This window comes from Acinetobacter sp. C13 (assembly GCF_016809775.1).
GTDB classification, from domain to species: Bacteria; Pseudomonadota; Gammaproteobacteria; order Pseudomonadales; family Moraxellaceae; genus Acinetobacter; species Acinetobacter pittii.
The window spans coordinates 692058-749728 of the sequence record NZ_JAFBJL010000002.1 but is presented as its reverse complement, the minus strand read 5'-3'; the positions used below and the strand labels follow the sequence as shown (position 1 = coordinate 749728).

The window sequence follows — 57671 nt, the reverse complement described above, 5'->3', positions numbered from 1 at the left end:
GCTTTAGACTATGGTTTTAATGTACTGAATTTAGATAAGATCGTTTCGTTTACCGCCACTATTAATACACCCTCTCAAGCTGTAATGGAGCGGTTAGGAATGCATAAAGTTAAATATTTCAATCATCCTAAAGTTCCCGTCGAACATGTCCTGCGAGAACATGTTCTCTATGAAACTTATAATTCTAAGCTTGAGTTATGATTGAGATTAATATTGATATAAGTAAAGTATTCTAATGAATTAACAGGATTACTAATCATCAAAATCATAGCCAACACAGGTAGAGCTTTCCCAATACTCATGGATTTTACTCGCGATATCTTCTTTCTCCATTGTGGTGAGTACATAAAAGAGCTTAGCCTCTTTATTTTTTCTTAGTATTAATAAGTTATAATAATCATACTCAGGTCCATTAAGACCTAATGTTGGCTGTGATTCACAGTGCTTTTCTGCTTTGTAGTGCCATTCAAGTTTATAAGTATCAAGGCCATCAGCAGCATTGATTACAATACCGTCATTGGCTCCGCCAATAAATCCAATTTTCATTGCTTTCTCTAAATTCTTATTAGGGTTAATTTTAAATATAACTTTAAACAAGTATCCTTCAATTTATAAAATGTATGTCAATACGTATCCTATGTAAGCAAAATTAACCATAAATATAGATGACTTTTAAGATTTCTTAATTGCAAAACTTTGGCTGCCTATTTTTACTTTAAACACAGAAAAAGTTTTCTATTAAAAAGCATTTATTATTGTTTTTTGTTTTTCAAAATTACACGCTATAATTTTCAAATCATTTATCCTCCCTACCCATCACATTAATCAAAAACACCTTTTGAAAGAATTAATGGGTGGAGTTTTAAATTAATTTTATATCTCGAAGTTTCTTTAATTAATGATTTTTAAAAGGATATATGGTAGATGTGTCTTAAAAATTTTGCTTTAAATGATTTTGGAGATATTTAGATATGTCTAAAATCATAATGTTTGACATGGATGGAACTTTATTAGATCTCGCTTTTGATGATTTCATCTGGAATGAATGTCTTCCTAAGCGACATGCAGAGATACATCAACTTCCACTCGACCAGAGCCAAAAAACACTATATCAGTTTTATCAATCACATAAGCATACACTTGTTTGGTATTCATCAGCTTTTTGGACCAAAACTGTAGGCGTTGATGTACTCAAATTACAGCAAGAGTTTCAGACAAAAATTCAAGTTCGCTCAGGTTGTATTGAGCTTCTGCAGGAACTGAAAGAACAAGGATATAGTTGTTGGTTAGTTACAAATGCTGACCGTGCAAGTTTACGATTAAAGCTCGATAATATTGCAATTGAACACTTCTTTAACGTAATCGTATCGAGTGAGCAAATTAGTTATGCAAAAGAAGATATTCATTTTTGGCAAGAGCTCCAAAAATTACATCCTTTCGACCCAGATGCAACCATTTTTATTGATGATACAGCTCCTGTACTAAAAACAGCTGAAAAATTTGGTATCAAACACTTGTTTACTATCTTGCAGCCCTCAAGTCTAAAGGATGTAAGAAAGCATGAAGATTTAGAATATAAAGCACTAGATCGACTTACAGAATTGCTGTCTATATTGAATCAAATTGATAGAAAGGATAATGATGTCAAAATCGCTTGAAAACGATGCTGTAGAGACCATGCGTATCGATAAATGGTTATGGGCTGCTCGTTTTTTTAAAACTCGTTCAATTGCTAAAGCAGCAATCGAAGGAGGTAAAGTACATCACAATAATGAGCGTGTAAAAGTTTCCAAAGAAATTCGTGTTGGAATGGAACTTATTATTCAACAAGGTTTTGATAAAAAAACCGTTGTCGTAAAAGCGCTTGCGAACACACGTGGTCCAGCACCAGTTGCCCAGCAACTTTATGAAGAAACAGAAGTAAGTATTGCTAGACGGGAGTTGATTGCATCCCAACGAAAATTGCATAATCTTGCTCGACCTGATCATAGACCGAGTAAAAAGGATCGTAGACAGATTAATCGGTTTAAACAGGATAATGATCAACACTGGTCGTATGGTGATGAATAAAAACGTCGAGTTGTGTCGCACACACACAGACAACACATAGAAGCTATAGAAAAAATCTGTCACTATTAGCCCTGTGAAACAAGTTGAGATTCAATGCATCCACTTGGGTTAAACGTGATGAACTTAGAGTATTGAGGTTTTTGAGATGGATGAGAATAAAAGCAAAGCATTACAAGCCGCGCTAAGTCAAATTGAGAAACAATTTGGCAAAAATACGGTGATGCGTCTCGGTGATAACACTGTTCAAGCAGTTGAAGCTGTATCTACAGGTTCTTTGACTTTAGATATTGCATTGGGGATTGGCGGTTTACCGAAAGGTCGTATCGTTGAGATTTATGGTCCAGAATCTTCTGGTAAAACCACAATGACTCTCCAAGCGATTGCACAATGTCAAAAAGCTGGTGGTACTTGTGCATTTATCGATGCAGAACATGCATTAGATCCACAATATGCACGTAAGCTAGGCGTGGACATTGATAATCTACTTGTATCGCAACCTGATAACGGTGAACAAGCACTCGAGATTGCAGACATGCTAGTTCGCTCTGGTGCAATTGATTTAATCGTTGTCGACTCAGTTGCTGCTCTTACTCCTAAAGCAGAAATTGAAGGCGAAATGGGTGACTCTCACATGGGCTTACAAGCTCGCCTAATGAGTCAGGCATTACGTAAAATTACGGGTAACGCTAAACGCTCGAACTGTATGGTTATTTTCATTAACCAAATCCGTATGAAAATTGGTGTAATGTTTGGTAGCCCTGAGACTACGACTGGTGGTAACGCATTGAAGTTCTATGCTTCTGTACGTTTAGATATCCGCCGTATTGGTCAGGTCAAAGAAGGTGATGAAATCATCGGCTCTGAAACTCGAGTTAAAGTTGTTAAAAACAAAATGGCTCCTCCTTTTAAAGAAGCTATTTTCCAAATCCTATACGGTAAAGGTACAAACCAGCTTGGCGAACTTGTAGATTTAGCTGTACAACAAGATATCGTGCAAAAAGCAGGCGCTTGGTATTCATATCAAGGCAATAAAATTGGCCAAGGTAAAAACAATGTTATCCGCCACTTTGAAGAAAATCCTCAAATGGCTGGAGAAATTGAAAAGATTATCCGTGAACAACTGCTAACTACGGGTACTAATGGTGCTGTACAAGTGGAAGATGAAGAAGAAGATCTTCTATTAGAGTCTTAATTACCGCTTATAAGTCTTAAAACGCCCTTCGGGGCGTTTTTTACAAGGAAATATTAAATATGTTCAAAAGAACAGAAGAACAGCCCCAACAACGCGCTTTGCTAACAGGGCAACGTTTGCGCTCATATGCTTTTGCATTATTGACTCGTCGAGATTATTCGAAAGCAGAACTTATCGAGAAATTGAATCGTTATGCACAAAACCCTGAAGAGGTTAAGCAACTTGTTGAAGAGTTATCTGAGCAAAATTATCAAAGTGACCAACGCGTTGCAGAACTAACGTTGGCTAGCCAAATTCGTAAAGGCAAAGGGCCAAAACGCATTAAACAAGCTTTAAAAACTAAACAAATCGAAAATGATTTAATTGCAGATGAAATTCATAATATTGATTGGGTGGAACAGGCTTATCAACTTAAAGTGAAAAAGTTTGGTGAAGAAGTAGAAAAAGATCCTAAACTTAAAGCAAAACAGATGAGGTTTTTACAATATAGAGGATTTGATTTAGATGTAATTATGAAGGCAATCCAACGGAGATCGGATTAGAAGATGGTGGCAACCCCACTAGCAAAACTTCGGCACATCATAGATCTGCTACCGTTGCTACCTTCCGGTCCTGGCGGGGTTCACAGAGTACAATTGCGAAGCCACCAGCGGGGCTACCATTGCAAAACAGAGTATAGAGATTTTTAAAAGAGTTGCAAGCCTTCTTCTCAATTTTAAGCAAGTTTATGTTTCAATTGATTAATTCATCGTCAAAAACATATAAATTCCTAGAATCTCTTATCTTATATTCTTTCTTGATACTTATTTTGAATAAAATATGCTTGAAGATTGTAAACTATTCTTGCATTTATATTGTTAGCTGTTTTAATTGCAATGATCAATTAAAACCTTAGATAGCTAATGTGAATAGTTTACATATTCCCTTCTCAAGTTAGCTTTTACATAAAATTATGGACCTATACTCATGCGATTGATGAAGCATTCTTTATTATTTATTGCCTTAATGAGCACTACTTCTCTCTATGCCAATATTCCAATTGAATCGCGCGGTTTAAGTCAAAGTGGTGGTAGTTCAACTAACACTTCATCGAATAACGCTTCAGTCCCAAGTAATTTAAATTGGGAATTGATGCAAAAAAACCAACAATTAGAAAATGATATACGTACCTTACGCGGTCAGTTAGAAGAACAATCGAATGATATTGAACAACTGAAAAAAGATTTATCTAATCGCTATACTGATTTAGACCAGCGTTTGGAATTACTAAATCAAAAAGTAGATCCAGAAAGTGCAGCACCAGACAATACAGCAAATAGTGATGCTACAGCTACCGGAAGCTCAGAAGCTCCTCCTACCGACAATAAAGCAGCTAGTACTACTACAACTGCTGCAAGTCAAGTTACTTCCCCCTCACAAACGCAAGTAACACAACCAGCTTCATCGCCTGCTACGCAAAATCAATCGAACCCTGTAGAGCTTGAAAAAGCAGCTTATACTGTCGCTTTAGATGCCTACAAACAAGGTGGAGCGAAAAAAGCGATTGCTCCAATGCAAAACTTTATCAAAAATCACCCTAATAGCGTTTATACAGGGAATGCCTATTTTTGGTTAGCCGAGTTTAATTTAGCAACTGATCCGGTAAATTATAATGAAGCTAAAAAGAACTATAATGTAGTCGCTACGCAATACCCAAATTCTAGTAAAGCTCCTCGCGCGCTTTATCAACTCTACAGTATTGCCAAAGATGTTGATAAAAACACTGTATCAGCAAACCAATATAAAGCTAAAATTTTAAGTCAGTATCCAAAATCTGAAGAAGCCAAATTTTTTAACAAATAAAAGTTTTTAAGAAAAAAAGACACCGCAGATTGCGGTGTCTTTTTTTGAATATCTCGGCTTAACGCACAATACCACGTTCTGATTGCTCAACAGAGTCAATTAATAATTGAGCTTCGGGAACATTCGGAAGAATATCATTTTTAATCTGCTCAACAGCTTGAACAGAAGTCAGGCCTGATTTAAAAATCAATTTATAAGCTTCTCTAAGGCCTTGAATTGTATCCTTAGACCAACCTTTTCGACGCATACCTTCTATATTAATACCAAACGCATGTGCTGGATTACCAGATGCCATAACATAAGCTGGCACATCTTTTAAAATTAAAGATGCTCCACCAACCATACTGTAAGAATCGATTTTACAGAATTGATGAATTCCCGAATTACCCCCAATAATGACATGATCACCAATATGGACGTGTCCAGCAACACCAACATTATTTGCGAAAATATTATGATCACCAACAATACAGTCATGTGCAATATGCGTATTAACCATCAATAAGTTATGACTACCTATTTTAGTTAAAGCATGATCTTGTACAGTTCCTCTATGTAAACTGCAATGCTCACGAATTAAATTATGATCTCCAATCTCCAACCAAGTTTCTTCACCTTGATATTTCAAGTCTTGGCAAACTTCACCAACACTTGCAAACTGGAAAATCTCATTATTTTGACCAATTTTGGTAAAACCACCAACTACAACATGTGAATGTAATTTAGTACCAGCACCAATTGTCACATTTGGACCAATAATACAATAAGGTCCTATTTGGACATCTGGGGCAATCACTGCAGATGGATCAATAATGGCCGTAGAATGAATTAAATCGTGATTGCTCATGCCTGCTCTGTTTTTTGGTGTGAAATCATAATTTCAGCGGTTGTTGCTACAATACCGTCAACGGTAGCTGTACAGTTATATTTGTAGATACCGCGTTTTTGCATTACTAATTCAGATTTTAATACAAGTTGGTCGCCAGCAACTACTTGTTTTTTAAATCTAACCTTTTCTGCACCAGCAAAGAGGAATAAAGAACCCGGTTTTGGGGTCTCATTGTTCATAATAAAACCTAGAACGCCCGAAACTTGAGCTAATGCTTCTACAATTAAGACACCCGGCATAATTGGATATTCTGGGAAATGTCCTTGGAGGAATTCTTCATTGATAGAAACATTTTTATAACCAACAATACTATTGTCAGTAACTTCAGTCACACGATCAACCAATAAGAATGGGTAACGATGCGGCAAATATTGACGAATCGTTTGAATCTGCATTGGTAATTCAGGGATGGCAAATTTAGGTGTAGTTGACTCGGTCATAATATTCTATTTACGCAAATTAAAAGTTGATTCAAGAGACTCTATTTGAGCTTGTATATGATCAAGTCGTTTAGTGATTTGGGTCAATGGCACATCTGCTAATTGTCGCAAGCGTACAATTGTCTTTTTCCAATGACTATTTTCAAATAATCCAATTCCTGAAGAATAGGTACCAGCTTCAGAAATATTTTTTGTGACCATTGACATTCCAGTTAAAGTCACATTATCAGTGATTGAAAGGTGACCAGACACACCGCAAGCTCCTGCAAGAATACAGTTTTTGCCAATTTTAGTGCTTCCAGCAATTCCACATTTAGCAGCAATAGCTGTATTGGAACCAATATGAACGTTATGTGCGATTTGCACAAGATTATCAATAATTACCCCATCTTCCAAAATCGTATTATCTAGTGCCCCTCGATCAATACTACAATTTGATCCAATACGGACATCATTACCAATAATAACTGAACCTAATTGTGCAATACGATGCCATTTACCTTGATATGGTGCAAAGCCAAAGCCTTCACTACCAATTACAGTACTTGCATGAACTCGAACACGATCAAGTAATTTAGAACCGCCAGTAATGGTGACATGAGAATCGATAAAACAATCCTTTCCAATTTCCACATTATCATCCAGACGAGTATGAGACTGAATAATCGTGTTCTCACCTACTACACAATTTTCACCAATTACAACGTAATGGCCAATATATGCTTTTTTAGAAATAATTGCGGAAGGATGAATTTGAGCAGTACTTTCAATACCTATTGATGTGATCTTTTTATCAAAAGCATGGGTAAGGATGGCAAAAGCCAAATATGGATTATCAACAATAATAAAATTTTGTTTATCAGTAAGCTGTTCTTTAATAGAGCTTGTAACAATGTACGCACCCGCACGGCTAGCCTTTGCTTGATCGATATACTTTTCGCCATTTACGAAAGTAATATGAGAAGGTTCAGCATTTTCTAAACTTGCCAGGTTTATGAATTGAAGACTACCCGCACCGACTAACTCACCATTCACTAGGTGAGCTAGTTCATCTAAACGATAATGTTGCACTTTCATTAATTTATTTCATTGAATTAACCTTTTGTATCATTTTATCAGTTAAATCATATTTAGCGTCATAGGCAACGGTCGAATTTTTATTCAAAATGAAGTCAAGATTATTTTCTTTTCGTAATTGTTCAGCTGCTTGCTTCACACGGCTCTCAAAAGTTGAGTTCATTCCTTGCAAACTAGTTTGAACTTTAGATTGCAAGCCTTGTTGAGTTGAATTAAATTCATTTAATTTTGACTGATATTGAGTTTGAAGCTTTTTAATCTCATCTTCTTTCATTTTTTGCCCTTGCGTTTGGGCTTGACGTTGAAGACCTTCTAACTCTTTACCCAACTGCTCAAGACGAGTTGTTGTTGGTTTAACAGATTGATTTAAACTTGCATTTTGTTGTTTTAAATAAGTACTACTTTCAACAACTTTAGCAAGATCAATAACACCATAACCAGCTGCATTAGTCATAGCAGAAACTGTAAGGCCTAATCCTAACATTAATATATTTAATTTTTTCATTTAAATTTGTGTCCTTATTGCATGTTTAGTCAAGTCGTACTTAGAAAGTACGACCGATTTCAAACTGGATCTCTTTAGTTTCATCACCAGGCTTATCATTTAGAGGGAATGCATAGCTAAGAGATAATGGTCCGATCATGGTGATCCATGTGAAGCCAACACCTACGCTATAACGCATATTACCTAAGTCAAAACCGTAGTTGTCTTCACAGTATTTTTTAGCATCTGCGATTTGCTGACCATTCATAATCATAGAATAAGAACCAACGTCACATTTAGTATCAAATACTTGACCACCTTCAGCAAATAACACTGGACGTACTTGGCGAGTCCAATCTCCTTTAAAAGGTAATGGTAAAGCTAATTCAGTACCAAATTGTACAAGAGCGTTACCACCTACTTCTTCTGGAGAACCGTCATTTTGCTTGGTTTCTTGTAAATTTACACTTGCATACTTAGGACCCAAGGTACTGTTATCATAACCGCGTACAGAACCATAACCACCTGCATAGAAGTTTTTATAGAATGGTAAATCATTACCATAACCAAGTTTACCGTAACCACGCAGCACGAAACCTGTGTCTTTAATTGGCCAGAATGCTTGGGCATCATAAGTTGCTTTTTGATAATCAACATCACTACCTGGCAAACCAATTTCCAGACCCACACGATGTGACATACCTGAAGTTGGGAAAATAGGACGGTTTAATGTATTGTATGACCAGCCTAAATTTAAATTGTATGTAAAGAACTCCCCCTCAAATGCATTATTATATGATTCTTTAGGGACGTTACATTCTCCAGTAGTAGTATTAACCTGTGATTTACCTTCATTGTCTGTTGGGCAATAAGTATCTTGGCTTGTCGCCTTACCACCATTTGCTAACAAATAATCACGTACATAAGTAGACACATAAGGGCCGGTCGTTACTTTAGTATTATCTATACCAACCGAAGCACTTAGGCTTTGGTTTTCATCAATTGGGTAACCAAAACTTAAACTACCACCAAAACTATCGGTAACATAGTTATTAACGTTATAGTCATCATTTAGCTTTGTTTTACGATAGTAAACGTTATAACCGCGGCTTACCCCATCAATCGTGAAGTAAGGGTCGGTAACACTTAAGTTATAGTAGTCTTGAGTTTCAGAACGAGATAAATCGATCGAAACACGATTACCCGTTCCCATAAAGTTAGTTTGACTCAAACCTGCTTGGAAGGTAATACCACCACTTTGCGAGTAACCTACCGCTAATGTCGTAGTTCCCGAATGCTGTTCTTCAACATTTACGTTTAAGTCCACCTGATCTGGTGAATTTGGAATACGAGCCGGTTTAATATCAACTGTTTTGAAGAATCCTGTACGCTCTAAACGAACCTTGGACAAATCAATTTTTTCATTACTCGCTAAAGCGCCTTCCATTTGACGCATTTCACGACGCAATACTTCATCGGCAGTTTTACTATTGCCTGTAAAGTTAATACGACGTACGGTTACTTGCTGACCTGGATTTACATAATAGTTTAGGTCAACCACCCCCGTTTCGTTATTAATTTGCGGAACAACATTTACATCTGCAAAGTAATAACCAGCGTTACCATATTTACGCAATAACAATTGCTTAACAGCATTTACCTTTTCTTGAGAATAGGTATCGCCATCTTTATAAATTTTCAAAGCTTGCAGTTCTTCAGGTTTATAAAGTGCATCACCTAAAAACTTGGTTTGACCAAATTTGAACTGGCTACCTTCCTCAACAGCAACTTCAATAAAGATATTCTTTTTATCTTCACTAATATTAAGCTGTGAGTTATTGATATGAAAATTGATATAACCTTTATTCAGATACATCGCACGCAAAGCTTCAAGGCTCGCTGCCATTTTCTCTCTAGCATAACGGTCATTACGAGTTACAACTGAAGCCCAACCACTTTCCTTAACTGCGAAAGCTTGTTTAATTTCACTGTCTTTAAAAACAGTATTACCAATAATATTGATATTAAAAACTTTAGCTGCCGTACCTTCATTAAAATTTAATTTAAGTTCAACACGGTTATTTGGACGAGCTATGGTATCAACAGTTACATCGGCATCGTAACGACCTTGCTGAGTATATTGCTGCTCTAATTCAGTTTCAATTGTTTGTAAAGCTGACTTCTTAAAAACTTCGCCTTCGGCAATGCCCATTTTTTTGAGGCCTTGCTCTAAAGCCTCTTTAGGAATAAGTTTGTTACCCTTAAATTCAAGTTTTGAAATAATTGGGCGCTCTACGACATTGAAAACTAAAGTATCGTTATCTCTTGATGCTTTAATATCGTCAAAAAGTCCAGTGGCATACAATGTTCGAATTGCTTCTGCGATCATCGGTTCATTAACGCGATCGCCACTGTTGATTGGCAACATGGTAGAAACATTTGCAGGAGTAAGACGGACCAAACCATCTATACGAATATCTCGAACAACGAAATCATCAGCTGCATATGCTTGTTGTACCGCTGCCATAGCGCTAACAAGTGCCAAAGGCATTAAAAAATGTGTGTGCCGCATGCCAGTTTTTCCAGTAAGTTATAAATCCATATACGTTTACAAACGCATAAAATCGTTAAATAAAGCTAAAAGCATCATACTACCGAGCAGTACCATACCAATTTTTAGACCAAACATTTGTATTTGTTCAGAAACAGGCTTCCCACGAATAGCTTCAATAATGTAATAAACGAGATGTCCACCATCAAGCATTGGAATTGGCAATAAATTTAAAATTCCAAGACTTACGCTCATTAAAGCCATAAATGAGATAAAAGTCTGCCATCCCATTTCTGCACTTTGTCCCGCTACTTTTGCGATTGTAATTGGTCCAGAAAGGTTCTCTAGACCAATTAAACCCTTAACCATTTTTACTATTGAACTCAATATCATGCTAGAGATTTGGCCAGTCTTATCTAGCGACATCTGGAAAGCTTGTAATGGAGTATATTGAATTGTTTGCTTATATTCGTCAGGAATTGTAATTTTTCCTGCATCACTTTTTACGCCTAAAACCCCACTCACTTGCCCCATATTGTCACGCTTTCCTTGAGGCATAACTTGCAAATGAACGAGCTGACCATTACGTAACACATCAATACCAAGTAATTTTTCTGGTGAATGTTGCACAACTTCCACAACATCAAACCAGTCTTTCATCACTTGACCATTAATTGAAACAATACGATCACCGACTTTCATTCCTTGACGAATTGCTGCCCCATCTGCAGTCAACTCAGTTACAACAGCGGGAATAACGGGACGATAAGGTAAAAAACCTAATACATCTAAAGCTGATTCATTTTGGTTTTTTAAAAAATCTTTAATTGGTAAAACAATATTTTTCTCAGTACCTGCACGATCTACATCGATATTCAAGCTACCAGTTTCACCTACACGATCAATCAAAGCAAAGTTAAGTTTTTCCCAAGTTTGCGTTTCCTTTCCGTCAACAGCAATAATCTTGTCACCTACTTGTAGTTGAGCTGTTGCAGCTGGCGAGTTGGGTATAACTTTACCCACTCTTGTATTTAGTTGTTCCTGTGCTGGTAAAAATAAAATCCAGAAAAGTAAAACAGCAAAAATCAAATTAATTAAAGGTCCAGCCGCAACAATTGCTATACGCTTCCATGGTTTTTGACGGTTAAATGCATAAGGTAAATCTTGCTCTGCAACATTACCTTCGCGCTCATCGAGCATTTTTACATAACCACCTAGAGGCAAAGCTGAAAGTTGGTACTTAATTCCAGATTTTTTTGATGTCCATTTAAGTAATGTCGGACCAAAACCGATGGAATAGACTAAAACTTTAACACCAAGTTTTCGTGCCACCCAATAATGACCGAACTCATGAATTGCAATTAATGGACCGAGCAAGAGAGCTGCTGCTGCAATCATAAATAATGCACTCATTTCAGCCTCCTATACTTGATATATACTGCTGTGCTACATGTCGTGCTACTTTATCTTTATTTAAAATAGACTCGATATTATCAGCAACTGAGTTTTCCAATTTTTGCAAAGTATGCTCTACCACTTGTGGGATATTTGTAAATCCAATCTGTTCCTTTAAAAATGCAGCAACAGCAACTTCATTTGCAGCATTTAAAATAGTAGGTGCCAGCCCTCCTGCACGCATTGCCTGACGGGCTAAATCAAGTGCTGGAAATTTCTGGATATCCGGTGCTTGAAAATTAAGCTGAGAATACTCAAATAAATCTAAAGCAGGAACACTAGTCTGTAAACGTTCTGGCCATGCTAATGCATGGGCAATCGGTGTACACATGTCTGGATTACCCATTTGCGCCAATGTTGAACCATCAACATATTGCACCATAGAATGAATAATACTTTGTGGATGAACAACAACTGTAACAAAATGTTCAGATATTGAAAACAAATGACATGCCTCGATCAACTCTAACCCTTTATTCATAAGAGTAGCTGAGTCAACTGAGATTTTCTGCCCCATAGACCAGTTGGGATGCTTACAAGCCTGTGCAGGAGTAACTTTTTCTAATTGTTCTAACGAATGGTTTAAAAATGGTCCACCTGAAGCGGTCAATAAGATTCTTGATACACCCTGTTGCGGTTGTCCATTTCTTTCAGCCTCTAAATAATTATGAGGTAATGATTGAAAAATAGCATTGTGTTCTGAATCTACCGGTAATAATAATGCCTGATGATCACGTGCTGCTTGCATCATGATTTCACCAGACATGACCAAAGCTTCTTTATTAGCAAGCAATACGCGTTTACCAGCTTTTACAGCCGCTAATGTTGGTAATAAACCAGCTGCTCCAACAATTGCAGCCATAACTACATCAACATCTGGATGAGATGCGATACTTACTAGCCCTTCCTGATCAGTCAAAATTTCAATATCTTGTAATTCATTCTTTACAAATAAAACTGCTAATTCGTCAACTTTTTGCTTTGGAACAACTACAACTTTTGGTTGAAATTGTTTACATATATTAACCAATTCAGAAATTCGACTATGAGCTGAAATTGCAAATACTGAATACTTATCAGGATGTTGATTTAAAATTTTTAAGGTACTTTGCCCAATGGAACCGGTTACACCCAATATGCAAACAGATTGTGTCATTTATAAATCTACACCAATAAGTTTTAATATATACATTCCCGTTGCAAAGATCGGGGCTGCAGCAAGTAAAGAATCAATACGATCTAAAACACCACCATGACCAGGTAGTACACGTCCAGAATCTTTAATACCAGCACGACGTTTAATCATTGACTCAAATAAATCACCTAAAACTGAACCGAATACTGTAATCAGTGACAAGATAAGAAACAGGATTTGCTGAATTAAAGTTAAATTTAGATACTGATATTGCACAACCAACATTACCAGTATGGTCGTGATAATACCACCATACAAGCCTTCTACTGATTTGTTCGGACTTACGGTTGGTGCTAGTTTTCTTTTACCAAATTTACGGCCAACAAAGTAAGCACCACTATCTGCACCCCACACGAGTAAGAACAGATACATTAACCACCATGGCGAACTTTGCCAGACAACAAAAATTGAAGTGACCGCAGCACAAACTAAAATAATACCAATTACATATAGAGTAGCGTTATACCACCCATCAAATTCAGGAAAAGATTTGACCCAATAAACGCTTACAAGCCAAGTCAAAATTGAAGCTGACCACAAAAGTAATGCAATATCATGGAAAAATAGAGCAACGCCCGAAACGAATGCAACAAGCAGACCGTAGCACCAAGCTTTTGGCTTTACAGCATTTACAGTTTCATGGGGCATTAATTTATACCATTCATACCCCGCAACCCCTGCTGCTACAATCATAAGAACCAACATTGGATAATGTGATTGCGTAGCAAACATACAGCCTAAAACAACTGCGACAAGTACCAATGCGGTAACAATCCGCTCTAACATTATAAGTTCTCTATTTTCTCTTGCTGAATTTGTTCAGATGTTTTGCCAAAACGACGTTCACGTCCCGAAAAAACATTCAATGCATGATCGAATTCTTGTACTGTAAATTCTGGCCATAAAGTATCAGTAAAATACAGTTCAGCATATGCTGCTTGCCATAACAAGAAATTAGATATGCGATAATCTCCACCTGTACGGATCAATAAGTCCACAGCAGGCAGATCGTTTAGACTGACATATTTTTCGAACAAATCAACATTTATTTGATCAGCACCAAATTCACCACGGGAAACCGCTTCAGCAACTTGTTTTGCTGCATTTGCAATATCCCACATCCCACCATAGCTCACAGCAATAGTTAAGGTCATAGTGTTATGGTGTGCTGTCTGTTGCTCTGCATCTTCCATTAAGGCAACTAGGTGTGACGGTAATCTGGAACGATCACCTATGAAACGCAAAGCAATATTAAATTTCTTCATGCGAGGTATTTGCTCATGAATAGTTTCTTCAAGAAGCTTCATAAGCAGATCGACTTCAAATTGTGGTCGATTCCAGTTTTCGCTTGAAAATGCAAAAACCGTTAAAGCACGAATACCTGTTTTTTTACAATGTTCAACGATAGGATCAAGAACATTTTTACCCTCTCGATGTCCATCACCTTTTTGCATTTGATTTTTTTTTGCAAAGCGGTTGTTGCCATCCATGATGATGGCAACATGCTTAGGAAGATGATACTCTTCTGAATCGGTCATAAAATTAGACCTTCATCAATTCTGCTTCTTTCGCTGCAAGACGCTTGTCTACTTCTGCAACATATTTGTCAGTGATTTTCTGGATATCGTCACCTGCACGGCGCTCATCATCTTCAGAGATTTCTTTCTCTTTTAATAATGCTTTGATATCACCTAATACATCACGACGAATATTACGAATTGCAACTTTTGCATTTTCAGCTTCGCTACGCGCAATTTTTTGCATATCACGACGTGTTTCTTCAGTTAATGCAGGTAAAGGTACACGAATTGCATCCGCAGTAATCGGGTTTAAACCAAGATCACTCTCACGAATTGCCTTATCAATAGCTGAAACCATTGTACGTTCAAATGGCTGAACAAGAAGTGTACGAGAATCTTCAACCCCAACGTTTGCCACTTGATTTAAAGGCACATCAGAACCGTAGTAAGGAACCATTACCCCATTTAAGATTGATGGGTGCGCACGGCCGGTACGAACTTTAGCAAACCCGAGTTCCAAAGACTCAAGAGTTTTCAACATACGCTGTTCGCTGTCTTTTTTCAGATCGTTAATCATATGATCTACCTTACTTATTTATTCAAGGATGTTTTAACAAATTTAATTTAGCGCTAGTATAAAGAGCTTTCGTCAACACGTACATTATTTAGTAACGCGTGTACCTTCTTTTTCGCCCATGACTACTGACAATAGCGCACCTGATTTATTCATATCAAAAACTTGTAATGGCACATTATGGTCACGACATAAACAAATAGCTGTCAAATCCATAACACCAAGTTTTTCATCTAATACCTGATCAAAGGTTAAATGATCATATTTAACAGCATCTTCGTATTTACTTGGATCTTTATTATATACGCCATCTACCTTGGTCGCTTTTAGAATTAAATTTGCTTCAATTTCAATTCCACGTAAGCAAGCTGCCGTATCAGTCGTAAAGAATGGATTTCCCGTACCAGCAACAAAAACACAAACTTCACCCTGACTCAAGTGACGGATAGCATCACGACTTGAATAAGACTCTACTACTGTACCAATTGGTAATGCAGACATAAGGCGAGTTCTGATATTACGGCGAACCAATGCATCACGCATAGCCAAGCCATTCATTACAGTTGCAAGCATACCCATTTGATCGCCTGTTACACGACCAACCAAGCCATCTTTTTGCAACTGACTACCACGATACAAGTTACCGCCACCAACAACGATACCCACTTGCACACCTAAGCCAACTAAGTGAGCAATTGAAAGGGACATTTGATCAAGAACTTGGGCATCAATACCCATGTCTTTGTTACCTGATAATGCTTCACCAGATAGTTTTAATAAAATGCGTGAATAACGGGGGCTAATTGTTTCCGCCATGAGTTTGCTCCAAAACCTCTTAAACTGAATGCTTTTTTGAATCGTTATCGATTAAACCGACTTAATTTTAATTAACTTTGCAAATAAGTCGTATTCATCCGCATCGGTGATTTCGACTTCCAACATATCGCCTGGTTGAATAGTGCTCTTATCGATATCTTCTACAAAGACATTACCGTCAATTTCCGGAGCATCAGCATAAGAACGTGCAACAGCAACAGGATATTCATCTTCCAAACTATCGACTAATACAGTCATCGTTTGACCAATACGTTTTTGCAACTTAGCAGCAGAAATTTGTTGCTGCACTTGCATAAAGCGCTCGTAACGCTCTTGCTTAATTTCTTCAGGCACATGATCGGGTAAATCATTTGCCGTAGCGCCTTCTACTGGTGAGTAGGTAAAGCAGCCAACACGATCAAGTTCAGCTTCAACCAACCAATCGAGCAATATTTGAAAATCTTCTTCAGTTTCGCCTGGGAAACCCACTACAAATGTAGAACGAATCACAAGATCCGGGCATTTTTCACGCCACAATTTAATTTTTTCGAGTGTATTTTCACTGTGAGCCGGACGCTTCATTAACTTAAGAATACGCGGGCTTGCATGTTGGAATGGAATATCAAGATATGGCAGAATTTTACCTTGTGCCATTAAGTCAATAACCGCATCAACATGTGGGTATGGATAAACATAATGTAAGCGCACCCAGATGCCAAGTTGACCTAGTGCTTCACACATATCAAAGAATTTTGTTTTAACAGGCTGGCCATTCCAGAAATCAAGTTTGTACTTGGTATCTACACCATATGCTGATGTATCTTGGGAAATAACCAAGATTTCTTTAACACCTGCTCTTTTAAGCGCAGCGGCTTCTTCCAGTACACTTCCAACTGGACGCGATACTAGATCGCCACGCATACTTGGGATAATACAGAAGGTACAACGGTGGTTACATCCTTCAGATATTTTTAAATAGGCATAATGTTTTGGTGTTAAACGAATTCCTTGTTCAGGAACCAAATCAACAAACGGGTTGTGTTTAGGTGGTGCTGGGACATATTCATGTACAGCTTCCATTACATCTTGATAAGCTGCTGCACCAGTAACCTTTAAAACGTTTGGATGCATTTGACGAATTTTATCTTCGTCTTTACCTAAGCATCCAGTAACGATTACTCGACCATTTTCACTCATGGCCTCGCCAATTGCATCTAGCGACTCTTGTACCGCAGATTCGATAAAACCACAGGTATTAACAACAACTAAATCAGCACCATCATAATCTGATGCAACTTGATAACCTTCAGTCTTTAACTGAGTTAAAATTCGTTCAGAATCTACCAATGCCTTAGGACAACCTAAAGAAACAAAACCGACTTTGGGGGTCTTCATGAATCTGCGCTCCACTTGAATGCGCGTATTGTATGTCTTTTCTTGTCTCAAGCATAGGTGGAAAGCCTACTCTTTGTGTAATGCACCAAAATACGACCAACATTTGCACCAAAACTCATCTTTGCACCAAGTTGGATCATGTTATTATCTATATTTAAGCCATCAGTTTTGATCAACCGATATAAAGACCGATTTCAGCGCGTTTTTAAATACTTTAAAACTTTAAAATAACCCATAAACAAAGTTGGCGTATATTTTGCATCGTTCATGTTCTATAACGGTGAAAATCCGATAACCAATGAAGATGCCATTGCGCTATTTTAAGACAGGAACGATTCGCTAATGGATCAACACAACCCTATCGACTATCGCCTATTGGTAGACAACTTAACTACTGCGATTTTATTGATCGATAGTAACTTGAATATTTTTTACTTAAATTCTGCCTGCGAAGCACTATTTGACATTAGTTTGCTTCGAGCTTCAGGACAGCCGGTTTTGAACTTACTTCATGCACCAGATGATAATTTTAATACACATGAGGCGTTATTAAACACTATTAAAACGGGTCAACCTTATACCCGTCGAGAAGCGGTTATTAATGTCAACTTTAAAGACCTTCATGTCGATTACACAGTTTCTCAATTAAATGCTGGTAAAAGTTATCACCCATTACTCTTAATTGAGCTCAACCCGATTGATCGTATGTTAAAGATTTCTAAAGAAGAAAATCTGGTACAACAACATCAGGTAGCCAGACAACTTGTACGTGGCGTTGCGCACGAAATTAAGAACCCACTGGCAGGTATTCGTGGTGCAACTCAATTACTCGCGCGCAGTTTGAATGATAAGAGTTATGCTGAATTTACAGATGTCATTATTAATGAAGTAGATCGTTTAACTAACTTGGCAGATACTATGTTGGGTTCTAGACAACTCCCAAGTTATGAAAACGTTAACGTACACGAGCCTTTGGAGCGAGTGCGTTCACTTATCGCCAACCAGACAAAGAAGAAAATCAAAATTATACGGGATTATGATCTGTCTTTACCCGATGTTAATGCCGATCGTGATCAGTTAATACAAGTCATGCTCAACATTAGTGTAAATGCAATTCAAGCCATAACAGAAAACAAAGCATTTTTTATAGATCACGAACCAGAGTTAATTCTACGTACACGTATACAACGTCTTGTCACGATTAATGGTGTACTAAATCGATCTACAGTGCGAGTCGATATAGAGGACAATGGACCAGGCATTCCTGAAAGTATTTTGGAGTCAGTATTCTATCCATTGGTTACTGGACGAGCAAAAGGTACTGGGCTTGGCCTGAGTATTGCACAGAATATTATGCATCAACATAACGGAATGATTGAATGCCAATCTGTTCCTGGAAAAACAATTTTTAGCTTATATTTACCTTGGGAGTCAGACCGTGTCGCGAAATAAAATATGGGTTATTGATGATGATCGCGCCATGCGATGGGTATTGGAAAAGACCTTTAAAGAGGAAGGTTTTGATGTTACCAATTTTGAAGAAGCTCAAACTGCGCTTGAACGTTTGCACCATGATGCTCCCGATGTCATCTTAACTGACATCCGCATGCCTGGAATTGATGGTTTAACTTTTTTATCTAAAGTCAAAAACACTCATCCAGATTTACCTGTCATTATTATGACAGCACATTCTGACTTAGAGTCAGCTGTATCAAGCTATCAAACAGGTGCATTTGAATATTTACCAAAGCCTTTTGATATTGATGAAGCTTTAGCTTTAGTCAATCGCGCAATCCTGCATATTAATAAACTACAACAGCAAGAAGCTACAAAAACAGCCTCACCTCTTCAATCAACAGAAATTATTGGTGAATCTCCAGCAATGCAGGAGGTTTTCCGTGCTATCGGCCGTTTATCGCAATCTCATATTACTGTTTTAATTAATGGTGAATCGGGTACAGGTAAAGAATTAGTTGCTCATGCTTTACACAAACATTCTCCACGCCGTGCTAAGCCTTTTATTGCCTTAAATATGGCGGCAATTCCAAAAGACTTGATTGAAACCGAGTTATTTGGTCATGAGAAAGGAGCATTTACAGGCGCGAATACTCAACATCAAGGCCGCTTTGAGCAGGCAAATGGCGGAACATTATTCCTTGATGAAATTGGTGATATGCCATTTGAAACTCAGACTCGATTGCTTCGCGTACTCGCTGACGGTGAATTCTATCGTGTAGGTGGACACATTCCAGTTAAAGTTGATGTTCGAATCGTGGCGGCAACACATCAAGATTTAGAAAAACTAGTAAATGAAGGTCGCTTCCGTGAAGACTTATATCACCGCTTAAATGTGATTCGTATTCACATTCCTAAGCTTGCCCACCGTAGTGAAGATATTCCAATGCTTGCGCAGCATTTCCTTGCGCGTGCAGGTAAAGAGCTTGGCGTAAGTCCAAAAATCTTACGCACTGAAACAACGGACTATATGCAACAGTTACCATGGCCGGGTAACGTACGACAACTTGAAAATACTTGCCGCTGGTTAACCGTAATGATTACTGGCCGCGAAGTTTATCCAGAAGATTTACCTTCTGAGCTCAAACAAGTTCCATTGCAAAAGAATAGTGATTCTGGACAACCCACACCTTCATTTGAGCGTATTTCTCTACACCATTGGGATGAACTACTAAATCAATGGGCTATTCAAAAGCTTAAAAATGGTGAAATGAAAATTTTGGATATTGCCACACCAATGTTTGAACGCACGTTGATTAACGCAGCCTTGCAACAAACACGTGGACGCAAACGTCATGCAGCAGAATTATTGGGTTGGGGTCGCAATACCTTAACACGCAAGTTAAAAGAACTTGGAATGGATTCTGCAGATGATGACGAAGAAGATGAGCACAAGGTTACTCAAACTGAAGCCTAGAAATCTCATTATTTAACTTGAGAGCGGTTAAGTCATTCTTAGCCGCTTTTTTCAATCAGATTTTTCATTAAAATATAATGTAAACATGAGGTTACATCATTAAAGTCTTCTACAACCAACACTAAGCTTATATTTTCTATTAGTTTATTTTTTGAATTAGCCACTTACTGTTCAGCATATGATCTAAAAAAATGGTTATGACCATCACTAAAGATAGTTTTGCTATACTAGATAAGCAAAGTCAGTTGTTGTTATTAAATTTTATGCATGATTCAGTCCTGGATTCACATCACCTTGCATGTGAGAAACCTCAAACACGCCGCGGTATTGAACGTCGTTTAGCTCTATTGTTAAGCGCGACCGAGCTGTTCCTAGAGAAAGGATATGATGCTGTATCTCTTGATGATATTGTTAATCATGCAGGTGGCTCCAAGGCTTCTATTTATAAATATTTTGGCAATAAAGAAGGACTTTTTACGGCTATATGTGATCATAAACGTGAAATGTTTTTTAAAGATATTTGCATTCCATTCCAACCAGAGAAAAGCACTTTAAGAGAATATCTGATTCAAACACTTAATCGTGTATATATTCATATTATTCAGCCCGAACATGTTGCATTTTTAAGACTTATTATTGAACAGACCGAATGTAACACTGTCCTCATACAATACTTATATGACAAATGGGTACATAATTTACAAAATACACTTACTCAAGCATTAGAGTTTGCGGATAAATCAGGCGAAATTACCTGTAATTCTCCGTATTATTCTTCACTCATGTATTTTGGGATTTTACGAGATATTGAATGGCGTATGATTATGGGTATGCCAGTTCTTCCAGATGAGAAAGAAGCTTTTGATTATATTGAATATTGTGTAGATATTTTCTTAAAAGGCCATCATAAACTCTAATTCTTTTGCATTTTAAAATGCTTATAGTATAGTAGACTTCTTTTTTCCCACATCCACCCAGCCAACAACAGATAATTGTTATATTTCAAAACAATTATTATGGAGTAGCTACATGGCTCTAAGACATTTCCTGACTTTACGTGATCTATCCACTCTAGAACTTAATCGCATTTTAGAACGCGCAAGCGAACTTAAAAAAATGCAACATGGCAATAAGGTCTACCAGCCTTTTGTTGGTAAAGTATTGGGAATGATTTTTGAGAAATCAAGTACGCGTACACGTATCTCTTTTGAAGCAGGTATTAACCAATTTGGCGGTAGTGCGATTTTTTTATCGCCTCGTGATACACAATTAGGCCGTGGTGAACCAATCGAAGATTCTGCACGTGTAATTTCAAGTATGCTTGATATTGTGATGATTCGTACTTTTGGTCATGACATTGTTGAACGCTTTGCATCTTATTCAAAAGTTCCTGTAATTAACGGCTTAACTGATGATCATCATCCATGCCAGTTACTTGCTGACTTACAAACTTATATTGAACACCGCGGCAGCATTGAAGGCAAAACCGTTGCTTGGATTGGTGATGGTAATAATATGTGTAATTCATATATTGAAGCTGCACACATGATGGGTTTCAAACTCAAAATTGCATCGCCAAAAGGATATGAACCTAAACCTGAATTTTTAGCCGAGTTTGGTCATTGCGTTGAGCTTTATGATAATGCGGAAGATGCAGCAGTAAATGCTGACCTTATTGTGACTGATGTATGGGCAAGCATGGGCCAAGAAGAAGAGCAAAAACTTCGTGAAAAAGCCTTTGCTGATTTTCAGGTTAACGAAAAATTAATGAGCCTTGCTCACCCAGACTGTTTATTCATGCACTGCTTACCTGCTCATCGCGGCGAAGAAATTTCTGAAACCATGCTCGATTATAAAAATGCAGTCGTATGGGATGAAGCAGAAAACCGTCTCCATGCTCAAAAAGCTTTAGTCGAATTTTTATTAAATGAAAATCTAAAAAAAGCTTAAATTTTGAGTTAAAAAAACAGCATCTTAATGATGCTGTTTTTTATTTTATAAGACTTGTACTCTTCCAGTTAATTATTTTTAAAAATTTGATAACGTTGCCGAATATATAAGCAGGCTGTATTTCAACTATTCTCTAGAATCGTGTATAACATTCTACACAATAAGCTAAGCCTACTCTTGTAGAGTGCGATCATGACAACCCTTGAACAATCATTATCTCAAATTCCCGCATTTTCGATTATTCATGAACATTTATTTAGCTCGGCCCAGCCTTCTGCTGAACAACTAAAATTGATTAAAGAGTTTGGTTGCAGCACAGTCATTAACCTTGCTTTAACTAATGCTTCAAATCATCTTGAGAATGAAGACCGTATTTGTTTAGACCTTGGTTTAAATTATATTCATATTCCAATTGATTGGGAGATGCCTTCTGCTGAGCAGTGCTTATTAGTTTTAGATTTGATTGATCATTTAGTGCAAAATGAAATTGTTTGGATACATTGCGCCAAAAATAAACGCGTAAGTTGCCTTATGTATGTCTATAGACAGTTTTATATGAATATGGATATGCCGACTTCTCAGGATTTATTGCACGAAATTTGGGAACCTAATGAGACTTGGACTGGACTCATTCATAGTATTACCTTACAGCTACAAGGCCGTAAGGCAACTTTAGAACTTCAGCAGTCTTTGCAACAGGCAGATCACTTGGTGTGATGAGAGACTAAAACAGTCGCTGTAGCCAAAATACCTTCTTGACGACCGGTAAACCCAAGTTTTTCGGTTGTTGTTGCTTTAATGCTAATTTGATTAATATCTACATTTAGAACGTCAGCAATGCTTTGACGCATTTCCAGATTATGCTTAGCTAATTTTGGACGCTCGCAAGCCACCGTAATATCGGCATTATTTAACTGATAACCACGGTCTAAGATCAATTGATAAACATGCTTTAACAATACTCGGCTATCTGCGCCTTTGTATTCTGGGTCAGTATCAGGAAAATGTTGTCCAATATCTCCAAGCGCTAAAGCACCTAATAAAGCATCACATAGCGCATGAAGTACAACGTCACCGTCAGAATGTGCTTTCAAACCATGTGTATGTGGAATTTGAATACCCGCCAATGTAACGAAGTTCCCCTCTTCAAAGGCATGTACATCCATTCCTTGTCCAATACGAATCTGAGCAACCATATAAATTATTACCTTCCATAAAAACTTAAGAAATCTTGTATTCAGCCGTTCTGTTTCGCTATAGTACACCTAGCAAAGTAGACTGAAAGTATAAGCGATCATGCTGTCTAATACTGATATGAATCAATTGAAAAGATTAAGTTTTGTCGTGACACTGAGTTGTTTATGTTCACCTCTTGTCTTTGCAGAATCAATAGACTGTTCCAATACTGGAGCTGAGCTTAAAATCTGTTCAAAAACATTTAGTGAATCGAGAAAGCAACTCAATAATAAATATCTTTCTGCATATTTAGTTACTGATGCCCCCTTACAGCTTTTACAGGATACACAAAAGTTATGGTCTAAACATACTCAGCAATGCAAGAGTAATACATGTATTCAACAACAGTTTGATTTACGTACTGATGACTTAAATTTTTATGCTTCACTTAAGCAAACGCTTACCCAGCATTATCTTAAGTTTGAAAATGGACATATAGCAGCTCAGCCTGTACACATTCAAGTCCATCAGCTCGCGAAAGATAAAATTAAGATTGAAGGGATAGCATACCGCAATCCAAATAATCGCAAAGAAACGCAAACAATCTCATTGATGGCCTATAGTTCGCCTGAACAAAAAAGTGAAATTTTAGACAATGAGCACAACTGTAAATATCAGTTTAATTTTCAAAAAGCTTTACTTAATGTGAAAACCCAGCAAAAAGGCTGTGAACGTTTTAGCGGAATCTACCGCCTATATGATTAACTCTTTAAATAAAAGCCAGTGTTTGAACACTGGCTTTTTACTTTCTACGCTGGATATTTTTGAGCAATATCCTGACCGACTAAAACTGCGGTTGCCGCAGACAAAGTCCAACCTAAATGCCCATGCCCTGTATTATAAAAAACACGAGGTTGTTTAGATTGCTTAACAACAGGCAGCATATTCGGCATCATTGGTCTTAACCCTGCCCAAGGCACCACATGCTCAGTTGAAATATCAAAGTTACGATTAACCCAATTCACTAATGGTTGAATACGATCAGCCCGTATGTCGCGGTTATAGCCATTAAACTCAGCAGTCCCTGCCACACGCAGTCGATCTTTACCTAAACGAGAAGTCACAATTTTTGCACTTTCATCTAGTAAACTCACCCAAGGAGCATTGTTTACACTGTGCTCATCTTTTAATTGCACGGTAATTGAATAACCTTTTACTGGATACACATTTACTCTCTCACCAATCATATCGGCAAGTTGATAGCTCCCTACACCACCACAAACAACAAGTACATCACCTTCAAGCTGAATGTTATCGGACTCAACCAGATAAGGATGCTCAGTACTTGGCTGACAAGTTACGACTACTTTGTCTGCGCTGCACTTAATATCCATAACTTCTAGGCCGAACTTATATTGAACGCCATATTCCTTAGTCTTCTCAGCCAAAGAGGTTGAATATTTATGAATATCACCCGTCGCATCACTTGGTGTGTAATAGCCACCGAAATAGTCACCCGTCAAAGATGGTTCTATTGTTTTCATTTCATCAGGTGAAACCGAATAGCGTTCCAATGTACCTTTGTTCAATACGTTATTAACTTGTTTAGCAATCTCGTAGTCAGCCTTACTGTGATACATATGGAGGATTCCACGTTTCTCCAAATCAAACTCAAGCTGCTCTTTTTCAGCAACTTCAAACAAACGCTTACGAGCAAGCAATGCCAAACGCACCGTCTCGATCGTATTTGCTTCATAGTTTTTAATATGTGATAGAAATTCAACCAACCAACTATACTTATGCAAACTAAATGAAGGGTTCAACAATAGAGGAGCATCTTTTTGTCTCATCCATTTAAAGCCTTTAATGACGGTGGCTTTTTGGTTCCATACTTCGGCGTTACAAGCCGATAATTGCCCTCCATTGGCAAATGATGTTTCCATTGCAGGATATAAATGTCGATCAATCACTGTGACTTGATAACCCAGTTGCGATAATTCATAAGCAGAGGTAACCCCTGTGATTCCCGCACCTATCACAATAACATGTGGCATAACAGACTCCTCAGAAATGCAAGAACATTTCATCAGTACAGCCCATCTGTCATTGGTACCTGAGAGTTTCGACCCCAACGTTACCTTTTAACGTTTAGATCTTCCCCTTCGGTGAGTTTATAATTTATAAGTTATTGTTTTCCATTCTTATAAATCTAAGCTTCTCTCCAGATTTTTTAATTATTACAGTCCTTTTGCCTGAGAGTTTCCGGGCTTGTTGCTCCTTCGGCGGGTTCTTAATGAACCTCTCTCCCGCAATAATTTTGTATTTATATAAGCAATGTATCTGCCACATTGAAAAAAACGCATTCTTTTCTTGTAAACTTTTGTATAAATAATCTTTAAATTATAAAACACTGATTTAATTAGAAAATAAAAAAGGTGAATTTTTATAAATCCACCTTTTGCACTTAAATTAGAGTTTTCCGTTGAGAACTTGGTCTGAAACCGCACCCTTCCATTGCTCACGCAAGGTTGGTAAGTAGAATTTCTCACCAATAGTGACCAATTCAGCATCAATCAATGCATGAACTTCGTGCATAAAAATATAATCTAGAGCAACTAAAGAAAGCTGATGATTTTTTTGCGCTGTTTTCTTACGTTTTACCTGTGCTTGTTTCACTAGCTCATTTGCAAAGTTTTTATCTTTATAAGCAGTAATTGCATTTAAACGAAGCTCAATAACACCCCATCCCGCTAATAGTTTTTTAAAAACTTCAAAATCTTTTGAGGTTGATTCCCACGTTACGTTTTCTAGATCATTATCTTCAGGTAAAACTGGTAATAATAAATCCGCTGTACTTGGGAAAATCTTTTTAAGATTTAACAGAAACTTAACCGGCTGATCACTAGGATAATCATTAAATTGCACATGTTGTTGGGTATCTGTCAAATAAATAGAGAGCATTCAAAAATCCTTAACTAAGCAGCTGTTTTTAATAATTTTATCTCTAACTTTGCGAAATAAATGCAAAACAAAAAACAATATAAAAACAGGACAAGGTGGGCATTTTAACAATTATGACGGCTTATTCAACGCCAATTCGCCATTAATTAGTGAAAGTTTCAGCCTTTGTGATAAAAAGCTCTCCGAAGAGAGCTTAACTTTAAATACAACATCAAAAATCCGTTGTAATTCTTGGTTTCGATTAACCTTGATATTGATCAACTTTATAATTTGGCTGATCTACAAGCAGTTCAATAAAAGTCGGAATAGATGTAGTGTTAAGCAGATAAGGATTAAATTCATCAACATGATGATGATGAAAGAACTCTTTTATTTTCGTGTTAATGGGAGCAAATTTCATACTCCAATGTTTAAATAGCCGTTGTTCGGATGGTTCTGAAAAGATGATTTCACAGTTCTGGTGTCTCGAATCTTTCAAAATTAATTTATAAAATAGCGATTCGACCTGTTCTTTCTCACCTTCCAAATACTGCAAGAAGTATCCATTACCATAGTAAAGCACTCCTGTAATATCATTATGTGAATTGAATTTGACAGCTTCTGTGAGAATATCAATTAAATCTTGTTTTATTTGACTATGTTCACTATTGGTTTTACTTGCATACATAAAGCCTATTAAACTCATAGCGATACTCGAAGATAGATTTTAATGTCCATTCTGACATCTACCCTCTCTTCTTACAATGTAAGCTATTTAAAACCTTGTATTTCAAAAGTAAAGATTATTTTCTTTTTGAAAATGACAAACTTTAACAACCGGAAATCTTTTGTAAATTAATGCCAACCTAATAAGTTAATTAGACACTATTAATTTTAGTACAATTGAAAATTATCTTTAATGTATGGATGTCTAATGGAGAATCATGAAATTATTCTTCAAGACGAACATCATAAACAGTTTAAGATTATTAAAGTCCAAGATGTTCGTTTTGATAAGAATACGCTTAACAATAGCTACCAATGGTTATGGATATTTGATCATAGTTCAGAGTTTTTTCCATTTGAGTTATGGGATCAGCTTGATAATGCAACCATTCATCAAAAGATCAAACTCGACAATCAAGTTTTCAGGATTATTAAGATTCTGACGAAGAAAACGAAAGTTAGGCCCTCCTGAAACGTAAGTCCTCAAGCAACTATTTTTTAAGTTATTTTAAAGCTCTCTAACTTGACCCTAAATTCTTTTCACTTAACCATATGGAAATCACTGATGCCAGCGACTTAGGTTGCTCAATCGGAATCATATGGCCCGTATTTTTAATTATCTCAAGCTTTGCATGTGGCAATTGATCTAATAATTCTATCACCTCTTCCTTAGAGCGCAGTTGGTCATCAGCGCCAGAAATAATTAAAGTTGGACATGTGATTTTGCTCATATCATAAGAACTTCTATCTAACATAGATTGTTTAACGAATTCTTCATAACCTAAAGCTTTCCCCATCTCTTGGATTCTTTTTACAAGAGTACGATTCTGCACATTTGATGGATGAAGTGTTTTTTCAATCGATATTGAGCTTAGCCCATGGAAATTTTTCCCAGAGTTAAGTTTAATCGCCGTTAACTTTTGACTCTTCTGCTCTTCTGTATCTGAGCGTAGTGAAGACGCTATTAAAATAAGTGCCTTAACTTTTTCAGGAAATTGCTCCACTATAGATCTAGCGATATATCCTCCAACTGAGAATCCAATCAGTACAAAGCTTTGTGGCGCATGTTCAACAATATTTTGAGCAATTTCTTTGATTGTTTGCCCTTGTTTTAAAGTAGCTCGAGATATATTCCACTCTTTAGGTATTTCATCTATGAGTTCATTCCAGAGAGATTCATCAAGCATATAACCAGGAATTAAAACAACTGAAATTGGCTTTTGATTCATAAGTTTTTTAATACCTTACTTGTAAATTATAACTAACAGCATTTTATGCTAATAAAAAATCTATAATTAGAATATTGAAGTAAAAAATAAAATCACTATATAAATTAAACAGAAATAACTGTGGAAGCACGCCAGACTAAAACATTCCCTTTTTATGCTTAAGAAGGAGGTACATATGAAAGTTAGAGCATCACGTACGTATTCCGCTTCAGCAAATAATTATTTTATTTCTAAGGAATATGATTGTACTGTTATTCCTGTAAAAGGAATGTGTTTTATAGACTCTGGTTTAACTGAGAGTGGAGTGATTGAACCAGTAGAGATTATTGAAGTGACTATAGAACCAGAATCTAACTCGTATCATGTTCTTTTAGCACGCGATATACATGAGTACGAAAAAGAAGAGCTAAAAAAGAAGTTTGAAGCTATGAAATCTCATGGTTGGGAATACATAGACGGCTTACTTTGATATTTTCAAATTTCAAGATACAAGCTAAATCCTTCCACCCCAAAAGAGCCCTCATTAGAGGGCTTTTATATAAATATTAGCGCGTACACTTTTATTAATGATTTATCTGAACAAACAGATAACCGAATGCACAGCATATTGTATGCTTAAAGATTTTAAACATATTTAGCTAAGAACTTTATTCACATTCTTTTCAATTAATTTTTTGCTTTGGTTATTAAGTATATAAAAGTATCCAATCAATCCAAAGAATATGACTGCATAAATTATGACAATCCAAATATATTTAAATATGTTATCGAACAAAATATGATTTAAGACATCTACATCAATATTGACACCAAAGTTATGTACATATCGACTTAAGAATAATGCAATACAATAAATCAATATTGGAACCGCAAGAATTCCTGTCCATATATTAATTTTATTTTTCTTAACTTCTAGTTTTTCAAAATCATCTTCTCCAAAATATTTTTCAACTTCAATAACTTGCTTATTCAAATCATCTTTTAATGATATAGGTAATCTGTTGTCTTTAATATGATATTGAATGTTTTTCAAGATTTCTGCACTTTCTAGTGCTTCACCTAAAATGGTTAAATTTCCCATAGAAAAACCAGAATGTAATCAGTAAAACTATGGATTTTAAGGTAAATTTTGTGATTAAAAGCACTTTTTAACACAAAAGTAATAAATTTAGCTGAGTTACAAAACATTCAAAAGAAATACGAGAAGCCGAAAATGTTCCAAAGATTACTAAACATAGCTTCCTCTGACTATGTTTCTCAATTTTTTAAACACTATGAGAACGACTGAACTTTTATCCTGAACTATAAGATTATCAAAAGCCAAGTTTTCATAGGAGTTAAGTATTCATAGGAGTTAAGTATTCGAATTATTAAAATAAAAAGGCACTTTCGAAATAGTTCCAAAGTGCCTTTCTATTGTTTGAGATTCTAAAAATATCTTTATTTTTAGATAGATTACTTACTATTTGGTGAAACCATCTTTTCAGGTTTAACTACTTCGTCAAATTGTTCCGCTGTAACCAAACCAAGCTCAACAGCGACCTGCTTCAACGTTTTATTTTCTTTATAAGCAGTCTTTGCAACTTTTGCAGAATTTTCATAGCCGATTACTGGATTTAAAGCTGTAACTAGCATCAGAGAATTATGCAAGAAGTGATCAATCTTATCGCGATTAGGCTCAATTCCCACTGCGCAGTGATCATTAAAGCTATTACATGCATCACCAAGCAACTGAATGGATTGTAATAAGTTATAGGCAATCACTGGCATAAAGACATTTAATTCAAAGTTACCTGAAGCACCTGCTACGTTAATGGTCGTATCATTTCCAAGCACTTGTGCAACAACCATTGTCATTGCTTCACTTTGTGTTGGGTTTACTTTCCCCGGCATAATGCTTGAACCAGGCTCATTTTCTGGAATACGGATTTCACCAAAACCACAACGAGGTCCACTTGCCAGCCAACGAATATCATTCGCAATTTTGTTTAAGCTTACAGCCAAAGTTTTCAATGCACCTGATGCAAAAACAGCGGCGTCCCGTCCTGCTAGTGCTTCAAATTTATTAGGCGCGGTTACAAAAGGTAAACCTGTGAGTAATGCAAGCTGAGCTGCTGCTTTTACTGCATAGTCAGGATGTGCATTTAATCCTGTACCTACCGCTGTGCCACCTAATGGCAACTCATATAAACCACTTAAAGCTTGTTGTAGTCGAACCAATCCATGCTCAAGCTGTGATACATAGCCACTAAATTCTTGACCTAAGGTTAATGGAGTAGCATCTTGCAAATGGGTACGGCCAATTTTAACAATATCCTGAAACTCATCTGACTTTTTTTGCAAAGTCGCTTTAAGCTGCTCTACAGCAGGAATGAGCAACTCGTTAATTTGTAAACTTGCTGCCACGTGAATGGCCGTTGGAAATGAGTCATTTGTTGATTGAGCACGATTGACATGATCGTTTGGATGTACTGGCTTTTGAGCACCTAAAGCTTGCCCTAATTTCTGGTTTGCAATATTGGCAATCACTTCGTTACAGTTCATGTTGCTTTGCGTACCAGAACCTGTTTGCCAGACAACTAAAGGAAATTGGGAATCCCACTTGCCATCAATGACCTCTTCAGCAGCACCCACAATATATTGACTCAAATCTTGTGGTAGTTGTTCAAGTTCAGCATTGGTTATTGCAGCAGCCTTTTTTACCAAACCCATCGCTCGAATCATGGCACGGGGTAATCGTTCTTGCCCGATTTTAAAGTTCTGTAAGCTGCGTTGAGTCTGTGCCCCCCACAATGCTTCATTTGGAACTTCAATCTCACCCATAGTGTCATGTTCAATTCGTGTTTGCATAGAAACCTCGGTTATCTCAATAAAGAACTCACGGGCTGAAGCAAGTGTTTGCTCTGGCTAGTTAATTTTGAATATCGTACTCAAGCATACCAGCATTGTAAATAAGAATCATTATCTTATCTTCCATTTAAAGTATTTTGATAGAAGCGCCATTCATCTTCGATCATTTGTTTTAATGGGCGCTTCGGTGTCCATTGCAATAAGGTTTTTGCTTTCTCAATATTAGCACCAACTTGATCTAACTCGACATGTTTATAAATTGCTGATTGTGTAGGAACTTCAGCTTTAGTAACTTGTGAAATTTCATCGAGTAATTGACGAATTGAATGAACTTGGTCATGTGCAATATTAAATGCTTCACAACAATACGTTTGTTCACGCAGCCAATGTAAGCTCGCAATGACGGCTTCACATAGATCTAAAACATGTAAAAAACTACGTTCGGTCGTATGATCTGACGTTTCAGCTTGATCTTGTAATTCAATTAAATCACGCTGCATTGCTGCGACTTGCATCGCAAGCGGAACAATATTTTTAGGGAGCTGAGCGACATACTCTCCGAGTACCCCATGTTCAAATGCACCTACGATATTAGACAATCGTAAGATCGCAATTTTCCACTCATGGTCAATTTTATAAGTATCACGGATAATTTCTTCAATCATCTGTTGAGACTTAATGTAGGGATTAGGATAAGCATAATTAAATTCTTCTGTTTCACTCAATTGCAAGCCAGATTTCCCATAAGCTGCAAGGCTAGACAGATGAATGAAGTGACGAACACCCGTACGTTGCATGGCACGAAGCAAGCTCATGATACAACTAACATTATCATTATAATATTCAAGAGGTTTAAGGTTAGATTCTTCAATTGATTTGAATCCGGCAGTATGAATAACTGCATCAATTGAATATTGCTCAAACACCTTATTCAGCGCTGGTGTATTGCGTACATCAAGTTTGACAAATGGAACGTACATACCAGAAATAAATTCTAGCCGCTCCAAAGTTTGCAAGGTTGAATTAGCCAAATTATCGACGATTACCACCTCTTGCCCTTGAGCCATTAGACTCAACGCAATGTGTGAACCGATAAAGCCTAAACCACCTGTCACTAAAATCATTGTATACTTACCTTTCTCTTAATGTATCTACGCCCATTTAGACGTATGACCATAGTGAATTCTCAATGAGTACATTACTACTAATTACCTCTGCTCCTACTTCCATTCATGCTTGGCATGCGTTAGGACTTGCTCAGGCACTCAAAAGTAAAAATGAAGACTTCCGTGTATTCTTTTACCAAGATGGCGTGCAGGTTGCTAATGATTTTCAATGGGTTCCTGACGACCAGCGTAATTTAACGCATGAATGGCAAAAGCTTGCGATTCGTCTTCCTGTTTGTGTGAGTGCTGCCCTCGCTCGTGGTATTACAGATGCAGAAAATGCCAGTCGTCATCACCTTACTCATCACAACCTTGCCAAAAACTTTGAACTTGTCGGGTTAGGTGAACTTGCTGATGCAGTACAGTCAGCATCTCGTCTTATTCAATTTTAAGTTACTTTGTTTGCTTAGATTGTTGCTTTTAAAAGGTATATTGTGTGAAATCTGTACTCGTCATTTTAAGCCAAGCCAATTTAACCAGTCTTCAAATCAATGAAAGCCTTTCTGCTAGTATGGTTTTAGCAACCTTTGGCTCACCAGTCAAAGTATTATTGAAAGATGCAGCTCTTAGTCTTTTGCAAAATGATTTGAGCTTTGATCAGTTTCGTCAGGCTTTCAAAGTGGCATCAAATATGGTCGAAAGTTTTGAGTTCTATGACTTGAGCCCTATTCTGATTGAATGTAAAAATCAGCAGCATCCTCTTGTACAAAAAACCGAACAAGAAATTGAATTCGTTCAGTTGAATGCTGAGTTTATTCAATCTTTTGATCATGTTCTATATTGGTAGATAAAGGTGTAAGTTTAATGAATCCGTCAACACTTTATCTTGTGCAATCTTCTTACCATTCTACGCCGAAAATTATTGATGAATTACGCAATCTTTTTCAGGTAGGTGACCAAATTGTTTTTATGGGCGATGCAACTGCACACCTTTCTGCTGAAATGATTCAACCATTTGAATCTGTTTCATGTTTAAGCATCGAAAAAGATTTAATCGATACGGATACTTTAGCTCAGGTGAAGGTATTAGATTACGATCAATTTGCTGATCTGGTTTTAACGTTTAATCGCTGTATTTCTCTTAAATAATATATTTAGGCTGGTTTCATGAATTTAGAATTAGACCAAGATGGTCATTTGGTTGATTACACAATCTGGAATCCTGAAGTTGCGCAAGAACTTGCCAAATCGCTTGATCTTGAACTCACCGATTGGCATTTTGAAGTTTTAGCGGCTGTACGTCAGTTTTATCAGCAGTTTGGACACTCTCCAGCAACTCGTCCTCTCATTAAATTTTTAATGAAAACGGTCAGTCCAGAGATTAATAATGCGGTTTTACAGCAACAATTTAATACTGGTTTAGTGGCGCGTCATTTAAGTCGTTTAGCTGGAATCCCTAAACCAGCAAATTGTTTATAAAATTAAGTAAATTTTTTAGCAGCAGCGACGCATAAAATCGTTGCTGCTGTAACCACCAACATTGACCAACTTACTTGTTCGTGTAACAAGACCGCAGCAATACCTAATCCCATTAAAGGTTGTAAAAGTTGTAGTTGGCTAATCGCAGCAATTCCTCCTTGCGCAAGCCCTTTGTACCAAAAGAAGAAACCAATCAGCATACTAAATAAAGACACATAAATAAGACCTACTAAAGCTGATGTAGATATGTTCTGAAATGAAGCTGGCATATAGAAAATAGTCAGAAATAGCATAAAAGGTAGTGACAAAATAAGCGCCCAACAAATGACCTGCCATCCACCAATTTTTTTTGAAAGTACACCGCCTTCTGCATAGCCAAAGCCACAAAAAATGATCGCCATCAACATATAAAAGTCCCCTATTCCAAGTGAGGTATCACCAGAAATCAAAAACATATAAGCGAAGACAACCGCACTCCCTAAGACTGCAAATATCCAGAAAAATTGATTAGGTTTTTCGCCACCTCTCAACACAGCAAATATTGCCGTTGCAAGCGGCAAAAGACTAACAAATACAATTGAATGGGCTGCATTCATGTATTGGAGGGCAAGCGCTGTAAATAGAGGAAAACCTATCACCACGCCTAAAGAGACGATGGCAAGAGGCCACCAATCTTGCTTGGCTGGTTTCTTTTGTTTTAAAACCAAAATAAAAATAAGACCTAAAATACCTGCAATTGCCGCACGTGCCGCAGTTAGAAAACCCGGTTCGAACCCCATTACGGCTACGCGTGTTGCTGGTAGTGATCCCGCAAAAATAGCCACGCCAATAAAACCATTCACCCAGCCATTCATAAACCTATTCATAATTTTCTCCGTCACTATACGAAGAATTTAAGCTGTGCTAAGGTGAATAAACCAGATACAAAGCAGTACAATTCAAAAGAACTGTAATGCATTAATAACCAGTACAGTTCGGATTGTAAGCCAGTGAAACAGAACAAAACCAAAATTGAAATTGTCATTTCAGAGATTGAGCAACAAATAAAAAATCGGTCTTTAATGCCTGGAGCACGCTTACCATCTGTACGCAAATTAGCGAATGATCTTGGCTTTTCGGTTTCAACCGTCGTAGAAGCCTATGAAAGATTAATTGCTCTAGGCAAAATCGAATCAAGAACTGGGTCTGGTTTTTATATTGTTGGTCCGCTTGCCCCTCTTTCTTTAAGCGAATTAGGCCCTAAATTAGATCGCTCAGTCGACCCATTATGGATTTCACGTCAATCCTTGGAAGCAAAAGCAGATGTTTTTAAGCCTGGCTGCGGTTGGCTACCTGATGACTGGATGCCATTAGATAGTATTCGTAAAGCATTAAGGTCGGCCGCAAGAAGCCCAGATGATTGTTTGATGGGTTATTCAACGCCATTAGGATTACCCGCTCTACGTGACTTACTGGCAAGACGCGCTCAAGCAAAAGGTATCAATGCAAATCTTAATCAAGTGCTTTTAACAGACTCAGGAACTCAAGCAATTGATTTAGTATGCCGATTTTTACTAAAGCCTGATGATGTCGTTCTCATTGATGATCCTTGTTATTTTAACTTTCATGCATTACTTAAAGTCCATCAAGTCAAAGTTATTGGTATTTCCTACACACCAACAGGTCCTGACTTAGAGGCATTTAAAGAAGCAATTGAAACTTATAATCCCCGTCTTTATATCACCAACTCAGGAATTCATAATCCAACTGGTGCAGTACTTTCTCTTTCTACGGCGCATCAATTATTAAAACTTATTGAACAATCAAATTTGATTGTTGTTGAGGATGATATTTTCTCAGACTTTGAATATAGCACTGCTCCTCGGCTTGCTGCTTTGGATAATCTTTCACGTGTAATCTTTATTGGAAGTTTTTCTAAAACGTTATCAGCATCTATTCGTTGTGGCTATATTATCGCTAAACCAGAATGGATTGATCAGCTCACTGACCTGAAAATTGCCACAAGCTTTTCTCATAATGGTGTATCAGCTGAAGTTTTATTAAGTGCTTTAACAGATGGGTCTTATCGTAAACATATAGAATTATTAAAGGTCCGATTAGCAAAAGCAATGCACGATACCATTACTCAGTTAGAACCTTTGGGTATAAAACCATGGATTAAGCCTCAAGCGGGAATTTTTGTTTGGTGTCATTTACCAAAAGGAGTTGAAGCTTCAGAAATTGCAAAATATTGTATTAATCATCAGGTTATTCTTGCACCAGGAAACGCATTTAGCCAAGCTTCCAATGCTGATCAATTCATACGCTTTAATGTAACACAGTCAAATCATGACCACATTTATAAGACTCTAGCTGATGCGATTCAACAAGAGTCTTCGTAATTTATAGCAAGAAAAATTAAGCTTGTTTCTGTTTTTGCTGCATATATGCAAAATAACCCGGCCCAGCTGAAACCTGAACTTGTTTTGCATGTAAAGGTTCACGGCAAACCGAACATACCATGACTGGTTCAAATTTATGACCACAAGTTTTATGACGATATTCTAAAGGTTTGCCTAAACCTTGATCCATCCATTTATCTGCCCAATTCGCCATAGACAAAATAATTGGATAAAGTTCAAAACCTTTATCAGTCAATTTATATTCAAAACGTTCCTGCCGATCAAAATAAGGGGCTTTGACTAAAATTTCATATTCAACCAAACGCTTTAAACGATCCGAAAGGACATGACGAGTGACACCTAATGACTTTTGAAAATCGTCAAAACGGCGTATTCCCATAAAAGCATTACGTAATATTAGCATCGTCCATCGATCGCCAATCACTGATAGCATACGAGCAACCGAACAAGGTTGATCACCGATGTCGTCCCATTTCATCTTTATGCGTTCCTCGATATTTCCTAGCCTAATGGCCCTATTGTTTATACCCTAAACCACTTAGCACGATTTATGCAAGATTCATTATTAAAATAACTTCTTATCAAGCTTATGAAAGAATTTTCATTATAAAAAATTAAAAGTTATTATTTAAAATTGCTTAATAAATATAACTCACTCAGTCATTTAGTGGGTTATATTTATCATTACTGGTTATTAATTTGAAATAAATACGCCCTTCAATATATAACCCGCTTCCAATTTTGCACTTGCCGGAATTCGGACCAGACAATTAGCTTGCATTAAATTACTGAGCATGTGTGATTGCTGTTTTGCCAAACTTTTAACTTTGAGTTGTCCATTGTCAAAATAGGCATGCATTCTTAGAAAACGCTCGCGTGCATCTTCTTTTAAATCGTGATCTAAAATTGCACTAAACCACTCTGGCCCTGCCGAGTTTCCCTGCAAAGTGTCAAGCAATGCTTTACCGTAAACCTGCATAGAGACATAGACTGCAGCAGGATTACCCGGCAAACCGAGCAAGTAACAATGATGATCTTTTTCTGGATTTGAATATTCAGCAAAAAACAGGGGTTTACCCGGTTTTTGTTTTACTTTCCAAAAGATTTGTTCAAATCCAACTTCGAAAGCACAGGGCCGAACAAAGTCGTAGTCTCCTACCGAAACTCCGCCAGTCGTTATAACAACATCATAGCTGTCTTTTAGTCGGTTAAAGTAATGGGTGACCTGATCTGCTTCATCTGCCACATGAATGAGTTCAACATCTAAACCATAATCTTCAAACCAAGCTTTTAGTAATGGACCATTTGCATCAAAGACTTTTCCATCGATTAAATCTTTTGCCGTTTGAGCAACTTCATCACCTGTGACTAAAACTGCAACTTTTGGTCTACGATAAACAGTAAGTTCTTGTACACCTGCCATACTTAAAGCAGCCAAGCTTCCAATATTTAGAAACTGTCCTACTTGAGCAAGTAACTGCCCTTGCTGGATTTCTTCACCAGTAAAACGGATATCAGCTTGAGGGCGTATATGCTCCGTTAAACAAATTTCTTGAGCCGAAATAACCGATACGATTTCTTGCCGTGCTACATGCGTTGTCCCTTCAGGAATTTTGCCGCCCGTAAATATACGAATCGCCTGACCTTCACCAAGTATGTCATGACTCTCGCTTCCGGCACGAATCTCACCTGTGACTTGGAACTTTTGATTATTTAAATCTTCTGCATGGCTACAAAGTGCATAACCGTCTACCGCACTTTGAGAAAAACTTGGTAAATTAATTTCAGAGTAAATATCTTTGGCAAGATAACTACTTAGGCTATTTGTGAGAGTCTTTTGAATAGAGCTTAAGTTTTTAGGCTTATTAATAACTAAATCTAGCGCTTCATCTATACTGATTAATCCACGCTCAGCACCACAACCTGACATTATTCATAGCCTCCTGGATGCGGTAAATCACGGCAAACATCAAAAATATGGACTAATGCAGGTAAAATAGCGGCCATTGATTCGCTTGCTCCACCACGGCTTCCCGGTAACGTCACAACTAAAGAACGGTCAATAAACCCTGCTACTCCGCGTGACATAGCCGCGTATGGCGTGCGTTTTTGTCCAAATGAGCGAGCTGCTTCCATTAAGCCATCTAATTTACGTTCTAAAAGAGGCTCTAGCGTATCAACTGTAATGTCACGCTTACCAATTCCTGTTCCACCCACCGTCATAATACAAGCATACGATTTGGTGAGTTCTAGGACCAATTCTTTGAGATCATCTGCTTCATCAGGCAAAATTTGGTAATGGATCGGATCAAATCCAGCTTCAGTTAAAGTTTCAACTACAGATTTTCCGGCCGTATCTGGCTTTCTACCCGATGCTACGGTATCTGACAATACAATAACCGCAGCCGAAACAGGCTGACGCAATACCCGTTTAAAATGGGATTTTCCGCCTTTTTTCTTAAGTAGTTTACATTGATCCATCCAGAGTTCTTCTGGTTCACAATGAGGCTTTAACATGTCGTAAATGGTTAAACCTGCAAGGCTTGCCGCCGTTAAAGCTTCCATTTCTACGCCAGTTGGCCCAATGGTCTCAACGACAGCAATAATTTTTACAAAGTCATGTTCCAATTCATATTCTACATCTGCCCGATAAATCGGTAGCGGATGACATAGTGGAATCAGCTCATCAGTTCGTTTTGCTGCCAAAATTCCTGCAACACGTGCTGTTTTTAATGCATCACCTTTTTCCGTGTTTCCTTGTCTTAATAGTTCAATACAGTGCGGTGGTGCATATAAAATCGCTTGTGCTTCAGCAACACGATAACTTTCCGGCTTCATTCCTACGTTTTTCATTATTTATCCTAGTATTACATATTTCAGTGTGAGTGCTCATGGCCGGCATGATGATGGTGTTTGTGGTCATGCGGTGCATCCTTACGAATACAGCAGCCTTCTACATAGTGACTTGTACCATCTGTAAAGAACTCTTCTTTAAAGACAGGTACTTCATGCTTTACCCGTTCGACCGCTTCCTCACATGCCTGAAAAGCTTCACGGCGATGAGCTGCATACGCAATTGCAATAATGGCTGTTTCACCGACATCCAGATATCCAATTCGATGAACCACTCGCACATAAGATACCTGATACTTTTTCTCAATTTCTAGTTCAATTTCACGTATCATTTTTTCTGCAAGCGGTTTATACGATGTATATTTCAGCGCCTTTACCGCTTTACCTTCGTGGTGATTACGAACCGTACCCATAAAAATATCGATACCGCCACATTCCGGAAAAGATTGAATCGGATCAAAAGTATCCGAGCTTAAAGCCTGCTCTTGTATTCTTGCGAACTCTTTCATGACTCATCCTCCGGCAACGGGTGATAATAAAACCAAAGTGCATGGCTCACTTAAGACAGTTTGTCTGGTTATGACATTATCACCAATCGCACATGCACATTTTTCCATGGCTTTTGTAGATTCCGGATGCAATAAAACAATTTCATCTAATACATCTTTAACCAGACTATGGCTAGGACAAACTAGCAAAAGATTTTCAGGAAGCAATTTTTCAATTGCACCAAATGCTTCGACTTTAATTTGGATAGATTGTTGCATTTATCCCCCAAGCATATGCATGCTGATTTTACGAGTTTGTTGATGTTGTAAGGCATGGAAACCTTTGGCTTTATGCCAGATATAAGGATGAACCAAATTCTTTAAATTTTGGATATACACACCGTATTCTGGAGTATGTTGTTTGCTTACCAGCGTTTGAAGCTGAGGCTTAATATTTAAGCCTTGCGGCGCAAATAAACAGTTATATAGTTCGCCTTTTGCGGTAAGCCGTATACGGTCACATTGGTGGCAAAATGAATGCGTAATTGTGGAAATAATTCCTAAATGGTAGCTACCGTTAATTAGATATTGACGCGCTGGCTCATGTTGCTGCTCGATGACTTGTACCGAATAATACGGTTGCAATACCTGTAAAATTTCAGCCTCACTTACCACATCTTTATTTGACCAAAGTGCATCACCATCAAGCGGCATAAACTCGATAAAACGCAAAGGAATATGATGAGCAATTGACCATTTCACCATAGGTAAGATTTGATCATCATTTCTATCTTTCATTAACACGCAGTTAATTTTAAAAGGTAATCCTACTTCTTTTGCAGCTTGTATCCCCTCTAAAACAGGCTCCAATTTTTTCTTGGTCAACTCTTTAAACTGAACAGGATCTAAACTATCTAAACTAATGTTTAAATCATCTAATCCAGCATCTTTTAGCTGCTTGGCATGTTTAGCAAGGTAATGACCATTGGTAGTCATCGATATACGTTTTAAACCTAAACTTTTTAAAGACTGTAGATCTCTAATGAAATGAACAATACCTTGACGCATTAATGGTTCACCACCCGTAATGCGAATACTTTGGATACCTTGCTGCACCATAAAATGACAAAATTGAAAGAGCGCTTCAAAACTAAGCAAGTCTTGTTTATTTAACCATTCTGGATGCTCAGGCATGCAATATACACACTTAAAATTACAGCGATCAGTTACAGAAATTCGTAACTTACGCTTGATACGCCCATATTGATCTTGCAGAAGGCTTGGCGCAGTTTCAGAGTGATATTGTTTCATCATTTGCACTCATATCGAGAACAGTTCAAATATTGCGAGCACCGATTATGAACAATCAAATACAAAAAATTGCGCCTAAATAGTGCTTTGCTTTTTATGCAAAATTTGTTCCAGCTCTACTTATCTTCCATAATATTTAACTTTTTATAGGTTTTTCACCGCACCGTCTCGAGAACAATTTAAAAATAAATCTCGAGTTAGCACGGTAAAATCTATGTTTTACTTGATTCTATTTCTAACACTTTTCTAAACGGATGGGTACATATTTATGGTATGGCGTTTTCGACAATGGATCACAATGTTCAGCAGAAATAAGTAAGTTTAATTGTGGCCCAATCGGTTCTCCATTTTGAAATCGCATACCATAGCCATGTGGAAGTGATACAACACCTCTTCTCATCCCATCATCCAACTCAATAGCTACCTGAATTTCTCCATGCGCTGAGATACATTTAAGCTGCCCTCCTGCATCTACATTTAAGTGTCTTGCATCTTCAGGATGAATACGCAGTGCACCTTCTGCATCTACTTTTCGCCAAGCAGGGTCACGGTAAATTTGGTTGGCATTGTAACTACGGCGTTCACCTGACAAAAGGATGAAAGGAAACTCTTCAACATTAACGTTATGGCTTTTCAAGCTTGCGAGTTCACTTAACATCTCGGGAATTGCAAGACGTATTTTCTTATCTTTATAAGCTACCAGTTTCCAGACTTCGTCATATTCATGTTGCGATAAAACCATACCTGAACGTTGCTTTAATATCTGCTCAAATAGTTTGACACCTTGTGTTAACGGACTACCTTTATAACCTGCGCGGCGTACTGCTTTGGTATGTAAAACAGCATATTGAATAGATAGCGGCAATAAAAAAGCAACTGAATCTGCAGAATTGCCAAGTCGTTTGCCAAGAGTTCGATAAATAATAGAGGCAGCAAAAGGGATATATTTTTTATGGCGTACCAAGGTAAGTCCTAGCGCCGACAAGTAGGGTAAGTAGGCTGTTTTTTTCGAGTCGACCGCAGCTATTTTTTCTAGAATTGGAAAATTCTTCGGAATGGCATACATAGCTTCCAGTAATCGAGTATAAATTTCGGCTTCCGGTAAAGTGTTTGCTTGAGCAGCCAATACGGGATGACGCAGGTGAAAACCATTCTTAGGAAATTCCAAGTTAAAACCAGTAAATTCCCATTTTTCAAACTGAGTATGAGCAGGCAAAATATAGTCGGCGAGTCTCGCGGTTTCTGTCATCGCAACATCAACTACCACCAGCAAATCTAAGGCTTTAAAGGCTTCCTCAAAGGCAGGTGTGTCAGGGTAAGTTAATAGTGGATTACAACTATCTACAAACACAGCACGAATTCGCTTTTCCCCTGCTTTAAGGATTTCATCGGGTAAAATATTAGGTGGGAAAAACCCGGAAATCGGGAACATTTTATGATAAACACTACGTCGATATTTTGGTTTTCTTTCATCCGTATCGGTCAAAATTGGAATAAACATGGTATGCAAATTATTGGTACCCTGTTTTCCAAAGTTCCCTGTCAGTAAGTATAAAAGCTTTTCTAAATAACCATTTAATGTTGTATTCAAAGTATGTTGAATACCTAAATCGATACGTACACAGCCTCTTTTTGCGTTTGAAAAATCTCGAACAACCTGATAAATCAAATCGACAGGTACATCAGCTTTAGCAATATAGTCTTCAATCGGGACATGGTTAAATGCAGCTTTTACTTCTTCAAACCCATGTGTATGCTGCTCAATAAACGCTGCATCATAAAGCTTTTCTTTAATAATGATCGCAATCATGGCCGACATTAAAAAAGCATCTGTTCCAGGTTTTAATTGCACATGAATATCTGCTTGTTTGGCTGTTTCGGTAACACGTGGGTCAAATACCACCATAGTTCGGTTCGGATCTTTCTTAATATGTTTTAGCGTGTCTCGTGCGTTAGGAATGCCATGGGCCTGAAAAGGATTTGTTCCAATAAAAAGAACGTAATCGGCATATTCAACATCTTCTGTGGTATGGCATGCCTGACTACCGAACAAACGCCCATTGAGCCAGAAATCACCCGTTTTTTCTTGGGCAAGTGAGTTATAAGCATAATAACTTTTCATGGCCAGCAAGAGCTGTCGGCCATACGCTGCACCGAGATGATTGCCTTGACCACCGCCCCCAACAGAAGCAAAAGCAGTCCCGCCAAAATTATCTCTAATATGTACTAATCGATCGGCAATTTCTTGTATGGCAACATCCCAGCTCACTTCTTGAAATGAGCCATCTGGTTGGCGTTTTAAAGGTGTGGTCAAACGGTCTGCGTGTTGCTGGTAATGCTGTAATCTGGCAGCTTTTTGACAAATGTAACCTTGAGAAAAAGCATGTTCGGGATCACCTTTAATTTTGACAAACTGGTTATCTTTAATTTCTACGCTCAAACCGCAGTTTCTTGAACATAAAATACATGCGGTCACATCTGTTTTACTTTGCTGAGCTGCGTCCATCATTTTTCTGGCTCCGTTTATTTTTATACATCTAGCTAGAATTAAAACAACAGGTTCCAAAATAGAACTTATATATTAGATAGTCAAGAACGCATCATTTTAAATTTGTTTATAACATCACTTTAGTTTGTAAATTGATAGAATCTAATGTTTAACTCGCGGTAAATATCTCTTTAAAAGCATTGATTTGTTTATATTGTTGAAGCTCATCCAAAGAGTTAATGCTATGAAAAAATAAGTTTTGTTTTTGAAATACGGCGACTTGTGCATGTAAAAGCTTAAAGCACTCTTTTAAACTTAATCGTTGTTTGTCAATTTGCTCTCTTATCGTAAGCAGGCTTTCACGCTTTAATAAGCAAAATGGGTATAAAGCATCCCCATTAATTGAAACATAGGCTGCCTGAGCTTGTTTATTTTTGCGTAGTGCACTGTGTAATTTCGCAACGACTTGCGTAGGTATATACGTCACATCACAGGGAATACACAAAACATAATCTGCTTTTACATGTGACCATGCGCTTTTCATGCCCATAAGTGGGCCGAAAAAACCGGAAGCATCATCTTGAAAACACTTAATATCAGGCACAATACTTTGATAAATCGAATAATCACGATGACTATTTACCCAAATTTCAGATACAGATGACTTTAGTTTTTGATGAATTTTGAGTAGTTGCGTATCGCCATCAAATTGCTGCAACAGCTTATTTAAACCATTCATACGGCGGGCTTGTCCACCCGCCAAAATGACCAGATCAGTTACGGGATATCCCTTATTCACACTTCCACCTCTTGTTGGCAAGCTTTAATCAAGCCACGAATCTCAGGTAAACATGAACCACAGTTCCCACCTGCTTTTAAACATGCAGTAACCTGTTTTTCATGGGTAATGTTTTGTGTTTTTATCACGTCAATAATTTTATTCTTACCTACTTTAAAACAACTACACACTAAAGGCCCATCATTATTAGTAGCCGACATTGGCATACCCGCTAGTAAAGCTTTTCGGTGCAAGGCGCTCAAACGTTCTCGTTTAAAGAGACTCGCTACCCAATCACGGTCTGGCAATAAATCTGGCGGTGCAATATATAGACTTGCAATTACAATGCCATCTTTCAAAATAACGCTATGGCTTAGTTGTGAAGAGATATCTTCTATGCTTAACCATTCAAAGGTTTCATCGGCAAATGGTAAAAAGCTTTTCAGATTCTTTTGAGTATCGTGAAAAGTTTGGCGGTCTGCAAGTTCATAACGATTGGTTTTCACCATTTTGACTTTGGTCCACCATGCACAGTGATGTAGCGATTCTTGAATATGCGAATCGTATCCTTCACGAATATAGAGCACGCCCTGCCAAGTGGTATAGAACGGCTGAATGATTACAGGCGTATGTTTGAACTCAGGTTCACCTGAAATTGCATCAACTTCTGGATTAACGACTTTACCAATGCGGGCGTCGGATGCAACCTGTTCAGTCCAGTGAATCGGTGCAAAAATTTGCCCACGACGTACCCCCGATGAGAAGGACACACGCAGTACACAACTGCCCCATTTCGAACGAACTTCTACCAAGCCTTGATCACGTACACCAAATTTCAGGGCATCACTTGGATGAATCTCACAGAATGGTTCAGCGCGGTGACTGGTCAAATTTGGTGACAAACCAGTACGCGTCATGGTGTGCCATTGATCACGAATACGTCCCGTGTTCAAAATGAGCGGATAATGTTCTGAAACTGCATGTACCGGATCAATTGCAACAGTCGGAATCAATTTTGCCTTGGCATTTTTATAACTAAACTGGCCCTTGCTAAACAGTTGCTGAACGGCTTTAGCGTCTTGGTTTTTATCCCATACTGGCCATTGCACTGGTTGTAGAGCATCGTACTCAGCATTACTTAGGTTCATTAAACCTTTCAAGTTGAAATAACGAAAATTATTACTCTCTTCTCGCATATCCATGTCTGCATTGTCTTGTGCAGATAGCGCTGCATGCTCATTGAAGATGTCACTTGCATTCGCAAAGTCAAAACCATTAAAGCCTAATTTTTTCGCGACTTGGCTAACAGACCACCAATCTGCTTTTGCTTCGCCCGGTGCAGGTAAGAAAGCACGTTGACGTGAAATACGGCGCTCAGAGTTCGTCACTGTGCCATCTTTTTCACCCCAACCTAAAGCTGGAAGCAAAATATCGGCGTAAGCTGTAGTATCCGTATCGGCACAGATATCTGACACAACGACCAATTCGCATTTCTCTAAAGCACGTTTCACCTGATCGGCATCTGGCAAACTCACCACTGGATTAGTTGCCATAATCCAGATGGCTTTAATTTTTCCAGCTTCAACCGCATTAAATAAATCAACTGCTTTCAAACCAGCTTGAGTTGCAATAAATGGGCTATCCCAAAAGGTTTGCACTACTTTTTGATGTAATGGGTTATCTAAGTCCATGTGTGCCGCTAGCATATTGGCTAAGCCACCCACTTCTCGACCACCCATCGCGTTGGGCTGACCAGTCATTGAAAATGGAGCAGCGCCGAGCTTACCAATTTTTCCAGTCAATAAATGACAGTTAATAATACTATTGGCTTTATTTACACCCTGACTTGATTGATTCACACCCATTGAAAATAGGGTAATGACTTTTTCATTCTGCGCAAATTTCTCAAAAAACTGCTGTAATTTGTCTAAAGAAATACCACTGCGTTTGGCAACATAGGCAATATCCGTTTCTTGCTGACTACTTACCAAAACATCTTGCAGACCTTCGGTATAAGCCTCTACAAATGCCTGATCGGCATGACCATTTTGATATAGATATTGGAATAGGCCATTAAATAAAGCGACATCTTGGCCCGGCAAAATCGGTAAATGTAAATCCGCTTGTTCACAAGTACTGGTAAAACGTGGGTCAATTACCACAACAAACATATCGGGATTGTGGCTTTTAGCCTGCATAATCCGCTGATACAGCACAGGATGGCACCATGCGGTATTGGAACCAACCAAAACCACCATGTCTGCATGTTCAAAATCTTCATAACTTGCAGGCACAATATCTTCACCGAAACTACGTTTGTGACCTGCCACCGCAGATGACATGCAAAGGCGTGAGTTGGTATCGATATTTGCAGAGCCTAAATAGCCTTTTACAAACTTATTCACCACATAATAGTCTTCAGTCAAAAGCTGACCTGAAACATAAAATGCAATGCTGTCACGACCATATTGATCGATACAAGATTGGAATTTATCGGCAATTTTATTGATTGCCGCATCCCATGTCGTTACTACCCGATCAGCTTTGCGCCCCATCATTGGTTGTAAAACACGTGTTTCTAACCCTAAAGTATCCGCGAGTCGGCTACCTTTAATACATAAGCGTCCAAAGTTGGAAGGATGCTCGGCATCCCCCTCAACTTGTACCAGAGGTCCTTGCGGTTTTTGTTGGACGTTTACGCTAACACCACAACCTACACCGCAATATGGACATGTTGTTCTGATTGTTTTTGCAACATGATCGGAGCTATCGACTTCAACGCTTGGAATACTATTCATAACTGCTCCTTTCCCTATTTAGCCTGCATTTTTTAATGCAAAATCTCGACCAAATAGCAGTTTATTTCTAAATGAAGAAACAGGGGTTTGGTCTGCAATTAACTCTGCATACCACATGCCATCTTCAGTATCACCAAACAATACTGCACCGATTACTCGATCGCTTTGAATGATAATACGCTTATAAATCTGGCGTTTTTCATCGTTCAGGATAATGTCTTCATAATCATCTTTAGGCTCAAAATTGCCAGCAGAGAATACATCGACACCACTGACTTTTAACTGAGTCGGTACAGTGGGTGCTTTAAAAGTTAAGCTGCCGTGTTCAGCCAAATGGGTCGCGCAAATAAAAGCTTGACCCCATAGTGGTTCAACCAAACCAAAAGTTTGACCACGGTGTTCAATACACTCACCCACCGCGTAAATACTTGGGTCAAATGTTTGCATGGTGTCATTCACCAATACACCGCGATTGCAACGTAAACCAGCACTTTGTGCCAAAGCAATATTTGGACGAATGCCCACAGCAAACACCACAAGGTCTGCGTCTAAAACTGTGCCATCTTTCAACCGAATTTGCTTCACATGCCCATTTTCATCACCAATTAATGCTTCAGTATTGGCTTCGGTAATGATTTGAATGCCTTTTTGCTCAATGCTATGACGTAATAACTGGCTCGCACGACCATCAAGTTGACGTTCCATAATACGGTCCATCAAATGCAATACTGTGACATTCATACCGCGTTGTTTTAAACCATACGCAGCTTCTAAACCGAGTAAACCACCACCAATCACGACTGCATTGGTTTTTGAACCGCAGTACTCAATCATAGTGTTAACGTCATAGATATCACGGAAAGTTAAAACGCCTTTTAAGTCGACACCTTGAACTGGTGGAATAAACGGAGCCGAACCTGTCGCCAAAATTAAACGGTCATAATCAACTGTCTGGCCTTTTTCGGTGTAAACCACTTTACGTGGGCGATCAATTTTTACGGCTTTATCACCGGCAATAAATTTAATGCCTTTATCGTCATACCACTTTGGTGGATGCAACATAATGTCTTCAATGGTTTTTTCACCCGATAAAACCGGAGATAACATAATGCGGTTATAGTTACCCCAAGGTTCTTCACCAATCACCGTGACTTCATAACGGTCTGGGGCCATATCAAGTAAATCTTCTAGACAACGCATCCCTGCCAAACCATTCCCGATCAGCACCAGTTTAAGTTTGTCTTGTGATACACCTGTATTGGTAATATAAGTTTTTTGCGGCACCGCATTGACCCAAACACGGCCATCAACAATTTTGCTCGGATAAACTGCCAATTTTTGGTCTTTATCTTCTAAACAACGGCCCGTTGCCAAACTAAAATGTTGTTTATAGATTGGCGATGCAACGACGCGTTCGCCTTGTAAATCTCCAATAATGCCGCGGCTCATCACATTCGCTTGGCTAAACGGATCTTTATTACTCAGCACGTAAACACGTTTTTCATGTCCTACACGAAAAATTGCTACCGCTTGTCCACCCACTAGCGCACCCGCGCCAGTGTTTGCGGTTAAATCATCGAGTGCACACACATCAATCCATTGATCATCAGGAAGCATATTTTTGTCTTGTACAATATTCATAGAAACTCTCCTTTATGCTTCAACCATTGGAATACGGTCTTCTGAACGTTCAGCTTCTGTTAATGGACGAATTTGACCACGTTCAGTTGTAAATTGAATGTGTGGATCGGCCTGTTCACTCGCTTCTGCATTGATATACGTTTGGAAGCGTTTACGAACTTCAGGATTTTCCACCGCAGTACGCCATTCGTCTTGATATGTGCCAATGATGTGTTCCATGCGGCGTTCAAGCTCGGCAGCCAAACCAAGTGAATCGTCCACAACTACAGATTTAAGGTAATCTAAGCCACCTTCCATGTTGTCGCGCCATACACTCGTACGTTGTAAACGATCTGCGGTTTGGATGTAGAACATATAGAAACGGTCGATGTAACGGATGAGCGTTGCTTTATCAAGGTCAGATGCAAGTAACTCTGCATGACGTGGTTTCATACCACCGTTACCACAGACATAAAGGTTCCAACCTTTTTCGGTCGCGATAATACCCACGTCTTTACCTTGCGCTTCCGCACACTCACGAGTACAGCCAGACACTGCCATTTTTAATTTATGCGGTGAACGTAAACCTTTGTAGCGGTTTTCAAGTTCAATCGCTAAACCAACGGAGTTGTCTACCCCGTAACGGCACCATGTGCTACCCACACAAGATTTCACGGTACGCAATGATTTACCGTAAGCATGACCAGACTCGAAGCCCGCAGCATTCAGCTCTTCCCAAATGAATGGAAGCTCATGAACTTGCGCCCCGAACATGTCAACACGTTGACCGCCAGTAATTTTGGTGTACAAGTTATATTTCTTCGCAATTTGACCAATCGCGATTAAACCATCTGGAGTCACCTCACCACCTGCCATACGCGGTACAACCGAGTAAGAACCGTCTTTTTGGATATTACCCAAATAGTAGTCATTACTGTCTTGTAAGCCTGCATGACTTGGCTCAAGTACGAAATCGTTCCAGCAAGATGCCAGAATATTTGCGGCAGCAGGTTTACATATATCGCATCCTAGACCATGACCATGTTGATGAATCAAATCATCAAAAGTTTTGATTTCATTGACACGAACCAAGTGATACAACTCTTGACGCGAGTACGGGAAGTGTTCGCAAATGTGGTTATTTACAGTTACACCTTGACGTTGTAACTCTGACTTCAACACTTGTGTCACTAATGGTGCACAGCCACCACAGGCTGTTGCTGCTTTGGTGCATTTCTTTAATGCACCTAAAGAGGTCGAACCATCGCTAATTGCTTGGCAGATGTCTGCTTTTGATACGTTGTTACATGAACAAATGGTTGCGCTGTCTGGAAGTAAATCTACACCGCTACCACCAGACTTACCTGCTGATTGTTCAAAACCAGGCATAATCAAGCTTTCAGGAACCTCAGGTAAAGCCAGACCGTTTAACATCATTTGTAAAAGATCGTTGTATTCTTTGGCATCACCCACCAAAACCGCACCCAGCAATTTGGTTTTATCTGCATTTACAACTATCTTTTTATAAACCAGTGCATGCTCATCTGCATAGAAATAGCTTAATGCACCCGGAGTCATGGCATGTGCATCACCTACAGAAGCAACGTCCACCCCCATCAACTTCAACTTGGTGCTCATGTCTGCACCAGCGAAGCAATGACACTCTTCATCTAAAATATGTTTTGCTGCAATACGTGCCATGTCATAGCCCGGTGCAACCAAACCATAAATTTTATTTTGCCAAAGCGCACATTCACCAATGGCATAAATATTGTTATCTGAAGTTTGGCAGTAATCATTAATGACAATACCGCCACGCTCACCAATCGCGAGACCACTGTTACGTGCAAGTTCATCACGTGGACGGATCCCCGCAGAGAATAAAATGACATCTGCTTCAAGCTCGCTACCATCTGCAAATTTCATTACATGTGTAGTGCTGTTGCCACATTCGATAGATTGTGTCGCTTTTTGTGTATGAACTTTTACACCAAGGTCTTCAATTTTACGGCGTAAAACTTTACCGCCCAAATCATCAATTTGAACTGCCATTAAACGTGGCGCAAACTCAACAACATGTGTTTCTAAATCTAAATCACGTAAAGCTTTTGCAGCCTCAAGTCCAAGTAAACCACCACCAATCACTACACCTGTTTTTGCATTAAGACTCGCTGCACGAATCGCGTCTAAGTCTTCAATCGTACGGTAAACGAAGCAGTTTTCACGGTCATTACCCGGAATTGGTGGAACGAATGCATACGAACCAGTTGCCAACACCAATTTGTCATAGCTAATGACATCACCATGATTGGTTGTGACTGTTTGTGCAGCTGTATCAATTGCAGTTGCTTTTGTATTTAGACGTAAGTCAATGCCATGAGCATCAGCAAAGTCAAAACGCGCCAAAGATAAATCTTTTGCTGATTTCCCAGAGAAATATTCTGTCAAATGTACACGGTCATAGGCGATACGAGGTTCTTCCGCGAGAATCGTGATTTCCAGTTCATCATCTGCTTTTTCTAAAATGGCTTCGATGAATTTGTGGCCCACCATACCATGACCAATCATTACCAATTTCATAGTGTTTCTCCTCAAATCACGTTGCTTTTAAGCTGCGTTATTGCGTTCTCAAATAGACGTTGTTTTTTTGCCTTGTGTTCTACCGAGAAGCGAATCAATCTCACAAAGCATGTAGCTGCTTGGAATCCATTTTTCCCACTCGTTAATGACACCCAATGCACAGCAAAGTCATAAAAAGAAATAAAAAAAGCGAGCCCCCCCATAGAGAAGGCTCGCATCGCTGGAACTGAAAAATTAGATAATTCAGATGTAACTTTTTTATGCAATAAAAATAAAGACATGGCCTTCACTCCGACTGAACGTAAATTCTTTGTGTGCACAGTTGCACTCACAAATTCGATCAGAACGGACATCGTTGGCCGTCTTTAAAACTTATGGTCGTCTTCGACCTGTAATTAAGTAAGCATTTTGCATGCCAATTCTTATATAAATTTAATTTATTAATTTTTTATTTTTAATTTCATATAGATATAATTTCGCCAGCTATCTTATAAAAATAATGTCTTATTCTATTTGCCCCATCGCGGTACACTTAAATGGTTAAGATAAAAATATGTCTTGCCACAAAATGAATCGTATTTTTGCACCAAGACTGACCACATTAATTCTTTAGCTCGCTGAAATGCCACTTAAACTGGATTTTTTGTTTAGTTTTGGATGGCACTAATCTTGCTTAAAACCTGATAACAAAAAACGCGTCGAATTGGCGCATTTTCTTAGCCTGATTTTCTGAACTTATGCCAAAACTCAAAATAGCCCTTATTGATGATGATCATGCGCGAGCAGACTATATAAGAAAAAGTCTGCTTGAAAATGATTTTGAAGTGGTCGCTTGCCTTACTTTGGACCATTTAAACATTTTTCGTCTCGAGCATTTACAAGCCGATGTGATCTTGCTCGATATGGATCATCCTCATCGTGACATTATTGAAAGTTGTGTGAGTAGCTATGACCTACCGACTGTCCTGTTCACTAAAAATTCAGATAAAGACACCATCAAACAAGCCATTGATGCGGGAGTAACGGCTTATATCGTAGATGGCATAGACCCTGCCCGTTTACATACCATTTTAGAAATCTCGATTGAGCAATATAAAAAGCACAAAAAACTCGAAGGTGATTTAAAAGAGGCTCAAACCAAACTGGCTGACCGTAAAGATGTTGAAAAGGCCAAAGTGTTACTCATGCAACTCCACGGGCTGCCTGAAGATACAGCTTTCCAACTTCTTAGAAAAAATGCCATGAGTCACCGTATAACGATTGGAGAAATGGCACGGCGGTTACTTGATGCCCAAAAATTACTCAACAATCAACTAAAGGATGAATAAATGAGCACATTAGAAAAGACTCAATTACAACTCGGCTATATTCCTTTGCTTGATTGTCTTGCATTGCTTTGGGCAAAACAAAGAGGCTTCTTTGAGGAAGTCGGTTTAGATGTCACTTTAGTTAAAGAAGCATCTTGGGCAAGTCTTCGAGACCGTCTTGCTTTTGGTCTATTAGATGCAGCGCATTGCTTATCTGCAATGTTACCTGCGGCGGCTGTCGGCACAGATCAAATTGGCACGCCACTGCAAACATCACTGGTTTTAAGTGAAAACCGTGCTTTCATTAGCTTAAGTCAAAAACTTACTCATCAACTTGCAATTCAAAAAAATGATACGGCCCAAGTAACAGCGCAAAAAGTGGCAAGCTATCTTGAACAAGGTCACTCCATTTCTTTAGCGCATGTATTTAAGCATTCTATTCACCATTATTGTTTAAGAGAGTGGCTCGCTTTAGCAAACCCTGAACTTGCTCAATCTATCCAGCTCAAAACATTACCGCCACCTTATATGGTTGAAGCATTAGACAAACATGTGATTGATGGTTTTTGTGTAGGAGAACCTTGGAATACTCAAGGCGAGCTTCTGGGTTTAAGTAAAATGATTTGCTCAAGTCAAAACATTATTCCTCGTGTGGCTGATAAGGTTTTAGCCGTAACTCAAGAATGGGCTGAACAGCATCCACAAACACTAGTTGCACTCACCACGGCAATTATGAAAGCCCAACAAGAATTGAGTGAGTTAGACGATTTTGCTCCAATTTTAAAATTATTAGTCGAGTTTGGAATTGTGCGCTTCCATTGTTCAGAAGAAGTACATGTCGACAAATACTATATGATTCAGGATATTGTTCGTCATTTAGTAAAAGAAAGTGCACTTCCAAAAGTAGAAGACTTTTATTGGCTGCTCGAGCAAATGCAAAAATGGGATGAACTTCAACTCGACCAAGCACAAATCACAAGCTTGGGTGCTCAATGCATTAATCTTGAGGCTTATGAACAAGCTAAACATCGCTATCGTTCATAACTTTTCTACTCATCAAATCGCCATAAAAAAAGCTGTCTTTTATGACAAAGACAGCTTGAAAGACCCATAAGACAAAATGCGAAACACGCATTCCTATATTTTCTAGGCTCAACTGATCCATTGAAAATATAGCGCTTATGGAAATGATCATATCTATCTAAGCGTATCATTTTCAGACATTTTCATATCAATAACTGCCACTTGATCAAAATCTCCTCTCTTAATCATTCTTACATTTCAAACTAATAGCTAACATGTGCATCTCGTATTGTTGACGTTGCTGTAAATTATTTGGCTTATGAATCGCAGTAGTTGCTGAGGTTTGCTGAAACTAAACAGCTTTGAACCACGCTCATGGCGATACTTATATCAGTAAAAAATTTGAATTATATAAATAATAAAAAAGCTGATGATAAGCGAAATTTAAACACTCAGCACCAGCTTTTAGCTAAAATCAATTAATAATTAAAAGTATGACTCAAACCAAAGGTATGCCCTTAGGTCCGCATACTAGATACTGGTGAAAAGGTAATTTCTGACTGCTGGCTATAAACCGTGTGATAGTCTTTATTCCACACGTTATAAATTCCAAAATCCACTCGCCCCTTATAAGCTGGAAAATTCACTAGGGCGTCCATAATCGCATAACCCTGTATTTTTAGGGGGGCTTACCATGTTAAATAACCAATAAAGATTTTATATCCATAATAGTAATGACTACTATTTACATCTGTAATGATAATGAATACTATTTGCATCAATATTAATACTTACTAATTGGGTATAACAATGCGCTTGTCACACTTCAGTCTTTGCTTCCTTACAACAGCAATTTGTACCCATCTTTATGCCGATGATTCAATTAAAACAACTACTGAATCACAAAATGCTGAAGCTAAACTTCCGACAATTGTGATAACAGCGACACGTACACCCAAAAGCATTGCTGAAATTGCAGGAACAGTTCAGACCATTTCTGCTGATGAAATTGCGCAACAGGCTGGTCCAGGTCGTAAAGTTGCAGATGTTTTGGCACAACTAGTTCCATCTTTAGCACCAAGCAGTGGAACGAGTAGTAATTATGGTCAAACTATGCGTGGACGTAATGTACTGGTGATGATTGATGGCGTATCACAAACAGGTTCACGTGATGTAGCCCGTCAGTTGAATAGTATTAGCCCAAATATGATTGATCATATTGAAGTAGTTTCAGGTGCGACCAGTATCTATGGTTCAGGTGCGACTGGCGGAATTATTAATATTATTACCAAACGTGCTGACAAGTCTAAGCCTGTTAGCTTTCAAACAAAATTAGGTGTGACATCGGCCGATAATTTCCGCAGTGACAGCCTGGCTTATCAAGTTGGCCAAACGGCTTCATTTGCAAATGATAAAGTCGACGGTTTTCTTGGCATAGACTATACCAATCGAGGTTCTCAATTTGATGGTAATGGGGATCGTATTTCATTAAGCCCTTGGCAGGGTAGCACTATGGATACTGACACCATTGATGTGAATGGTCGTGTAAACTTTAATTTAACAGATAATCAGACTCTTAGTTTTGGTACTCAGTACTATAAAGATGAACAAGATACAGAATATGGGCCTGATTATTCTTATTTGCTCACAAAAACAGATCCATCTTACAAAGCTGTCAAAGGTTGGAGCTTAGATAATCAGCCGTTTACTGAACGTTATGCTTTTAATACACAGTACCAAAATCAGGATTTCTTAGGTCAAGTTCTGAATGTGGAAGCGTATTATCGAAAGGAGAAGTCACGCTTTGTACCTTATGGATATTCAGCTGACGGTGTTAGTGTAAAGCAAAGTCAATCAAATGTGGATTATGCAGGTATTCGTTCAACTTTACAGTCTGATCTTATTGTTGCTGACCGTGATTTAAAACTAACTTATGGCTTAGACTATGACTGGGAAAAAGATCATCAGTGGGCGGACTACTATACACCAAGCAATAATGGTTTAGTTTATACCCCAACTGGAGAAAAACAAGGCTCAGGACCAGATACTGAAATCCAGAATATTGGCACCTTTATACAAGGGGACTATGCAGTAACAGATCAGCTTAATATTCAAGCTGGAGTGCGTTACCAATATGTTCAAGCGGACACAGACAGCTATTTAACTGCACGTAAGCCGTATACATTAATGGCTGCAGACTCTACAGATTCAGATAAATTCCTGTTTAACCTAGGTGCTGTCTATAAACTCACTGATGCTCAGCAAGTCTATGCTAACTTTTCACAAGGATACAGTTATCCAGATGTGCAACGTGTATTACGTGATGTTGCAGCATATACCTTAACTACGTCTGGTATTGCTCCGATCACTGTGAATAGCTATGAACTAGGCTGGCGCTTGAACCAAGATAAAGGTTTAAATTTGGGCCTAACAGGTTTTTATAATACTTCTGATAAAGTCGTTCAATTTAACTCGGATCGTTCTGTAAATGTTGTTGATACCGACCAGCGAATTTATGGGGCTGAAGCAACAGTAAGTTACCCATTCATGGAAAATTATAAGGTAGGTGGGACTTTAGGTTATACAAGAGGCCAGTACAAGGATGGAGCCAATAATTGGCATGAGTTAAATGCTTTTGCAGTTTCACCAATGAAAGGTACGTTGTTTGCCGAATGGAATAATACGGCAGGCTATGGTGTACGTGCTCAAATGCTTGCGATCAAAGGAACTGATAAAGCTTATAAAGACGATCTAAAGTTAAAATCAGCTGGACTGAGTGATAGTAATAGCGCAGCAGAGATTAAAGGTTATACAACCATGGATGTATTAGCACATTTCCCTGTGGCGAAAGGTCGTGTGGACTTTGGTGTCTATAATCTATGGGGAAATCAATATAAAACTGTATTCGCTCAACAAGCAGCAGTAACCAATGCTAACTCATTGTTAGCAATCCCAGCCGAAGGTCGTACTTTTGTGATAAGTTATACTATAAATTATTAAATTTAGAACTGGGAGGGACTGTTCTAAATTTTCTAAAATTAACGTAATATGCCTTATTATTTAATAAAAAGTCCAACCCTAGTGTCTGGACTTTTTTAATGATTTGTCACGTTTAACGGTTAATTATCAATCAATTTTTCACAATTTCATGTAGCCTCTCTTATTCTATTAGAGAGAAATATAGATATTAAAATTCGACTTTTTTAACAGTCTGAGTTAGGTTTTCCCAAAAAACTTGCCCCTCATTCTTTAATCGCTCATGGATTAAGATGGTATGTAGGAGCATATGATTATGAAAAATGATGCTGTATATCAAACTGGTCCTGACTATTCGAAATAAAAAATGAAGTTGTTGATTTATTATATTTTACCGTACTTTCATTTCTGATTCATTTAGCCCATTACGTTGCCGATAACTTCCACAGCGTGAGTAAAATTCATTTCGATAACAATGATATAGAACTGCTGTTTTTTCCAACATCTTTATTTTTTTCTGCGCTTGGTAAGCGATATCTTCTGCAATATAGGCATAAGATTTTACATTTTCATCCGGTTCCCCCACAATTTTACTGGCAGCTGTATTTTCAAAAATAAAATAACTCATCATGCGCATGACAGCTCTGAAATGCCCTTGCCCAAGCACATGTTTTTCACCGAGTAAAATATGCCAGCCCAGATCAGATTCATCAGCATCATAATAAAGCGCCAGTCGATCGCGCTTGGCTTCATATATCTCAAGATAACCAACATCAGTATGTTCAATCGTAATAATAAATAAACGCTGATGATCATCACAAATCATCTTTTCAAAATAAACTGCCAGTTCAAGCTCTGGTTTATTTAGCTGCCACTGGGGAATCACATGAGGTTCATGCATCCATTTATACAATAATGGAAAATCCTGCGGGAGTTGCACAGCCCTTAATCCATAGGCTATTCCTCTTTCCTCGTAATGGAACTCATCCAACAGCTGTGAAGATAATGTCATCATAAATATTTACTCAATTCAATTTCATGCAGATGCAGTAAAGTGGTAATAATCCTGTGCTGAATGTTCACTAAAAAACTGATCCCGTTTCTGCCGTTCTTGGATTTCCATTTGCTGAAACTTTTCAAGATGATGACGGGCAATATC

General features: G+C 38.1%; 58 protein-coding genes, 1 other RNA gene, 1 pseudogene and 1 riboswitch (2 of these 61 cut by a window edge). Of the genes and pseudogenes, 22 read left to right on the top strand and 38 right to left on the bottom strand.

Going from position 1 to position 57671, the window contains the following annotated elements; genetic code table 11:
- On the top strand, window positions 1-201 hold the 3' end of the coding sequence (locus JGE69_RS08755) for a GNAT family N-acetyltransferase (protein ID WP_199112745.1). The gene continues 336 nt to the left of window position 1, outside the view; the window shows 201 of its 537 coding nt (coding positions 337-537); its start codon lies off the left edge, out of view; the stop codon is at window positions 199-201.
- Window positions 202-252: 51 nt separating this feature from the next.
- Here JGE69_RS08755 and JGE69_RS08750 read toward each other — a convergent pair whose 3' ends face one another.
- On the bottom strand, window positions 253-546 hold the full coding sequence (locus tag JGE69_RS08750) for a hypothetical protein (RefSeq protein WP_199112746.1): 294 nt from the start codon (window positions 544-546) through the stop codon (window positions 253-255).
- A 425-nt stretch (window positions 547-971) separates the two neighbouring features.
- Here JGE69_RS08750 and JGE69_RS08745 point away from each other — a divergent pair, with 425 nt between their 5' ends.
- The 4 genes from JGE69_RS08745 to JGE69_RS08730 all read left to right on the top strand — a co-directional run bounded on the left by JGE69_RS08745 (window position 972) and on the right by JGE69_RS08730 (window position 3804).
- Window positions 972-1658: an HAD-IA family hydrolase gene (locus JGE69_RS08745; RefSeq protein ID WP_199112747.1), complete on the top strand. Its 687-nt coding sequence runs from the start codon at window positions 972-974 to the stop codon at window positions 1656-1658.
- Window positions 1642-2070, top strand: a complete 429-nt coding sequence (locus tag JGE69_RS08740) for an RNA-binding S4 domain-containing protein (protein WP_068563087.1) — start codon at window positions 1642-1644, stop codon at window positions 2068-2070. The genes JGE69_RS08745 and JGE69_RS08740 overlap by 17 nt, the downstream gene beginning before the upstream one ends.
- A 145-nt stretch (window positions 2071-2215) precedes the next feature.
- Window positions 2216-3262 (top strand): recombinase RecA, encoded by a 1047-nt coding sequence (gene recA, locus JGE69_RS08735; protein ID WP_002115680.1) that lies wholly within the window; start codon window positions 2216-2218, stop codon window positions 3260-3262.
- A 59-nt stretch (window positions 3263-3321) separates the two neighbouring features.
- Window positions 3322-3804 (top strand): regulatory protein RecX, encoded by a 483-nt coding sequence (locus tag JGE69_RS08730; protein ID WP_005068912.1) that lies wholly within the window; start codon window positions 3322-3324, stop codon window positions 3802-3804.
- Window positions 3805-3817: 13 nt separating this feature from the next.
- Here the strand turns inward: JGE69_RS08730 and ffs are convergent.
- Window positions 3818-3914: signal recognition particle sRNA small type (gene ffs, locus JGE69_RS08725), an RNA gene on the bottom strand.
- Between the two features lie 314 nt (window positions 3915-4228).
- Here ffs and JGE69_RS08720 point away from each other — a divergent pair.
- Entirely contained in the window at window positions 4229-5104 is an 876-nt protein-coding gene (locus JGE69_RS08720; RefSeq protein ID WP_005068911.1) for a YbgF trimerization domain-containing protein, read from the top strand.
- A 58-nt stretch (window positions 5105-5162) separates the two neighbouring features.
- Here the strand turns inward: JGE69_RS08720 and lpxA are convergent, their stop codons facing one another.
- From lpxA to rimO, 12 genes are all read right to left on the bottom strand, one after another.
- Entirely contained in the window at window positions 5163-5951 is a 789-nt protein-coding gene (gene lpxA, locus JGE69_RS08715; protein ID WP_199112748.1) for an acyl-ACP--UDP-N-acetylglucosamine O-acyltransferase, read from the bottom strand.
- Window positions 5948-6433, bottom strand: a complete 486-nt coding sequence (gene fabZ / locus JGE69_RS08710; protein WP_002115603.1) for a 3-hydroxyacyl-ACP dehydratase FabZ — start codon at window positions 6431-6433, stop codon at window positions 5948-5950. The genes lpxA and fabZ overlap by 4 nt, the downstream gene beginning before the upstream one ends.
- A gap of 6 nt (window positions 6434-6439) precedes the next feature.
- Window positions 6440-7510, bottom strand: coding sequence for a UDP-3-O-(3-hydroxymyristoyl)glucosamine N-acyltransferase (gene lpxD / locus JGE69_RS08705; RefSeq protein ID WP_199112750.1), 1071 nt, complete (start codon window positions 7508-7510; stop codon window positions 6440-6442).
- Window positions 7511-7514: 4 nt separating this feature from the next.
- Window positions 7515-8015 (bottom strand): OmpH family outer membrane protein, encoded by a 501-nt coding sequence (locus JGE69_RS08700; protein WP_199112752.1) that lies wholly within the window; start codon window positions 8013-8015, stop codon window positions 7515-7517.
- 40 nt (window positions 8016-8055) lie between these two features.
- On the bottom strand, window positions 8056-10566 hold the full coding sequence (bamA, locus tag JGE69_RS08695) for an outer membrane protein assembly factor BamA (protein ID WP_069123529.1): 2511 nt from the start codon (window positions 10564-10566) through the stop codon (window positions 8056-8058).
- Window positions 10567-10602: 36 nt separating this feature from the next.
- Window positions 10603-11958, bottom strand: a complete 1356-nt coding sequence (gene rseP / locus JGE69_RS08690) for an RIP metalloprotease RseP (protein ID WP_032003818.1) — start codon at window positions 11956-11958, stop codon at window positions 10603-10605.
- Window position 11959: 1 nt separating this feature from the next.
- Window positions 11960-13156, bottom strand: coding sequence for a 1-deoxy-D-xylulose-5-phosphate reductoisomerase (gene ispC, locus JGE69_RS08685; protein ID WP_199112754.1), 1197 nt, complete (start codon window positions 13154-13156; stop codon window positions 11960-11962).
- Window positions 13157-13981 carry a phosphatidate cytidylyltransferase gene (locus tag JGE69_RS08680; RefSeq protein ID WP_017385994.1) on the bottom strand — a complete coding sequence of 275 codons (825 nt, stop codon included), beginning with the start codon at window positions 13979-13981 and terminating at the stop codon, window positions 13157-13159.
- The gene (gene uppS, locus JGE69_RS08675; RefSeq protein ID WP_002115643.1) at window positions 13981-14733 is read right to left on the bottom strand and encodes a polyprenyl diphosphate synthase; all 753 of its coding nucleotides are present in this window, start codon (window positions 14731-14733) and stop codon (window positions 13981-13983) included. The genes JGE69_RS08680 and uppS overlap by 1 nt, the downstream gene beginning before the upstream one ends.
- 4 nt (window positions 14734-14737) lie before the next feature.
- Entirely contained in the window at window positions 14738-15292 is a 555-nt protein-coding gene (gene frr, locus JGE69_RS08670; protein WP_002115638.1) for a ribosome recycling factor, read from the bottom strand.
- A gap of 84 nt (window positions 15293-15376) precedes the next feature.
- Window positions 15377-16105, bottom strand: coding sequence for a UMP kinase (gene pyrH / locus JGE69_RS08665; RefSeq protein ID WP_000852257.1), 729 nt, complete (start codon window positions 16103-16105; stop codon window positions 15377-15379).
- 51 nt (window positions 16106-16156) lie between these two features.
- Complete coding sequence (gene rimO, locus JGE69_RS08660) at window positions 16157-17500, bottom strand: 30S ribosomal protein S12 methylthiotransferase RimO (protein ID WP_002115588.1); 1344 nt, start codon at window positions 17498-17500, stop codon at window positions 16157-16159.
- 342 nt (window positions 17501-17842) lie between these two features.
- Between rimO and glnL the strand changes: the two genes are divergently transcribed.
- The 5 genes from glnL (at window position 17843) to JGE69_RS08630 (ending at window position 23099) form a co-directional block, all read left to right on the top strand.
- Window positions 17843-18952 (top strand): nitrogen regulation protein NR(II), encoded by a 1110-nt coding sequence (glnL, locus tag JGE69_RS08650; RefSeq protein WP_199112755.1) that lies wholly within the window; start codon window positions 17843-17845, stop codon window positions 18950-18952.
- Entirely contained in the window at window positions 18939-20432 is a 1494-nt protein-coding gene (gene glnG / locus JGE69_RS08645; protein WP_199112756.1) for a nitrogen regulation protein NR(I), read from the top strand. The genes glnL and glnG overlap by 14 nt, the downstream gene beginning before the upstream one ends.
- Window positions 20433-20695: 263 nt before the next feature.
- The gene (locus JGE69_RS08640) at window positions 20696-21349 is read left to right on the top strand and encodes a TetR/AcrR family transcriptional regulator (protein ID WP_199113248.1); all 654 of its coding nucleotides are present in this window, start codon (window positions 20696-20698) and stop codon (window positions 21347-21349) included.
- A 112-nt stretch (window positions 21350-21461) separates the two neighbouring features.
- Window positions 21462-22382 carry an ornithine carbamoyltransferase gene (gene argF / locus JGE69_RS08635; protein ID WP_199112757.1) on the top strand — a complete coding sequence of 307 codons (921 nt, stop codon included), beginning with the start codon at window positions 21462-21464 and terminating at the stop codon, window positions 22380-22382.
- A gap of 192 nt (window positions 22383-22574) precedes the next feature.
- Window positions 22575-23099 carry a protein tyrosine phosphatase family protein gene (locus JGE69_RS08630; protein ID WP_064784882.1) on the top strand — a complete coding sequence of 175 codons (525 nt, stop codon included), beginning with the start codon at window positions 22575-22577 and terminating at the stop codon, window positions 23097-23099.
- Here the strand turns inward: JGE69_RS08630 and ispF are convergent.
- Window positions 23087-23578, bottom strand: coding sequence for a 2-C-methyl-D-erythritol 2,4-cyclodiphosphate synthase (ispF, locus tag JGE69_RS08625; RefSeq protein WP_002115651.1), 492 nt, complete (start codon window positions 23576-23578; stop codon window positions 23087-23089). The two genes, JGE69_RS08630 and ispF, sit on opposite strands and share 13 nt — an antisense overlap.
- 100 nt (window positions 23579-23678) lie before the next feature.
- On the opposite strand from ispF, the gene JGE69_RS08620 reads away from it, so the two are divergent.
- Window positions 23679-24323, top strand: a complete 645-nt coding sequence (locus JGE69_RS08620) for a hypothetical protein (RefSeq protein WP_016140721.1) — start codon at window positions 23679-23681, stop codon at window positions 24321-24323.
- 44 nt (window positions 24324-24367) lie between these two features.
- On the opposite strand, the gene JGE69_RS08615 is transcribed toward JGE69_RS08620, so the two are convergent.
- The 3 genes from JGE69_RS08615 to JGE69_RS08605 all read right to left on the bottom strand — a co-directional run bounded on the left by JGE69_RS08615 (window position 24368) and on the right by JGE69_RS08605 (window position 27204).
- Window positions 24368-25612: a D-amino acid dehydrogenase gene (locus JGE69_RS08615; RefSeq protein WP_032006893.1), complete on the bottom strand. Its 1245-nt coding sequence runs from the start codon at window positions 25610-25612 to the stop codon at window positions 24368-24370.
- 176 nt (window positions 25613-25788) lie between these two features.
- A riboswitch (glycine riboswitch) is annotated at window positions 25789-25877 on the bottom strand.
- 150 nt (window positions 25878-26027) lie between these two features.
- The gene (locus tag JGE69_RS08610) at window positions 26028-26519 is read right to left on the bottom strand and encodes a hypothetical protein (RefSeq protein ID WP_174724447.1); all 492 of its coding nucleotides are present in this window, start codon (window positions 26517-26519) and stop codon (window positions 26028-26030) included.
- Between the two features lie 241 nt (window positions 26520-26760).
- Window positions 26761-27204, bottom strand: coding sequence for a BLUF domain-containing protein (locus JGE69_RS08605; RefSeq protein ID WP_017398952.1), 444 nt, complete (start codon window positions 27202-27204; stop codon window positions 26761-26763).
- 228 nt (window positions 27205-27432) lie between these two features.
- Between JGE69_RS08605 and JGE69_RS08600 the strand changes: the two genes are divergently transcribed.
- Complete coding sequence (locus JGE69_RS08600) at window positions 27433-27696, top strand: hypothetical protein (protein WP_060466279.1); 264 nt, start codon at window positions 27433-27435, stop codon at window positions 27694-27696.
- Between the two features lie 46 nt (window positions 27697-27742).
- Here the strand turns inward: JGE69_RS08600 and JGE69_RS08595 are convergent, their stop codons facing one another.
- On the bottom strand, window positions 27743-28453 hold the full coding sequence (locus JGE69_RS08595) for an alpha/beta fold hydrolase (protein WP_199112759.1): 711 nt from the start codon (window positions 28451-28453) through the stop codon (window positions 27743-27745).
- A 175-nt stretch (window positions 28454-28628) separates the two neighbouring features.
- Between JGE69_RS08595 and JGE69_RS08590 the strand changes: the two genes are divergently transcribed.
- Window positions 28629-28922 carry a hypothetical protein gene (locus JGE69_RS08590; RefSeq protein ID WP_002115649.1) on the top strand — a complete coding sequence of 98 codons (294 nt, stop codon included), beginning with the start codon at window positions 28629-28631 and terminating at the stop codon, window positions 28920-28922.
- A 165-nt stretch (window positions 28923-29087) separates the two neighbouring features.
- Here JGE69_RS08590 and JGE69_RS08585 read toward each other — a convergent pair whose 3' ends face one another.
- The 3 genes from JGE69_RS08585 to galE form a co-directional block, all read right to left on the bottom strand.
- Window positions 29088-29534, bottom strand: a complete 447-nt coding sequence (locus JGE69_RS08585) for a DUF6097 family protein (RefSeq protein WP_199112760.1) — start codon at window positions 29532-29534, stop codon at window positions 29088-29090.
- 374 nt (window positions 29535-29908) lie between these two features.
- Entirely contained in the window at window positions 29909-31303 is a 1395-nt protein-coding gene (fumC, locus tag JGE69_RS08580) for a class II fumarate hydratase (RefSeq protein WP_005068873.1), read from the bottom strand.
- A gap of 116 nt (window positions 31304-31419) precedes the next feature.
- Window positions 31420-32427: a UDP-glucose 4-epimerase GalE gene (gene galE, locus JGE69_RS08575; protein WP_057085250.1), complete on the bottom strand. Its 1008-nt coding sequence runs from the start codon at window positions 32425-32427 to the stop codon at window positions 31420-31422.
- 65 nt (window positions 32428-32492) lie between these two features.
- On the opposite strand from galE, the gene tusD reads away from it, so the two are divergent.
- From tusD to JGE69_RS08555, 4 genes are read left to right on the top strand one after another with little or no spacing between them, the layout of a single operon-like run.
- Window positions 32493-32861, top strand: a complete 369-nt coding sequence (tusD, locus tag JGE69_RS08570) for a sulfurtransferase complex subunit TusD (RefSeq protein ID WP_174724451.1) — start codon at window positions 32493-32495, stop codon at window positions 32859-32861.
- Window positions 32862-32905: 44 nt separating this feature from the next.
- Window positions 32906-33256 (top strand): hypothetical protein, encoded by a 351-nt coding sequence (locus tag JGE69_RS08565; protein WP_199112762.1) that lies wholly within the window; start codon window positions 32906-32908, stop codon window positions 33254-33256.
- Window positions 33257-33273: 17 nt separating this feature from the next.
- Entirely contained in the window at window positions 33274-33558 is a 285-nt protein-coding gene (locus JGE69_RS08560; RefSeq protein WP_005068868.1) for a hypothetical protein, read from the top strand.
- Between the two features lie 18 nt (window positions 33559-33576).
- Window positions 33577-33888: a TusE/DsrC/DsvC family sulfur relay protein gene (locus tag JGE69_RS08555; protein WP_002115694.1), complete on the top strand. Its 312-nt coding sequence runs from the start codon at window positions 33577-33579 to the stop codon at window positions 33886-33888.
- A 2-nt stretch (window positions 33889-33890) separates the two neighbouring features.
- On the opposite strand, the gene JGE69_RS08550 is transcribed toward JGE69_RS08555, so the two are convergent.
- Window positions 33891-34754, bottom strand: coding sequence for a DMT family transporter (locus JGE69_RS08550; protein ID WP_199112764.1), 864 nt, complete (start codon window positions 34752-34754; stop codon window positions 33891-33893).
- Window positions 34755-34877: 123 nt separating this feature from the next.
- On the opposite strand from JGE69_RS08550, the gene JGE69_RS08545 reads away from it, so the two are divergent.
- Complete coding sequence (locus JGE69_RS08545) at window positions 34878-36269, top strand: PLP-dependent aminotransferase family protein (protein ID WP_199112766.1); 1392 nt, start codon at window positions 34878-34880, stop codon at window positions 36267-36269.
- Between the two features lie 16 nt (window positions 36270-36285).
- Here the strand turns inward: JGE69_RS08545 and JGE69_RS08540 are convergent, their stop codons facing one another.
- From JGE69_RS08540 to JGE69_RS08485, 12 genes are all read right to left on the bottom strand, one after another.
- Window positions 36286-36768, bottom strand: a complete 483-nt coding sequence (locus JGE69_RS08540; protein WP_005068860.1) for a winged helix-turn-helix transcriptional regulator — start codon at window positions 36766-36768, stop codon at window positions 36286-36288.
- A gap of 216 nt (window positions 36769-36984) precedes the next feature.
- Complete coding sequence (locus tag JGE69_RS08535) at window positions 36985-38220, bottom strand: molybdopterin molybdotransferase MoeA (protein WP_199112768.1); 1236 nt, start codon at window positions 38218-38220, stop codon at window positions 36985-36987.
- Window positions 38220-39143, bottom strand: coding sequence for a bifunctional molybdenum cofactor biosynthesis protein MoaC/MoaB (gene moaCB / locus JGE69_RS08530; protein WP_000799985.1), 924 nt, complete (start codon window positions 39141-39143; stop codon window positions 38220-38222). Before moaCB ends, JGE69_RS08535 begins: the two co-directional genes overlap by 1 nt.
- 23 nt (window positions 39144-39166) lie before the next feature.
- On the bottom strand, window positions 39167-39652 hold the full coding sequence (locus JGE69_RS08525; RefSeq protein WP_199112770.1) for a molybdenum cofactor biosynthesis protein MoaE: 486 nt from the start codon (window positions 39650-39652) through the stop codon (window positions 39167-39169).
- Between the two features lie 3 nt (window positions 39653-39655).
- The gene (locus JGE69_RS08520; RefSeq protein WP_001187658.1) at window positions 39656-39910 is read right to left on the bottom strand and encodes a MoaD/ThiS family protein; all 255 of its coding nucleotides are present in this window, start codon (window positions 39908-39910) and stop codon (window positions 39656-39658) included.
- Entirely contained in the window at window positions 39911-40951 is a 1041-nt protein-coding gene (gene moaA, locus JGE69_RS08515; RefSeq protein WP_139101546.1) for a GTP 3',8-cyclase MoaA, read from the bottom strand.
- A gap of 226 nt (window positions 40952-41177) precedes the next feature.
- Window positions 41178-43451 carry a molybdopterin-dependent oxidoreductase gene (locus JGE69_RS08510; protein WP_161282317.1) on the bottom strand — a complete coding sequence of 758 codons (2274 nt, stop codon included), beginning with the start codon at window positions 43449-43451 and terminating at the stop codon, window positions 41178-41180.
- 148 nt (window positions 43452-43599) lie between these two features.
- The gene (locus JGE69_RS08505) at window positions 43600-44229 is read right to left on the bottom strand and encodes a molybdenum cofactor guanylyltransferase (protein WP_002115739.1); all 630 of its coding nucleotides are present in this window, start codon (window positions 44227-44229) and stop codon (window positions 43600-43602) included.
- Complete coding sequence (locus JGE69_RS08500; RefSeq protein ID WP_199112772.1) at window positions 44226-47006, bottom strand: nitrate reductase; 2781 nt, start codon at window positions 47004-47006, stop codon at window positions 44226-44228. The genes JGE69_RS08505 and JGE69_RS08500 overlap by 4 nt, the downstream gene beginning before the upstream one ends.
- An 18-nt stretch (window positions 47007-47024) precedes the next feature.
- Window positions 47025-48647, bottom strand: coding sequence for a nitrite reductase small subunit NirD (gene nirD / locus JGE69_RS08495; protein WP_199112773.1), 1623 nt, complete (start codon window positions 48645-48647; stop codon window positions 47025-47027).
- 12 nt (window positions 48648-48659) lie between these two features.
- The gene (gene nirB, locus JGE69_RS08490) at window positions 48660-51206 is read right to left on the bottom strand and encodes a nitrite reductase large subunit NirB (protein WP_199112774.1); all 2547 of its coding nucleotides are present in this window, start codon (window positions 51204-51206) and stop codon (window positions 48660-48662) included.
- Between the two features lie 11 nt (window positions 51207-51217).
- Window positions 51218-51559 carry a hypothetical protein gene (locus tag JGE69_RS08485; RefSeq protein WP_017480941.1) on the bottom strand — a complete coding sequence of 114 codons (342 nt, stop codon included), beginning with the start codon at window positions 51557-51559 and terminating at the stop codon, window positions 51218-51220.
- 384 nt (window positions 51560-51943) lie between these two features.
- Between JGE69_RS08485 and JGE69_RS08480 the strand changes: the two genes are divergently transcribed.
- On the top strand, window positions 51944-52534 hold the full coding sequence (locus JGE69_RS08480; RefSeq protein WP_002115726.1) for an ANTAR domain-containing response regulator: 591 nt from the start codon (window positions 51944-51946) through the stop codon (window positions 52532-52534).
- Window positions 52535-53557 (top strand): ABC transporter substrate-binding protein, encoded by a 1023-nt coding sequence (locus JGE69_RS08475; RefSeq protein WP_086399503.1) that lies wholly within the window; start codon window positions 52535-52537, stop codon window positions 53555-53557.
- Window positions 53558-53562: 5 nt separating this feature from the next.
- Here the strand turns inward: JGE69_RS08475 and JGE69_RS08470 are convergent.
- Window positions 53563-53678 (bottom strand): annotated as a pseudogene (locus JGE69_RS08470) (hypothetical protein).
- 668 nt (window positions 53679-54346) lie between these two features.
- Here JGE69_RS08470 and JGE69_RS08465 point away from each other — a divergent pair.
- A complete protein-coding gene (locus tag JGE69_RS08465) occupies window positions 54347-56536 on the top strand; it encodes a TonB-dependent receptor (RefSeq protein WP_199112775.1) in 2190 nt (729 codons plus the stop codon).
- 367 nt (window positions 56537-56903) lie between these two features.
- On the opposite strand, the gene JGE69_RS08460 is transcribed toward JGE69_RS08465, so the two are convergent.
- The gene (locus JGE69_RS08460; RefSeq protein WP_069123561.1) at window positions 56904-57527 is read right to left on the bottom strand and encodes a GNAT family N-acetyltransferase; all 624 of its coding nucleotides are present in this window, start codon (window positions 57525-57527) and stop codon (window positions 56904-56906) included.
- Window positions 57528-57548: 21 nt separating this feature from the next.
- On the bottom strand, window positions 57549-57671 hold the 3' portion of the coding sequence (locus tag JGE69_RS08455; RefSeq protein ID WP_069123562.1) for an RraA family protein. The gene runs 504 nt beyond the window's last position; the window shows 123 of its 627 coding nt (coding positions 505-627); its start codon lies beyond the right edge, outside the window; it ends in the stop codon at window positions 57549-57551.

Excerpts from the sequence above, each read along its gene's own strand:
- JGE69_RS08750 (WP_199112746.1), bottom strand. The coding sequence starts at position 546 with ATGAAAATTGGATTTATTGGCGGAGCCAATGACGGTATTGTAATCAAT.
- JGE69_RS08745 (WP_199112747.1), top strand. The coding sequence starts at position 972 with ATGTCTAAAATCATAATGTTTGACATGGATGGAACTTTATTAGATCTC.
- JGE69_RS08740 (WP_068563087.1), top strand. The coding sequence starts at position 1,642 with ATGTCAAAATCGCTTGAAAACGATGCTGTAGAGACCATGCGTATCGAT.
- recA (WP_002115680.1), top strand. The coding sequence starts at position 2,216 with ATGGATGAGAATAAAAGCAAAGCATTACAAGCCGCGCTAAGTCAAATT.
- JGE69_RS08730 (WP_005068912.1), top strand. The coding sequence starts at position 3,322 with ATGTTCAAAAGAACAGAAGAACAGCCCCAACAACGCGCTTTGCTAACA.
- JGE69_RS08720 (WP_005068911.1), top strand. The coding sequence starts at position 4,229 with ATGCGATTGATGAAGCATTCTTTATTATTTATTGCCTTAATGAGCACT.
- lpxA (WP_199112748.1), bottom strand. The coding sequence starts at position 5,951 with ATGAGCAATCACGATTTAATTCATTCTACGGCCATTATTGATCCATCT.
- fabZ (WP_002115603.1), bottom strand. The coding sequence starts at position 6,433 with ATGACCGAGTCAACTACACCTAAATTTGCCATCCCTGAATTACCAATG.
- lpxD (WP_199112750.1), bottom strand. The coding sequence starts at position 7,510 with ATGAAAGTGCAACATTATCGTTTAGATGAACTAGCTCACCTAGTGAAT.
- JGE69_RS08700 (WP_199112752.1), bottom strand. The coding sequence starts at position 8,015 with ATGAAAAAATTAAATATATTAATGTTAGGATTAGGCCTTACAGTTTCT.
- bamA (WP_069123529.1), bottom strand. The coding sequence starts at position 10,566 with ATGCGGCACACACATTTTTTAATGCCTTTGGCACTTGTTAGCGCTATG.
- rseP (WP_032003818.1), bottom strand. The coding sequence starts at position 11,958 with ATGAGTGCATTATTTATGATTGCAGCAGCAGCTCTCTTGCTCGGTCCA.
- ispC (WP_199112754.1), bottom strand. The coding sequence starts at position 13,156 with ATGACACAATCTGTTTGCATATTGGGTGTAACCGGTTCCATTGGGCAA.
- JGE69_RS08680 (WP_017385994.1), bottom strand. The coding sequence starts at position 13,981 with ATGTTAGAGCGGATTGTTACCGCATTGGTACTTGTCGCAGTTGTTTTA.
- uppS (WP_002115643.1), bottom strand. The coding sequence starts at position 14,733 with ATGACCGATTCAGAAGAGTATCATCTTCCTAAGCATGTTGCCATCATC.
- frr (WP_002115638.1), bottom strand. The coding sequence starts at position 15,292 with ATGATTAACGATCTGAAAAAAGACAGCGAACAGCGTATGTTGAAAACT.
- pyrH (WP_000852257.1), bottom strand. The coding sequence starts at position 16,105 with ATGGCGGAAACAATTAGCCCCCGTTATTCACGCATTTTATTAAAACTA.
- rimO (WP_002115588.1), bottom strand. The coding sequence starts at position 17,500 with ATGAAGACCCCCAAAGTCGGTTTTGTTTCTTTAGGTTGTCCTAAGGCA.
- glnL (WP_199112755.1), top strand. The coding sequence starts at position 17,843 with ATGGATCAACACAACCCTATCGACTATCGCCTATTGGTAGACAACTTA.
- JGE69_RS08640 (WP_199113248.1), top strand. The coding sequence starts at position 20,696 with ATGCATGATTCAGTCCTGGATTCACATCACCTTGCATGTGAGAAACCT.
- argF (WP_199112757.1), top strand. The coding sequence starts at position 21,462 with ATGGCTCTAAGACATTTCCTGACTTTACGTGATCTATCCACTCTAGAA.
- JGE69_RS08630 (WP_064784882.1), top strand. The coding sequence starts at position 22,575 with ATGACAACCCTTGAACAATCATTATCTCAAATTCCCGCATTTTCGATT.
- ispF (WP_002115651.1), bottom strand. The coding sequence starts at position 23,578 with ATGGTTGCTCAGATTCGTATTGGACAAGGAATGGATGTACATGCCTTT.
- JGE69_RS08620 (WP_016140721.1), top strand. The coding sequence starts at position 23,679 with ATGCTGTCTAATACTGATATGAATCAATTGAAAAGATTAAGTTTTGTC.
- JGE69_RS08615 (WP_032006893.1), bottom strand. The coding sequence starts at position 25,612 with ATGCCACATGTTATTGTGATAGGTGCGGGAATCACAGGGGTTACCTCT.
- JGE69_RS08610 (WP_174724447.1), bottom strand. The coding sequence starts at position 26,519 with ATGCTCTCTATTTATTTGACAGATACCCAACAACATGTGCAATTTAAT.
- JGE69_RS08605 (WP_017398952.1), bottom strand. The coding sequence starts at position 27,204 with ATGAGTTTAATAGGCTTTATGTATGCAAGTAAAACCAATAGTGAACAT.
- JGE69_RS08600 (WP_060466279.1), top strand. The coding sequence starts at position 27,433 with ATGGAGAATCATGAAATTATTCTTCAAGACGAACATCATAAACAGTTT.
- JGE69_RS08595 (WP_199112759.1), bottom strand. The coding sequence starts at position 28,453 with ATGAATCAAAAGCCAATTTCAGTTGTTTTAATTCCTGGTTATATGCTT.
- JGE69_RS08590 (WP_002115649.1), top strand. The coding sequence starts at position 28,629 with ATGAAAGTTAGAGCATCACGTACGTATTCCGCTTCAGCAAATAATTAT.
- JGE69_RS08585 (WP_199112760.1), bottom strand. The coding sequence starts at position 29,534 with ATGGGAAATTTAACCATTTTAGGTGAAGCACTAGAAAGTGCAGAAATC.
- fumC (WP_005068873.1), bottom strand. The coding sequence starts at position 31,303 with ATGCAAACACGAATTGAACATGACACTATGGGTGAGATTGAAGTTCCA.
- galE (WP_057085250.1), bottom strand. The coding sequence starts at position 32,427 with ATGATTTTAGTGACAGGTGGTTTAGGCTTTATCGGTTCACACATTGCG.
- tusD (WP_174724451.1), top strand. The coding sequence starts at position 32,493 with ATGAGTACATTACTACTAATTACCTCTGCTCCTACTTCCATTCATGCT.
- JGE69_RS08560 (WP_005068868.1), top strand. The coding sequence starts at position 33,274 with ATGAATCCGTCAACACTTTATCTTGTGCAATCTTCTTACCATTCTACG.
- JGE69_RS08555 (WP_002115694.1), top strand. The coding sequence starts at position 33,577 with ATGAATTTAGAATTAGACCAAGATGGTCATTTGGTTGATTACACAATC.
- JGE69_RS08550 (WP_199112764.1), bottom strand. The coding sequence starts at position 34,754 with ATGAATAGGTTTATGAATGGCTGGGTGAATGGTTTTATTGGCGTGGCT.
- JGE69_RS08540 (WP_005068860.1), bottom strand. The coding sequence starts at position 36,768 with ATGAAATGGGACGACATCGGTGATCAACCTTGTTCGGTTGCTCGTATG.
- JGE69_RS08535 (WP_199112768.1), bottom strand. The coding sequence starts at position 38,220 with ATGTCAGGTTGTGGTGCTGAGCGTGGATTAATCAGTATAGATGAAGCG.
- moaCB (WP_000799985.1), bottom strand. The coding sequence starts at position 39,143 with ATGAAAAACGTAGGAATGAAGCCGGAAAGTTATCGTGTTGCTGAAGCA.
- JGE69_RS08525 (WP_199112770.1), bottom strand. The coding sequence starts at position 39,652 with ATGAAAGAGTTCGCAAGAATACAAGAGCAGGCTTTAAGCTCGGATACT.
- JGE69_RS08520 (WP_001187658.1), bottom strand. The coding sequence starts at position 39,910 with ATGCAACAATCTATCCAAATTAAAGTCGAAGCATTTGGTGCAATTGAA.
- JGE69_RS08510 (WP_161282317.1), bottom strand. The coding sequence starts at position 43,451 with ATGATGGACGCAGCTCAGCAAAGTAAAACAGATGTGACCGCATGTATT.
- JGE69_RS08500 (WP_199112772.1), bottom strand. The coding sequence starts at position 47,006 with ATGAATAGTATTCCAAGCGTTGAAGTCGATAGCTCCGATCATGTTGCA.
- nirD (WP_199112773.1), bottom strand. The coding sequence starts at position 48,647 with ATGAATATTGTACAAGACAAAAATATGCTTCCTGATGATCAATGGATT.
- nirB (WP_199112774.1), bottom strand. The coding sequence starts at position 51,206 with ATGAAATTGGTAATGATTGGTCATGGTATGGTGGGCCACAAATTCATC.
- JGE69_RS08485 (WP_017480941.1), bottom strand. The coding sequence starts at position 51,559 with ATGTCCGTTCTGATCGAATTTGTGAGTGCAACTGTGCACACAAAGAAT.
- JGE69_RS08480 (WP_002115726.1), top strand. The coding sequence starts at position 51,944 with ATGCCAAAACTCAAAATAGCCCTTATTGATGATGATCATGCGCGAGCA.
- JGE69_RS08475 (WP_086399503.1), top strand. The coding sequence starts at position 52,535 with ATGAGCACATTAGAAAAGACTCAATTACAACTCGGCTATATTCCTTTG.
- JGE69_RS08465 (WP_199112775.1), top strand. The coding sequence starts at position 54,347 with ATGCGCTTGTCACACTTCAGTCTTTGCTTCCTTACAACAGCAATTTGT.
- JGE69_RS08460 (WP_069123561.1), bottom strand. The coding sequence starts at position 57,527 with ATGATGACATTATCTTCACAGCTGTTGGATGAGTTCCATTACGAGGAA.